The sequence below is a fragment of the Metabacillus sp. RB-C-LZQ-3-1 genome (genome assembly GCF_058315175.1).
Genome location: NZ_JBZFLI010000016.1, coordinates 57672 through 107573 on the forward strand (window position 1 = coordinate 57672; position 49902 = coordinate 107573).

The window sequence follows — 49902 nt, forward strand, 5'->3', positions numbered from 1 at the left end:
AAAGGAAAAAATGCTCCCTTCGCAATGAGCAGGATCTTCGAAACCTCTCCGAATCCAAACCAAAGAATAAACAGAGGGATGACAGCTAATGTCGGGATCGTTCTGAGCATTTGTAGAGTAGGATCTACCGTTTGTTCGATACTTTGATTAAAACCAACAGCAACTCCCAATAATAACCCCAATGTTCCCCCTAATAAAAATCCTCCAATTGCTCTTAACAAACTAATTTGAAAATGTGTAATGAGATCACCCGTCATGACTAAATCAAGAAATGTCATAAAAATGATGCTTGGTCTTGGAAGTAATGTATCAGAAATGAGACCAAACATCCCTATTAACTCCCAAAGAACTAATATCATAATTGGTACGACAAACCCCTTCAAGATACTACTTGTTTTTTGCAGCTCTCTTTTCTTTTTTACCTTTTTCCCATGCATTGATTGTATTTTTTCTAAAGATAACGCTGAATGATTTTCCATCTTGTATCCCCCTTATATACCTGCACTGTTTACTAACTCTAACTCATCTACCTTTTCAAATTCTGCTAATACAAGTTGACGGAACTCCTGAAATGCTCTAGAGGATTTCCTCCGAGGAAACGGTAGATCTATTGAGATGACATTTTGAACGGTTCCTGGTCTTGCACTCATTATGATGACTTTGTTTCCTAAATAAATCGCCTCATCTATGTCATGAGTGACAAAGATCATCGATGTTTTTTCTTCCTTCCAAATATCAAGCAAAGCTTCCTGCATATGAGAACGAGTAAAAGCATCTAATGCACCAAAGGGCTCATCTAATAGGAGTACCTTTGGTTTTCTCAGTAAAGCTCTGGCGATTGCAACACGCTGTGCCATTCCTCCGGACAGCTCTTTTGGATATGCTTTCTCAAACCCCTCCAACCTAACAAGCTTCATTAGCTTGTTAACACTCTTTTTTACTTCCATCCGCTTAAGTGATAAATTCCCTGCTATATTCTTCTCGACTGTAAGCCATGGAAACAACCTAGGTTCTTGAAAAATAAATCCTTGGTTAATACCGGCGCTAATAACCTTCTTTCCATCCAGCTTTATCTCACCAGAATATTCAGTATCTAAACCTGCAATGGCCTTTAATAAGGTACTCTTCCCGCACCCACTTGGTCCAATAATTGTGATGAATTCACCTTGTTTAACATGTAGACTAATATCTTTAAGAACGACCATTTCCTCTTTTTCTTTTTCAAAGAATTTGTTAAGTTGAGTAATTTCTAGTAATGACATTTTAATCTCCCCTCCTTTAAGTATTTATTTGATTAAAGCTATTCGAAGGTCTTTGCAAACCAAGATGATCTCGTAAAGTATGACCCGAATACTCTTCTCTAAAAAGTCCACGGTTTTGTAGTTCTGGAATCACTAAGTCAACAAAATCATCTAAGCCCCCAGGTAGGTAAGGTGGCATAATATTGAATCCATCTGCCGCACCGTGTTCAAACCATTCCTGCAACTGATCGGCAATCTCAATAGGTGTTCCCTTTATCTCTCTATGACCTCTAGCTCCTGCCACCCGTTGGTATAACTGACGTATTGTTAAGTTTTCACGGTCACCTAAATCTTTTACAAGCTGAAATCTTGTTTTCGCTCCATTTATGTCCTCAATATCTGGTAATTCAGGAAGAGGCTCATCTACTGGATAATTCGATAAATCATAACTTATAAGTGCCGACAATAATCCCACTCCTACTTTTTCAGGGATCAGTTCAACTAAATATTGTTTCTTTTCTTCTGCTTCCTTTGCAGTTCTACCAATTACCGGAAAGACACCTGGCATGATTTTTAACGATTCTGCCGATCTTCCATACTTCGTGAGTCTCCCTTTAACATCTTGATAAAAATTCTGAGCCTCATCCAACGTTTGCCATGCAGTAAAAATCACCTCTGCTGTCTTTGCAGCCAATTCCTTTCCTGATTCAGATGATCCAGCTTGAATGATAACCGGATGCCCTTGTACAGGTCTTGAAATATTCAATGGTCCCTTTATTGAAAACCATTTCCCCTTATGGTTTAAATCATGCACACGAGTTGGGTCAGCAAACCTTCCAGTCTCTCTATCTATCAGCAAGGCATCATCTTCCCAGCTATCCCATAGTTTTTTCACCACCTCTACAAACTCTTCTGCTCGTTCATACCTCACACTATGCTCTAAATGGTGATCTTTACTAAAATTTAAAGCTTCTGCTTCACTCGACGATGTCACAACATTCCAAGCTGCTCTCCCACGACTAAGATGATCAATAGTTGCAAACTTTCGCGCGAGGTGGAACGGTTCGTTATAAGTAGTCGATGCAGTTGCGGTTAGCCCTATATGGTTTGTCACAACAGCTAGGGCTGAAAGTAAAGTTAAAGGATCAGGGCGAACGTTGACCGTTTGCTCAATACCAGCACCATCTCGATCATGAACTGCATATCCATCAGCAAAAAAGATCATATCGAATTTTCCACGCTCTGCTGTTTGGGCCAATTTCCGATAAAGTTCAAAAGATAAGATTTCATTTGTTTTACTTTCAGGATGTCTCCAAGATGCTACATGATGCCCTGGTATCATAAAAAATGCTCCTAAATTCATTTGACGCTTATGATTGACCATTTTCTTTTCTCCCCATTTCATTATTTTTAATAAAAAAGAGCAACCTTCTTTAAAATAATGAAAGGTTGCTCCAGTTATCTGGTCACATACTATTTAGTTGAATATAATGAATCAATACACTTGATAGTTCCTTACTCTAGACTTTTTTACAATAAGATGGAAAAAGACTTAAACACTGAAATCAAGGTTTGGCCATTGGTTTTCCAATCAATTTTCATCTACTTTTAACTTTTGATTGATTTTATGAAAATATCTAAACTCTTTTGCAGCCTTTGTTTTGCTTCTTCTTGTATAAAAAATGTCTGATCATTCGTTCTTTCGATATGCTGATCAATGATATAAACTCCTTTTACAATATGAGTTGCTCCTAATGAAGAAAGCACTGGATTTAACGCATATTCTATCGTTAAAAGATGGCCAAAAGAACCTCCGATCACAAGTGGTAATACAGCTTTATTTTCTAATCCTTTTTGTGGTAATAAATCTAAATAAGTTTTTAAGATTCCTGAATATGAAGCTTTATAAACAGGGGTCAAAACCAAAACCCCTAATGAGTGTTCGACAATCTTATTAGCTTTTTTTATTTCATTACTATTAAAGTTAGCCGTGATCAAATCTTTAGCTGGTAAAGCATGAATCTTTATTATTTCATATGATATGTTTCGTCTGCTAAGTAATGATGTTGCATAATCTAATATCCCATTTAAACGGGATTTGTCATTTGGTGCCCCTACTATGATAGAAATATCCGCCATTTTATCACCCTTTTTCATTTAATCTTAACTTACTTTTTAATGTTGTAAGACGATTTTTCTCTGTAACATCGACTTGGATAATTTCATTTTTATGAACAGTTATTGTTAACGAACCGTAATCTAACTTTTCTAACTCAGAAAGAATATATGCTAGCTTCGCTTCATTTATCTTTGCCATTTTATCTCCTCCATTTCTATTCAATCTTTTGGAAACAAAAAGGCCTAACCTTTCTCTATGAGAATTGGTTAGGCCTTCGTTTGTACGATGGGCAATTTACTAAATTTTGGTTAATTCGATTATATATCCAACAATTCCTACCTGTCAACTCAAATTTAGAACATTTCTCATATCCGTAATATGGATCGACCTATCAATCGTCTTAAAGTATCAAGATCTTCGCAACCACAACCTCCTACTGTTTGTTTTTCGTTTTAACTATTTTAATGGAATGAACATTCTCATGCGGGTGACTATTAGATAAGCAAGCATGATACTCCTCTTCCAGTTCTGATAATGGCCGTTCAAATAGAAACTCATCTTCTTTTTTATAAATATTAAACGCAACTAGTTTCTGAATTAACACACTACGTTTTTTTTCAGAAATATCCTGTGTCGTACCCTCGATCTGAATCACTCCCTTTTAATTCAAAATTTGAACCTATGATTTAATTTGTCATAACTTTTAAAGACTATTGCCACCCACTTTTCTCTCTTGTTCGTGTACTGCTTTTTGTTTGTTTAGTGCACTTTTTCCACTTTAATTGATGATCATATTCATTTTCAATCTCAGACAATGTAAGCTCATAAAGGTGATTCTCTTCTTTCTTATAGACACCTAATTTTAGCAACTTGTTGATTAAGGTTTCTTTCCTATAATAGACAGCCTCACGCAACCGAGACATACCTCATTCCTCCTCTAAAAGACTTACTTATCCTCATTTTTAAGACTTTTATATATTGCAAAAATTCAGTTAAAAAACCTAATCCTTCTACATCGTTTCTTAAATCTGCGTATTTTTCTTCATCATAATTTGAAATCTATAAGTTTCTATGATTAATAAAATTTCCCATATGAAAAGACTCTCAGAATAAGTACATTGTACTTACATTCCAAGAGCCTCTAGTTTTCTAGTCAGCCTATCCCTTTATGATTTTACATTTGCTTGATTAGTATTTTTATAATAACCTAATTTTGAAATAGTAAAAAAGATAGCTATAACCCAAATCAGAGCAATACCAATATAAACATATGGGTAGATCGAAGCATTCTCAACCCAAGTGTGTACGATTGTTCTAGCATTTACTAAGATAATAAATCCACCAACAAGGACTCCCATTAACTGTGCTGGAACCTTTTGTACTAACCAAGCTGCTATCGGAGCTGCGATAATTCCACCAATCATTAACGCTCCAACCCATAGCCAATTTACTTCCTCCCATCCTAATGAAATAAGAAATCCTAGAGTAGCAGAAACCGCAATAGCAAATTCACTCGTATCAACAGTTCCAACAACTTTTCTTGGACTCATTCCCTTTCTGGACAATAGAACCGGTGTAGCAATTGGTCCCCATCCACCACCGCCTGTTGCATCAGCAAACCCTGCAATCAAACCTAAAGGAATTGATTGCTTACGACTTAACTCAAGTCCTTTTTTCTCCTCAGTTGGACGAAATGTAAAAAGAAATTTTGCAAGAACATATATACCTAGTAGTAATAGAAACAAAGAGATATAAGGTTTGGCTAAGTCACCCGGCAGATTGCTGAGAAATGTTGCCCCTAGGAAAGCTCCAATTGAACCTGGAACAATTAACCTATAAACTGTTTGTTTATCTACATTTCCAAATTTAATATGTGATGCCCCAGAAGCAGCTGTTGTCACAACCTCAGCTAAGTGGACGGACGCCGACGCAACTGCTGGTGCAATTCCAAATGCCAATAATAATGAAGTAGATGTTACTCCGTATGCCATTCCTAACGCCCCATCAATTAACTGAGCGAGTAACCCAATAAAAGCAAAGATTAGTAATTTTTTCATTATATCCACCTCTTTTTTATAAAAATGAGAATAAAAAAAAGGCATAACCCTACTTTTAAAAAGGATTATGCCTTCGGTCGTCCGATCGGCTTTCTTATTTCATTTTTTATTAATCTGATTATAATCCCTACAATTCCTACCCGTCAACTAGTATTTAATAAAATGATTAAACTTTTTATCGACGATCCTTGTTTATTCCCACAAAATCAGGCTTACTAACACTAACCTTTCATCGCTTCTTCTTGAACTCTCTGTAAAAATTCCTTCACTACAGTATCATTACTTTTTTGACTGCTTAATTTAAGCATTGCCCTTCCTACAAAATTCACACCTTTGTTTTGCCCTTCATAAATAAAAGTAGTGTTTTCTTCATCTACTTTTAATAGGGTAAACGTTAAGGTGATTTCAAATGCCTTTCCTAAAACAAATCGTATTTGCTTTTTCTTTTTGTCTTTCGTATCTTCATAAGCTATAGTTTCCACAATGTAGGTCTCTACTCGTTTTCCTTCGCGATATTTTTGCTGATGTTTTGCTCCCACTTCATTTTCTTTCTTTTCAATCAATGTATGTTCTTCAACTTTAGGCATAATTTTCTTTATATGTTTATCTAAAAACAAACTCCAGACATGTTCAATATTCCTATGAATAATCATTTGTTCCTTCCACTGAATCACTTTTCTTCCTCCTCACCTGATAATAAAAACTCATCTATCTCCTCTATTTGGAGACGAAGCTCCATCATTTTCATCATGATTTTATTTCTTTTTTGACGCAGTAATTTGCCAAGATTTGCAAAGGATTCATCCTCCATAACGTCGATCATTTCTTGAATTGTAAACCCTAATTTTCTTAATTTTATTAGCAGTATGGCCAAGAAATAGCTGCCATCATCATAATAGCGATAGTTATTTTTTGGATCAATGTAAGCTGGCTCAAGCAATTTCACTTCCGCATAATACCGAAGAGTTTCCTTGCTTAGTCCTGTGAGCTGTGCAAATTCGCTAATTTTATACATCGTTATCCTCCCATATCAATCATAAACTGTGGGGTGCACTACAGGGTCAATTCATTTCTGATCATATGAAAGAAAAAGCCACCCTAATAGGTGACTTCCTTAATAATATATATTAGCTGATAACAGCCTAAGTTGAAATGAACATCCCTATTACATAGCGAAGTAGTTTACACAGTTCATTTATTTGCGGAAAGAATTACTTTCTAATTTTTTCTACTATGTAATGAAAAACATATAAGATAAATGCCTTAAAGAAGAAGTACAGAAAGAATTGGATTTGATTAAAACGAACTAATTTTGCTACTTTTAAATATTCAAGTATCCGTATAAGAAAAAACGTAAAAAAAGCGTTAAGGATAGCATTCGCGAATATAAACTTTTTAAAATGGCCATATGTCCATTTTAAAATCCACATCGAAGATACTAAAAATGGACCGATATTAAAAGGAAATTCCCCTGTAAAATAAGACTCAGGTTTATTATAAAAAATCCACCATTTTTTCTTTTTACCAATCTGAACATGAAAGACTTCAAGAAGAACGATAAGAACTGAGGCAGGAAAATATTTTTTTATATCACGCCGTCCTAAAAGAGGTAGTGATAGCCATGAAACAATAACCATTGCTATATTAACAAACCACTGCGTTTTTAGTGACATAATGTTAGCTTCTCCTTTTTTCTTATCTTTCCCCTGGACTGACCTTATATTCTTTTGATCAGAAAAGAACAAAAGTTATTTTCACACTCTTAAAAATAGTTTCTCTAATCTTAGTAACGCTATCCATAAAAATTTTATTTTCCCAAGTGAAAAAAGCCCCAAAAGATGGGGCCTAAATCCTTGGGACAAGTTACCTGTCCCCTTGTTCCTATATAAAAATTCCTGCAATTGCCGCGCTTAATAGTGAAGCTAAAGTTCCGGCAATTACTGCGCGGATGCCAAGTTTCGCAATATCTGAACGTCGGCTTGGAGCAAGTCCTCCTAGCCCGCCTAAAAGAATGGCCATGGAGCTTAAATTAGCAAAACCACAAAGTGCAAAGCTGACAACCATAACAGTTTTAGGTGTTAGTTGTTCAATTGCCGGGGCAAATGAAGAGTATGCAACAAATTCGTTTAACACTAATTTTTGACCGATGAAGCTACCTGCTGTCACCGCTTCTGACCATGGCACACCTATAGCGAATGCGATTGGCGAAAACAAAATGCCTAAAATAGCTTCAAGTGATAGCGCTTCATAACCAAAAATCCCGCCGATTCCACCTAAAATTCCGTTAATCAATGCAATTAACGCAATAAACGCAATAAGCATAGCACCTACATTTAAAGCAAGCTTTAAGCCATCTCCTGCACCGCGAGCAGCCGCATCAATAACATTCACAACTTCTTCATCTTTTTCCATAACTAATGAATTTGATGTTTCAGAGTGTTCTGTTTCAGGCATCATGAGTTTCGCTAGTACCAATCCTGCCGGGGCAGCCATAAAACTAGCTGCTAATAAATATTCCAGTGGAACACCTAAAAGTGAATACCCAACAAGCACAGAACCTGCTACAGAAGCCAAACCGCCTGTCATAACCGCGAATAACTCTGATTTTGTCATTTTTTCTAAAAATGGGCGAATGACAAGTGGAGCCTCTGTCTGTCCAACAAATATATTTGCAGCAGCAGACATTGACTCTGCTTTGCTTGTTCCTAAAAGCTTGGATAAGCCTCCACCAATTATTTTAATAAACCATTGCATAATCCCTAAATAATAAAGAACTGAGATTAAAGACGAAAAGAAGATAATGATAGACAATACTTGAAACGCAAAGATAAATCCAAATGATTCAGCATCTGCCAGCGGACCAAATAAAAACGAAAGCCCTTCATTTGCATAATTGATAATATCCTGCACTCTCATGGTTAACCATTCTAATGCCGAGCGCCCTGCCTCCCATTTTAATACAATAAATGCAAAAATAATCTGTATTGCCAAACCTCCGAAAATGGTTCGATAATTGATTGCCTTTTTTTGGTTCGATAGTAAAAAAGCAATGCCTAAAACAACAACGATCCCAAAGATTCCCCATAATATATTCATGTTTATCACCTCAATAATTTATACAAAGCCTAATTAACTCTTTATATTGTTTGCGGAAGCATTTAGTAAAATATACAAAAAAATTATTTTTTTTTAATAGATAAAAGTTATTAGACGTCCAACAACTATCCGTGGACCTTTTTAAAAGCAAATCAATTTTGAAGCTCCCATTTTGTAACCCCTTTCATTTCGCTTCACATTCACATTATAAAGGTATGAGGTCCAACAACTCAATACTTTTTTAAGACATTATCATGAATTTTTATGAGAAATCGTTTCCAATTTGTCAAAACCATTGCTTCATTAATGTTTCACCAACTATTTATTCCAATATTTACAAGAATTTATTCGCGATGAAATCTAGAAATCTAATAAAAAAAGAATCTCTAAAAGATTCTCTTTCTAAAAACATTGAAACTAATTTGATCAGATCTAAAAAAGTTAATAGAATAAAGTACCGGTTGATCTGAGGCATCGTAATGAATTTGCTTTAATATTAAAAGTGGTGAACCTTCCTCAGATTTTAAGATATCAGATATTTCTTCATGATATCCCATTGTTTCAATAAAGGCTTTTGCATAAGTAATTTTCACATTAGCTACTTCCTCTAAAAAAACAAATAATGACTCCTCGTTCAATTGATAACCGCCAGGCAGTAAATGGGCCGGGATTTTATCTATACAATAAACTAGCGGCATATCATTTGCTGTACGAAGTCTCTTAACAAGTAAAACTAGCTCATTATCTTTTAGCTTTAGTTCCTTTACTTCTTCTTCTTGCGGTTCAACAAACCCTGAAAACAATAGATCAGTTCCGGGCTTCTTCCCCTCTCTCTCAATTAAATGAGTGAGACTAAACAATTCCTCAATTCCCCCAGAAAACACTGGCTTTTTATTCACAAACGTACCGATACCATGTTTACGTGTAATGATATTTTCCTCTTCTAAAATTCGCAGTGCTTCTCTTAACGTTGTTCTTGACACATGCAGCTGCTTAGCAAAATCAGTCTCTGAAGGCAGCCTTTCTCCCGGCTCTATCTCTCCATTCCTTATTTTTTCCTTAATTTGGTCAATTACTACAAGATAACGAGACTTTTGATAATGATAAAAGTTGGAACCCATTGACGGTGCCCTCCAATGATAGAATATCACTATTTTACACACAATTAAGAACGCTTTCAATACGTGGGTCAAGGGGACAGGTTTGCTGTCCCAAAATTCCAAAAGAGGACGAGGCTTCCACCTCGTCCCTACTTAACTGCTCCTTCAGAAATTCCTTTAATGATATATTTCTGTAAAAACATATACACTACAACAATTGGAATAATCGCGATGACTAATGCAGCCAGGGCCAAGTGCCATTGCTTCGAATATTCACCAAAGAAATAGAACATTTTTAAAGGAATCGTATATAATCCCTCTTTATTTATGACTAAGGATGGAAGTAAGTAATCATTCCAGAACCAGATGGCATTGAGCACAATTACAGTGACGGTTGTTGGTTTTAGCATTGGTAAAATAATATATCGGTACACCTGGAAACGATTACACCCATCGATTATAGCTGCTTCATCTAATGCCATTGGAATTCCTCTTAGCGCTCCAAAATATAAGAAAACAGCTAAGCTTGACCCTAATCCTAAATACATGATTGTTAATCCAGCTCGATTTAACATATCAAAAGAACCAAAAATTGATACTAGCGGAATCATAATCGATTGGAAAGGGATCAGCATACATATCGCAAAGATAAAATAAATAATGGAACTTGTTTTTCCTTGTCTACGTGATAAAGCATATGCAGCCATTGATGTACAAATACAGATAAGAAAAATGCTGACAACTGTAATAATCACTGAATTGATAAAGCTCTGAATAAAATCCAAAGCAGTAAAGGCCTCAGGATAATTGGCAAATGTCCCCTCTGACGGAAAAGAAAGTGTATTAACAAATATCTCTGCCTTTGTCTTAAATGAATTGACAATTACTAGATAGAACGGATAAAACCAGATGATTGAAAGAAACAACCCAAGCAAAATGAATCCATATGTTTTCGCTTTATTTTGTGCAATCATAAATCAGTCTCCCTCTTTCTAGTCAAATATAGCTGGATCACTGAAATCGCTGTAATAATAAGCAAGAAAATGATCGCTTTTGCTTGTGCATAGCCCATATCTTGGACTTTAAATGCTGTATCGTAAATATTCATTGTGGCCATCTGAGTGGAACTAAATGGCCCCCCAGCTGTTAACGCCATATTCTGATCATACACCTTAAAAGCATTTGACAATGATAAAAACAAACTAACCGTAAATGCTGGTGCCAATAAAGGGAATTTAATTCTCCAAAAACGTTGCCATACATTTGCACCATCAATAGTAGAAGCCTCAATTAATTCATCTGGAATATTATTCAAAAATGAAATGTAGATAATCATAATATACCCGCTCATTTGCCAGATAAATAGAATTACTAACCCCCAAAAGCCTGTTTCAGTATCTGATAACCAGCCCTTAAAAAAAACTAACCCAGTAAGCTCAGCTATCCCTTCAAAAGCTTTTAGAAAAATAAACTGCCAAATAAAACCTAAAATAATACCGCCAATTAAGTTTGGCATAAAAAAGACTGTCCGAAAAATCGTGTTAAATTTCCCCATTTTTTGTGTAACAAATAGAGCTAAAAGCAATCCGATCACATTAATCCCAATAACAGAGGCAATGGAAAAACCCCCTGTAAATGCAAGACTATATATAAATTGATCATCTTTAAAAAGATTGATGTAATTTTCAAAGCCTACAAATTCATTCACTTGAAAACCGTTGTATTCTGTAAAAGAATAGTAGACACCTTGGAAAAAGGGAATAATTAATACAATGGCTAAAGCCGCTATACAAGGAGCTAGAAATAGCCAATAGGTGAGATTTTTCATTTTCATTTTGCTCACACCCCTAAAATTTGGTGAAATAGATGAATGGAATGAGGAATCGTCCATCATTCCATTCAGATCAAAAGTTAACGCATTTCCGTAAACTTCGCACTCGCTGTTTTTTCAAGATCTTCCCATGAAATATCACCATTTAAATATTTTTGATACTCTGGAAATAGCGCTGTAGTAGAAAATCCGTTTGGATATTGGTTATGAGCCCATACTCTTGATTTTCCATCTAATAACATTTGATAGACTTCTTTTGATACAGGATCTGTTATATTATCAATCTCATATCCTTCATGCGCAGGAATGTATTTAAACTCTTCAACAATTTGTTGTTTACCGTAATCTGAAGTATACATCCAATCAATAAAATCTTTAGATGCTTCTACAACTTCTTCATCTTGTTCTTTATTTATCCCCCAGAACCATGACGGGCCAGCACTGATATATCCTTCGTTATCACTGTCAACAAATAGCGGGAGTATCCCTAATTTTTCTTTTGAAAATTCAGGATCGATCCCATCAAGTGAAGGAACAATCCAGTTTCCTTGATGAATAATCGCTACTTTATTGTTCGTAAATAGCTCTTCAACAGAAGTACTATAATCCAATGATAAAATTGGCTGCACATTATATTTATTTAGTAAATCTGTATACTCCTTCATTCGATCTCCATATTTAAACGTAAGCTCACCCGCTTCATAAGCTACCTTTAAATCATTTTCAAATTCTGGTGCTGTAAAATGATTGGAAAATTGGCTTGTCACCCAATCCTCTTTACCACTGTATCCAAAAACAGCTTCTAAACCCAGCTCTTTTTTCTGACTATCAATCGTTTCAACAGCCTTCACAAAATCATCGTAGCTTGCGATCGAAGCAGGATCTACTCCAGCAGATTCAAAAATGTCCTTATTGATCATCCAACCAAATCCTTCAATATTTAAAGGAATTCCATACGGCGTACCATCAACCGTTGAACCTTGCAATGTTCCCTCAATGGCGGTTTTTGCAGATTCCATATCAGACACATCTAGTAAATAATTTTGATATTTTTCAACATCTGATAAACCGCCTAATAAAAAGATGGCCGGATCTTCGTTTGATGAAAACTTTGCTTGTAAAGCCGAAGCTGCATCTTGACCACCACCAACAGTTGTTAAGCGGATATCGACATTTTCATGTTCACTTTCATACTTCTCGATCATCGCTTCTAGTTGATCCTTTGTCTCTACTTTTATATTAAAAACATCAACAACGATATCTCCATTGCCACCGCTGCTATTTGATGAGCATCCTGCCAACAATCCGCCTGCTAATAGAACTGTACTTAAACCTTTTTTCACATTCTTTTTCATAGCTATTACCCCCTTAGTTAATCAAAGAGTATGACCCTTGAATCGTCATAGTCATACTCCCTAAATTCTTACAAAGTAATCTCCAAATTTTGTGATCCTTGTAAGTTAATTTTCACTCCATCTCTACTTGTCACAACTTCTCCTGCTGAACTGGAAGTAATGCTTTCATAGCCCGCAAGAAGAATAGAATACGTTAACTCCTCCATTGTTGTTTCAATGTGGATGCTGTTATTTTGCTTAACGGCTTTTATTTCTCCTTTTATCCTTCCATTCATATCTGTAACAAAAGCCGTTGCCTCATGGTTATCCTGTAATTGGTAGAGCTCGAATGTAACATTGTTAGCAAATTCATAGTCTGGACGAATGTCATCATGACCAATTGCTAAAATGGTATTTTCTCTTATAAACAATGGAAGACTTAAATAGTCATAGTTTTCTGTTCTCCAAGCTCCTCCTTCAACCACTTCTTTTGTTAAGTAGTGTGTCCACTTCCCTTGTGGCAAGTAGTAAGAGCCCACTCCTTTTTCATTCATAATCGGCGCTACCAATAGACTGCTTCCAAGCATGTATTGACGATCAAGGACATGTGTATTTGGATCATCAGCAAATTCTAAAAGCATTGGTCTCATAACTGGCACACCCGTTTTATGATTCTCAACTGATGCGCTATATAGATAAGGCATCAAACGGTTTTTCAATTTAGAAAAATGCTTTGTAACTTCTACTGCTTCCTCATCAAATAACCATGGAACGCGGTAAGAAGAGCTTCCATGCAGGCGACTATGGCTTGATAATAAACCAAACGCCAGCCAGCGTTTAAATAAGTCCGGACTTGCCGTATTTTCAAATCCTCCGATATCATGACTCCAATATCCAAAGCCTGATAATGATAGGGAAAGTCCACCGCGTAAACTTTCTGCCATAGACTCATAGGTTGCGTTGCAATCTCCACCCCAATGGACCGGGAATTGCTGACTACCTACAGCAGCTGATCTTGCAAAAACAACAGCCTCCTGCTTTCCTTTTTCCTTCTCTAGTAAGTCAAAAACAACTTTGTTATAAAGATAGGCGTAATAGTTATGCATTCTCTGTGGATCAGAGCCATCATAATAAACAACTTCTGTTGGAATTCTCTCACCAAAATCTGTTTTAAAGCTATCTACCCCCATATCAAGTAACACTTTCAATTTGTCGCAATACCACTTGCATGCAGCTGGATTTGTAAAATCAACAACTCCCATCCCGGCCTGCCATAAATCCCATTGCCATACGCCACCGTTTGCCTTTTTCAACAAGTAGCCTTTTTCTGCTGCTTCATCAAAGAGATTAGACTTTTCGGCAATATAAGGATTGATCCATACACAAATTTTCAAGCCCTTTTCTTTTAATCTTCTTAACATCGCTTCAGGCTCAGGAAATGCGTCTTGATCCCATTCGAAATTACACCATTCAAATTCTTTCATCCAAAAACAATCAAAATGGAAAACACTTAAAGGAATGTCACGCTCAGCCATCCCGTCTACGAAATGAGTCACCGTTTCTTCGTTATAGTCCGTTGTAAAAGATGTTGTTAGCCATAAGCCATAGGACCAAGCCGGAGGAAGTGCTGGTTTTCCAGTTAATTCTGTATAGTTCGTCAATACTTCCTTAGGTGAATCCCCGCCAATTAAGAAATACTCAATATTCTCGCCTTCAACACTAAACTGTGTCTTTGAAACTGCTTCTGAGGCAACCTCAAAACTTACTTTTTCTGGATGATTGACTAAGACACCATATCCCCTATTACTTAAATAAAATGGGATATTTTTATAGGATTGCTCTGAACTTGTTCCACCATCTTCGTTCCAAATGTCAACAATCTGACCGTTTTTAACAAATGGGGTAAAACGTTCACCAAGGCCATAAATATATTCGCCAACGCCTAGGTTTAATTGGCTTCGCATATAACTTTCTTTCTTAGGACCTTTAATCCACGCTACTCCTTTTGAATCAATAGAGGTTAACACTTGATTCCCTTGAGTAAATGTAATGTTAAAGGGTTGGTGTTGTATGTTTACGCTTACATTTCCGCTACTAAAAATGGTTTGACCATCATGTTGCTCAGATTTTAACGGAATAAGCTCATCCTTAATGTCAAAGTTCGGTGTTTTATTTGTTGTGCCCTTATGATGCCATGCTTTCACTTTAATGACATTTTTCATTGGAGATGATAGCTGAATTGTTAAAGAAGGTAAATTTAATGTATCTCCTCTATGTTGAATGTCTTTACAAGGTGCATAAAGTGTCACCTTATTATCATTTATCACAACATCACGAACATTTCTTGGGTGTTGAATATCAAACCCTTCTCTTGTCAGCCAAAAACCATCGGTAAATTTCATCAAAACACTCCTTATCTAAGCTTTCATTCAATCATATTGAAATTACTTGCAGCTAGTTATTTTTTCGTTATCTTATAATTGAAATTATAGTGATAAAAAACTAACAATTCTTGCACAATTTCAACAATTAATTGTACAATTCTGATATATGGAGGGGATGATTTGTGAGTAAACATAATCTTCTTGAGGATCGAGTTCACGGTGATTCAATGTTTCCGTTTCGTATTTATATGGTTGACTATCTTGATGGTCAAGTGATTTTCAATATGCATTGGCATCCTGAATTGGAGTTTATTTATGTAGAAAAAGGACCGATCAATGTTCAAGTTGGAACAAAACAGTTTCGATTAGAAGAAGGTACTGGGTGCTTTATTCCCAGCGAACAATTACATGGAGCATATCCTTGCGGGGATAAGCCTTTTAAGCTTCATGCTGTTGTCTTTTCGATCGATTTGGTCCGAAGCTTTGGGTATGATTTAATTGAAAGTCATTACTTAGAAGCAATAAAGAGCTTTTCTTTGGTCCATTCACTGAAAATCACACCTAAAACAGATGAAGAGCAGAGAATGTTAAGGACAATCGTCATGATGATTGAATGCTATTCTTCCAAGGAAACTAGCTATGAGTTGAAGGTAAAGGGGTATCTTTTTCTGCTATTTGCAGACATTTTCAAAAAACAATCATGGGTTCATAATGAGGAAGTTACACAAAAGGAATTAACAAAAACAGAACTATTAAAAAAAGTTCTTCAATATATTGATCAAAATTATAAACAAAAGCTAACAGTTTTAGAACTAGCTTCCCATATTCAAATGAGTGAGGGCCATTTTAGTCGATTTTTCAAAGCACTTGTTCGAATGACACCAATGGAATACATCAACACCATTCGAATCAATAAAGCATGCACACTCCTGCAAAAATCAAACCGAAAAATGCTCGATATCGCCCTTGACGTAGGATTCCAAAACCAAAGCTACTTTATCAGACTGTTTAAAAAACAAAAAGGCTGCACACCTAAGGAGTATAAGATGAGGATTGGTACATAGGGACAGGTCCCTTGTCCCAAACAAGGACCTGCCCTCTCGACCAATTAAGATGAAAACTTTCTGATTAAACCGTTTAATTCTTCCGAAAGTTTTGCTAGTTGTTCTGCACTTCCAGCAATTTCTTCCATTGATGTACTTGTTTGCTGGATGGATGCAGCTGTTTGTTCGACTCCAGCAGCAGATTCTTCTGAAATCGACGCAATATCTTCAATTGAATTACTCATTTTTCCACATTCCTGGTCAATATCACTAAGTCTTATAGCTACTCCTTGAATTTTATCAACAACTTCAGAAATGGCATGATGTATTTCATCAAACGTTTTTCCTGTTGTTTGAATATCATCCGTTCCTTTTTCAACTTCGCTATATCCTTTTTCAAGTGATGTCACAACATTATTTGATTCCAATTGAATGTTGTGGACGATTCCAGTAATATCCGTAATGGAAAGAGATACTTGTTCAGCTAGTTTTCTGACTTCACTTGCTACAACAGCAAATCCTTTACCATGCTCACCCGCTCTTGCCGCTTCAATTGCTGCGTTTAATGCAAGGAGATTTGTTTGTTCAGCAATTGATTGAATAACCCCAACTAGTTTTGAGATTTCCTTTGATTGCTGATCTAAGGTTTTCACTTTTTCAACAGATTCTTTTACAATCTTGTTTATCTTATTCATCTGATCAATTGATGAATTCATTAAAAGACGGCCATCTTCTGTCAATGATTGAACAGATACCGCCGAAAATACAATTGTTTCACCAAACGTATTGGACTCTTTAATTTTTTCACTAAACGTACTCATTGTTTCGGCAAGCTGAGAAGAAGCATTTGCTTGTGATTCAGAGCCAAGTGATAATTCCTGCATGGTTGCTGCAACCTGGATACCACTTTCTTTTACCTCGTTGGATGATTGGGTTAATTCTTCACTTTGACTTGAGACGGTTTCAGAAACATTTGATATTCTGTGAATCATTTCGCGTAAATTTAGAAGCATGCTATTCATAGCAGAACTTAATTGACCAAGTTCATCTTTGCTATCATAATCATTTGTTTCAACTAGTAAATTTCCATTAGAAATTTCTTTTGCCATAAAAATTACATTATTTAAGGATTTTTGAATAAGGCGATTGACAACAATAGCAATAATAACGCCTAAAATAATCGCAATTCCGATCGAAATAAATAAAACAAGAATAGACCTGCTAATACTAGCTTTTGTATCTTGTAATGCTTCTTGGCGAGAATCGTTAATTATTTCTCGTAATTCCCCTAAATACCTTACAGCTTCGTTACTTAATGCTTGTGTAAAGATACGATTTGAATTAATATTGTCTGTATTTCCTTTAGCTACATCTTTTACGATTTTATCTAAAAACACATCATTCATTTGACTGTCGCTATTTCGAATATACGTAAATAATTGTTCTTCTTCCTTTGTATTAATAGATGAGCTGAGTTCTTCTTGAAGAGCATTGAACTCCTTCTGCTTTTCATCATAAGCAACTGCGAATTTTTCCTCAGGTGAATGTATATAATCTGCGATTAAAACATTTTTCTCTCTAAAAATAGACATCATTTCTGTTGTTTTAATTGCTCGATCTCCTCTTCTCTCAAGTGCCGATAATTGATCTTGAATATTTTGCATTTCATGAAAAATAACAAGAGAGGATACTAGAAAAAGAATAAAAGAAAATATAAGTGCCAGACTATATTTCCAGCCTAGCTTTAGATTTTTAAAAAATCGTTTCATTGAACTGCCCCCATTTAAAAATAGTGCTACTATATTACTATCGGCTCATATTGTAAGCACTTAAATAGGTAACTGAAATTTAATCTAAAATTTTTCATATGGTCCAAAGGTGGTCCGAGGGGACGGGTTCCTTGTCCCATAAAAAAAGGGACAAGGTGCCTGTCCCCTTGTCCCTATTTCTTTCTTCTTGTTTTAATAAAGAAAATAACAAAAGCAATCGCTAGTAAAGCTAGAACGACATATACGATGTCTGAATAAATTTCCATTTTTGCAACAATTTCTTCCCACGATGCCCCAACTGATGCACCTAGATACACTAAGACGATATTCCAAATAAGTGTTCCAAGTGTTGTTAATAGAAAAAATAACCCTAGCTTCATATTTGACATCCCGGCAGGAATTGAAATAAGACTGCGAATTAATGGGACAAAACGACAAAAGAAAACAGTCCATGGACCATACTTATCAAACCAAGCATCAGCTTTGTGGACATCTTTTTTTGTCAAACGTAGAATATGACCCCATCTTTCAACGATTTTATCGAGCCTTTCTACATCAAGCTGTAAACCAATAAAATAAAGCACACCTGCTCCAATGACAGATCCAATCGTCGAAGCAATAACAACTCCCAAAATTGACATGTTGGTTGTGGTTGTCATGAAACCTCCAAAAGTTAAGATCACTTCTGAGGGAACAGGGGGAAAGATATTTTCTAAAGCTATTAATAACATGATCCCTACATAGCCATAATTCTCCATAATTGAGATTAACCAATTTTCCATAAATTTCTCCTTATCAGCTGTTCTATTTTTACTAGTTACTTAAACCATCCTTTGCTTTTAAACCATAGAAACATCAGAATTCCAATCACTAACATAAGACCTAAAGATAAAAAATAACCATAATCCCACGTTAACTCTGGCATGTTTTCAAAATTCATACCGTAAATACCTGCGATAAATGTTAAAGGAGCAAAGATGGAGGTAATTATTGTAAGAACTTTCATCACATTATTAGTTTGATGTGAGTTTAGTGAGAGATAGCTGTCTCTTATATCTGCAGTCACTTCTCTATTTGACATGACCATTTCTGATAGCTTCAAAAGATGGTCGTATATATCAGAGAAATACTCTCTTCTTTCTCTGATCCCGATCAAGTGATGAGAATTTAACATCCTGTATAGTAAATCACGCATTGGATGAACAGTATGTCTCAAGTTTAATAACATATGTCTTGTATCAAATAACTCATTCATTAAGGCGGTCATTGATTTATTTTGCGTATTATCTTCAATCTTGTCTAACCGATCTTCTATGTTATAAATAAGCGGAAAGTAATTATCTACAATCTTGTCTAAAATTTGATAAAACACATAAAAGGTGTCCCACTTCCCCGTATTTTTTTGCTCTAATAACCGGTCCCAGACTTGAGCAACTTCGTTTGCCGGCATTCGATGAAATGTAACGATAAATTTTTCGCCTACAAAAAAGTCTAACTCTTCTTTATGTATTTCATTGTTATGTTCCCGGACAATGTGAGTAACATAAAAGCTATGGTCATCATAGTAGTCCAGCTTTGGGCGCTGGAGCCTTTGTACACAGTCTTCAATCGCCAGGGGATGGAAACGGAAGGTGTAAGCTAAATGCTGAATCTCATCGTCGGTTGGCTCATTAAAGTCCACCCAAAACCATTTATATTTCTCAAAATCTGCTTCATTAATAGAAAGATTTTTTTCAATTCTATTTTCATATGTAATGCCGACTACATTAATCATAAAAAGCACCTACTTTATACTTTTTCAATAAAATAGCACCTAAATATTATACGTTTTCCACTGGCCAATTCTTTCTCTTAAGAAAAATATTGTAACAAAAACCAACGCTAATGAAAATGGTTGCCTTCAACATGATTAATAATAGCATTTATTTGTTGTAAGAAAACAATTTTTCATGAAATAACTCATGATCGTCATAATTTACGTTTGAAGAATAAGGATATAGTCAGATAAAGAAAGCTTTTGTAAGCATGTTTATGTATAGAACAAAAAAAGACGAAGAAGATATCCTCGTCTTTTTTATGGTAAGTATTTTATTTTTTCTTGAATCGGTGTTCGATCATTTGGAGAATTGATTTCTTCTGGGTATCCAATACCGAATACTCCGATGACATCGTAGTCATCTGAAACACCCATTATTTCACGGTTTTTTTGAGCGTTTCCAATCGATGACCAGAATGTTCCTGCTCCATCTTCCCATGCAGCTAAATTGAAATTTTGTACAAAACAAGCTGTCGCAAGGAGGTTTTCATATGTTTCAATTTCTGTTGCACCGTGTTTAGATAATACTGCAAGGACAACTGGCGCACCAAAGAAATCCGCTTTATGATTTAACCTTGCTCTTGTCTCTTCTCCAATGACATACACTTCCCAAGGTTCTGTCATTTTATGATTTGGTGCCATTGCCCCCGCTTGCAGCCATTTAGTTATCAGATTCATATCAACAGCATCTGATTTAAAGCTTTTAATATTACGACGAGAATGAATGATTTCTAGTGTTTTCAAGTAAAAGCCCTCCTAATTTATTTCTGTTGTGGTTTAAGATCGTTTGTCATCTTCTTTAAAATTTTTACAAGTGTTTCTTGCTCCTCGGAAGTTAGCTGATTAAACGGACCAGATAGCATGTCAACTTGAGCATTTTTCATTTTTGTAATGGTCTCTCTGCCTGCATCTGTTAATGCCACAACCCTAGTTCTTGCATCATGTTGATCAGGTTCCCGAAAAACCTTGCCAGCTAACTCTAATCGATCAATCATTTGAGACATGGAACTTGAACGTACTTCTAACTGCTCTGCAAGCTGACCAATTGTACAACGATCATGTTTCCAAAGAAAGCGGAGAATGAGCCACTGAGTCTTCGTTATCTCTGATGCATTTTGGTTCCTCCATTGATTTCTTTTCATATATCGGCCAATCGCTTGAAAACAATCTACAAATTGTTCAAGCTGTTGATCACGTGATTCCATCAAAAATTCACCTCATACTTAGATTATATAGCGACCCTAAATAATAGTCAATGTGAGCATGCCTCGTTTACTTGCTTCAAACAAATATAAACATTGTTTACTTATACATAAACAAATAAACAAAAAATTCACGAACAAATTGACATTTTATAAACACTATCATATTATGTTCATAAATAACCAAACAAATTTTATTTGTGTTTAATCTCTTTACGAACGGAAGTGTATGTACATGGAAATCTCGAATATGTTTTGGGAAGCTACTCTGGAAGAGTTAAAACAGGGATATATTGAAAAAAGAGACTGTTATACTTGCTTATTATGTGAAAAAAACATAGAAAAAGGCATTGTTTACCCTTATGAAAACAGACTTTATGATGCAGATAGATATATGCGGATTCATATCGAGAGCACTCATACTAGTGTTTTTGATTATTTACTTGGAATGGACAAAAAGCTGACTGGCTTAACAGAACATCAAAAGCGCCTTTTACAGCTTTTTTATCAAGGGAAAAATGACAAAGAAATACAAAAAGAGTTAGACATTGGAAGCACCTCTACCATTCGTCATCATCGATTCGCATTAAAAGAAAAGGAACGTCAAGCGAAGACTTTTTTAGCAATGATGGAGTTACTGAAAGAAAAAGATGAATTTGCTCCAGCTTTTTTACCTGTCCATAAAACAGCGACAATGGTAGATGACCGGTACAATATTACACAGGATGAGCAAGAAAAAATCCTAAAGAAATATTTTCCTGAAGGTACAAGTAAACCTATGAGTAAATTTCCTCCAAAGGAAAAGCAACGGCTCATTGTTCTTCGAGAAATCGCCAAATATTTAAAAGACGATCATAACTACAGCGAAAAGGAACTCAATCAGACATTAAAAAACATTTTCGATGATTATGCTTTGATAAGACGATATTTAATTGAATACGGATTTTTAGACCGTAAACCAGATGGTAGTCAATACTGGGTAAAAAAATAACGGGGGTTAAGATCATGGACCGTAAAAAAGAATTAAAACAACAATTTAAAGAAACACTTATTGAAGCTGGGATCTATCAAATTAAAAACGAGAAAAATAACAAAGTTTTTATTGGAAGCACTAGAAATTTAAAAAGTCTCAATGGTAAAAAATTCATGTTGGAAACAAACGGTTTTACACCTAACAAGCAACTGCAAAACGATTGGAATCAATACGGGAAGGAAGCCTATTCGTTTACTATTTTAGATAAACTTAAAAAGAAGGATGATCTATATTTTAATGAAAAAGAGGCTTTAGCTCAACTTGAAGAAAAATGGCTCGAGGAGGTACAGCCATTTGGAGAGAATGGGTATCACATCAAATAGTTAATTCATCGATAGCCCACAAACACCCAACAAAAATAGTCGATTCCATTGTGGATATCGACTATTTACAATAATTTTCCTATATTCCGAATAACAGTTCGATAGAAATCAATTTCGTGTGGAACAAAATGGTCTTTTCCAACATACTTATTGAGTATAACTCTATTTCCACTATTATCAATTTTGAATCCTTTAATATGTATCGTTTCTTTCTCACCAAACCACAGCTCAGAAAAATCATGAAACTTTGCTGTTACGATTCCTGACACTTCTTCTTCATGAATAGTAAAGTGTTCAAGGGGAAGATTACATTTATATACAAAAACATTAGCAAGCTCTTTGTCTATAAAATTCTCTTTTGTTATACAATAATCAATAACTCCTAATGGAAGTAACTCATTAAATAGAACTTTGATTCCCACTTCTTCCTCTATTTCTCTTACACCGTCCTGGACAGTTTCATGTGATAGCAAATGACCCGCAGCAGTAATATCGAATAGATTTGGATAGTCCTTCTTTTTATCACTGCGAAGCTGTAAATATATATGCTCCTCATTCACAAACCAACAATGAAAAGCCTCGTGCCAATATCCTTTTCTATGGACCTCTTCCCGAGTAGCAACCCCTATTTGTTTTCTATGATCGTCAAATATTTTCAGCTGTTCTGTCTCCATTAACTCACCCTTAACCGATCCCTTTTTGTGAAAACAACTGCCTCTCACTATTAGTTCCTATTCTTCAGCTAGCTGCTTGATAACCTGTTTAGAATTCGCAGCGAATTCTACTGACGCATCATAATACATTTGTCCATTACTTATTAGTGAAAAGTCACCAATCTCAATTTTAAGAAGGGTTTGATTTCCCCTTTTTTCTAACAGATACCGGTAGGCCACATCACCTTCTTTTGGTTGGACCTCCCATTTCGATACAAATAAAGAAATGATGAGCTCCTTCATTTTCTCAGCTTTTATAATGGTTGTAACGGACTTCCCTCCATTAGGAAGTTCCCAAACTACTTGACTTCCTTTAGTCATATCTTCACTAGGATAATCCTCTGGAAGCTCATCCCATTGGGCAACAAATTTCGGTTTCGTCAGGATCTCCCAGACCCTTGAAGGAGTTGCTTCAATCAGAATTTCATCTTTTACGATTAGCTGCTTTGTCATAACTTGCCTCCAATTTAGATATTTGTAAGTTTCCAACGAAACTCATCAATTTCCCTTGCTTCATTTAACATCCTTGCCGGACATTTTTGCAAGTTTGGAGATTTCTCCTGCAAACGCACACATTTTCTTGCAAGTTTGGTTGAGAATTTTGTAAGTTCTTATTACTTTTTAGCAAATTCCCCTTTATTTTTGCAATCTAAAATTAGTCTAATCTTCATATGTATCATATTTACCTGGTTTGCAGTTCATTTTATATTTAGTTTACATGATGATTTATCGTTATTCAATAAACATTCATTCTTCTTTAATCAACGTGTTCTCCCTTTTGTACATTATAGCCAAAAATAAAGCATTGAATATGTTATCTCTAATCTAGTAAGAAGTCATAGTGCTATATGACTCAAAAATAGATGAAAACCCCGTCAATAATATGACGAGGTTTGAATATTAATATTTGATTGTTTAAAAATTATCATTATGATACTTGATGAAGAGTAATTTCAGGACGACTTCCAACTCGAATATTTACACCTGTCTGACCTAAGCCTTCACTAATGTAAAAAGGTTTACCGTTATGATAATGCAAGCCCTTTACCATATTCATTCGAACCAATTTCCCCATTTTGATTAAATGATATGGCTTTGGCCAATGAATTTGTCCACCATGAAAATGTCCTGATAACAAATAATCAAAGTGGAAATCTTCCATTTTTAAAACAACATTCGGATCATGTGTTAGAACTAAGTTATAGCCTTTTTGTAACCCATGATATGAATCAATAAGATTGCTTCGCTTTGTACTATAATCATCAATTCCGATTATATTTAGCCTAAAGCCTTCTACATCAACTGTAAGGTGTTCATTTTGTAAAGTTTTACATCCATGTTCCTCTAAGGTTTTCTTTAGACGATTAAAGTTTTCCCCTTTCAATACATAATCATGGTTGCCGAAGACAGCGTACATTCCAAATCGCGGGTTTATCTCTTTTAATACTTCTAAATAAGGAATTAACTTAGGAATACTTCTCTTGCGGTCTAAAAAGTCCCCTGTGAGTGCAATTAAATCGATTGGTTTATTTTTAATAGCTTTGCTTAACATTTGCGGTGAAATTGATATATTTTCTAAATGGAGGTCTGATAGGTGAAGAATTCTTATTGGGTTTTCTAAAGACTTCCCTTCATTTTCTTCGATTAAAATCGTATTCACAATGACGTTTTTCGTATTTTGATAAGCTTTATATAAAATTGCTATGAGCAAAGGAATAACTAATATAAATAAAATACTTACGATCAAAAAAATCTCCTCCCCTAATTACAAATTATAGGAAGGAATCACGAATAAACCTAGTGGTAAGTAATGGTTTTTTCTATTTTTCCTTATATTTCTTACGATTAATTGGACAATATAGGTAAAAACACTTAGAACTGAGGGTAGGGTATGAAGAAAATTTTATTTATGCCTTTGTTAAGAATGTCTTCCGGACATCATCAAGTAGCCGACAGTATCATGGAAGCATTAAAAGAAGGAAACAGAGAGTGGGAATTTGAAAAAATTGAAATATTATCATACAGCTTTGGATTTATTGAGTCGATTGTGACAGGTATGTATTTAAAGTCAATTAAGGTCGTCCCAACTATCTATAGTTGGATATACCGCAAAGTTTCATTTAATGAAACATATGAAGAAAAACGATATTTTCTTTATGAACTTTTTTTTCTTCGTTATATGGAAAAAATTCTTAAAGAAATTAATCCAGATATCATTATTTGTACTCATGCATTACCCTCTTATTTGTTAAATCGACTTAAACAGAAATCTTCTTATTCAGTTCCTGTCTTTAATGTTTATACTGACTTTTTCGTAAACCAGCTATGGGGATTATCTCACATTGACTATCATTTTACTCCTACTCAAGAAGTAAAACAATTTCTAAGTGATCAAGGTATTCAAGACAAAAGAATTTTTGTCACTGGGATCCCTGTTCACCCCTTTTATATGAAAGATGATACACATATAGAAACAAAAGACAGCAACCCTTATACCATTATTATTTCTGGAGGCAGTCTAGGAACTGGAAATATAAAAAAGCTGGTGAAAAAACTTAAACCATCTGGAAAAGTATATTACAACGTCCTATGTGGCGAAAATAAAAAATTATTTCAATTTTTACAATCAATTAATAGCCCATACATAACACCATTACCTTATATATCATGTAAAAAAGAAATGAACGAACTATATTCAAAAGCATCTGGGATTATTACGAAGCCTGGCGGAGTAACCATTAGTGAAACGTTACGTAAACAATTACCAATCTTCATTTATTCTGTTTTACCTGGCCAAGAGGAAATCAATTTACACACATTAAAAAATAAGGAGCTAGTTGTTCCTCTTGAAAATAGTGATCAAGATCTTGAGGGCAAAATTCTATCTTATCTAACTTCTCATCAATGGAATAATCATCGACAAAAACAGTGTCACAGTTATTTAAAATCCCTAGAAAATAAAAGTATAAAGGATATATTAGAAAAAATACTAATTTAAATTCCTGATAGTGGTCATAATGGATTTTTACATCTAAATTATTAAAGGTCGATAAAAAATAAAAACGAAGGTCTTATTAATGATCTTCGTTTTACTCTATTTTTATTTGTAGGTTTTCAGAAGCTTTTCTTTTGAAATGAATAAATAGCTGGGAACAGGTATTTTAGAAAGATTTGTTTGCTCTGCTGCCAATAAAAATATTGGAATTTGAGTAATCCTTTTGAAAAATTTATAAAAGATATTGCATGGTTGAACGACTTCAAACCCAAGTCTTTCTGCTCCTTTATGCAACATTGTTATACCTATAGCTCCTTTTATATCATGTTTATCTTTATGATTATGGATATACTCTGCAAGAACCGGCATTGATATAAAAATTTTTCTAAAAAGCATTCTCCCTCGTTTAACTGAGCAAGGAACACTTTGCAATTCATATAAGATTTTAACGTTGTGTAAATGAATTTTGATCAATTTATCATTTTTTTTAATCAATGTTCCATCACTTAAAATGATATCCTTGCCTTTATACTTTGTTATTCGTACTCGAAAAATGCTTGAGTGACGATCAATGTATTCTAACCTTGAAAATAAGTAATATAATGGATCGATAACATTCCAAAATGAAAGAAAATAACTACGCATTTTGCTTACCTCCTTTATTCCCAAATATATTTTGTCAATATTATTTAGAAATATAGCTGGGAAAATACAGGTAAATACTATGTTAATGAAAGGAAAAGTTATCTAATTAAATTAAGAATTTACCAACAATATTTTCTGCAGATTTTAAACAAAATATATTTGTATAGGGGGGATTAAAATGAACAACTTCAACTTTCTTGGTTCATTAATTAGAGGAAATAGAAATCGACGTTTTTTCAACATGTTTAGAAATAGAAAACCGAATAACGGCAGTATGATACTATTGTCATTAATTAGTTTAACGACACTTGGAGTAATAGGTAGCCGTAATACAGGATGGACAAGAAAAATACAAGAAGGATATAACAACCTTCGAAATAATCAGAAAAGACCTTTACAAAACCAAGTAAATTTTGCTAATTTTGCTTCTGAATTTGCTGAGGAAGTATCTCCTGAAATGTTTAATAAGAACAATAATAATCAATAGAGATTTTATTTCAATAGGGACTATTTAAGCAAGGTGTTAGTCCCTATTTTAATCGTAGGAGAAAAAAGAAAAATGGAGAAGGAAATCACAGCTGAGCTATTATGGTAAGATTTCGTTTAATATTTCATTCTGAATTCTTTTAAAATGCAACAAAAGAACATATATGTATAAAGTTTTTCTTAATCATTTAAAATACCTTTTCTGGAAGATCATCATCATATCTTGTATAGAACAGTCTCGTTACACTATTGAGGAGTACCGTCCCCAGTTCTGTACAATAAAAAAGTCAGCATTATTTTTGCTGACACCCGATTATATGAATTAATTGATACAAAATATAAAACCAAAAAATTTTTAGATACTATTCAAACCAAGTAGAAATGCACCATGATAAGTAAAAAACTTATGCCCACTTTAGTAACCATTTTTTCTAACACACCCTATACTCAATAGAATATTGTTGTCTTCATCGTTACAAATTAAAGTTAACATAATTATATTTAGCTAATGTTAATTGATTATAAATATTTTATAAATCAGCAAACTCTCACGTTCGAACAAGGAAAGCGTACAGACTACTCTATGAGTGTTTTTTGTATTTCAAGGGAGCGATTAATTATTTTTTAACAAAGTTGTTTGCAATAAATTCATGAGCAACACATAATTGCATCATCATAAGCATTCTCGGGAATAAAAACTTTATTATCCTCAACTTTAAAGCGAATATTATTTTCTTTAAGTTTGTCTGTATCAATAACATCTAAAGTATCTCCCCAACGTACATATTCACCTTCATAGTTTTTTGTGTATCCACTTGCATAAAGAATAGAAAGGGATAACATCATAAAATAAAACTTCTTCATAATTTCAACTCCTATTAGGATGTTAGATATTTAAATTATATATTAATCTAATATTTTTAACCATTAATTACCAAATCAGTATGTAACACCCATATTATTTCCCGTTTTTTAAAACATAATTTAGTTATTCTATTTATTATAAACGTACCAGAAAAAAGCCTAATTTCTTAGAATTAAATTGCCCTAATATAGTATAATTTTTAGATTTGTAAACTAACTTTAACCTAATTTATCCTAACCTTTACATACCACCTAACAAGCCTTAATATTAGTCAATTAAACTAATAATTGTGCCGGGTTTGATATAGTAATGATCTTTAAAAGAGACCTCGCCGGTTGGCAAGCCTATGAAGGCAAAGATAGAGCCGTAGCTTCCTTTAAACTTTATTTTATAATTAGCTACTGTGTCGAATATCTTCTTAAATGCCAATTTATACTGTCTTACTTTAATTTTGAGAGGAGAATGAATGTGAAAATTGCGATGATCGGTGATTTGCATTATCCATCAATTGACGAAACAATTCCAGGATTAAAAGAGGCACGTTCAACTTTCTATGAAAGATTCATTGATCAATTTTTAGAGACAGAAGCGGATTTTCATGTATCCATTGGGGATTTAACAAATTATGGTCTTGAATCTGAACTTAAGGAAGTTTACAGTTTAATTAATCAAAAAAATCGTACTTTCTACCACGCACTTGGAAATCATGATTTATATTCAATGACGATAAAAGAGGTATTAAGGATAACTGGACAAGCACACTATCATTCTTTTGAAACAGAGAAAGCCGTTTTTGCCTTTTTAAATACTGCCAAAGAAATGGACTATAACGATTGGGGCGGCTGGGTAGATCATGAGCAACTTTCGTGGCTAGAAGATGTCATTCGTTCATCAGGTACTAAGCCTCTGCTCGTTTTTGCTCATCACCCAGTCTACAATACTACTGCCCGATCAGATATGGACAAAGGATCGATTCATCCAGATATCGATATGTGGAACATTTTAGATAAAAAAGAAGGCGTTGGTGTATATTTTAATGGCCATACACATGTCGATTCAATTGTTAAGCAAAAAAACTGGACGTTCGTGCAAAAGTCAGCATGTCTAGATCAACATGCCTTTCGTCTTATTGAAATTGGAGAAAATGAAATCACGGTAACTGCGATTGATGTGAATGATTCAGCTATCGCACAAAGTGCACCAATTATATATGATAATATTAACCACTTTTCGCCAACAGCCGCTGCTAGAGGTACAGACGAACATCGTAATTGCCATATTCCTCTGACTGCTATCGGAGCACGTTAGTATTGAAAAATTGCCTCATCCAATGGATGAAGCAAAACTATTAAAGCAGAAGATACTCCAACCTTAAGATCGGAGTATCTTCTGCTATTTTATAGTATCAGAATTTATAAGTATTGTACCTAGTTCCGTGTCTAGTTCCAGGCGCCTTGCGCTTTTCTAATTTGTATTTTTTGAACAAGTCAAATTGGCATGAGTCTTATAATTATAGATTCATGCCAATATATAAGGTATAGGCTAGTTTAGGTGTGGAGAATCTTTTTTTCGTCTATACATAAAGAGTACGATACAGATCGAACTGATCGATAGGATGAGCAGTTGAAAAAAATAAGGTGGGTAGTAGACGAGTTCCACTTCATTTTTACCTTCATGAAGGTTCATTCCCGTAAACGCGTAATTTGCTTTTTTGATCTCTTGTTTTTCACCATTTATTTTTAATGTCCAACCCTTTTCGTATGGAAGCGGAATTACTGCATATTGTTTGTTTCCATCATTCTGATACGTAAATGAGAGTCTATTGCCAGACCAGTTTAGTTGACTAATAGAATTTTGGTTGCTTTCTTCTTTTACTTTCTCTAATACCTCGTATGTTTCTTCATATAGCTCAAAGTCTCCCAGCTCGTAAGTCCCTTTAGGCACTCGCAATGAAATGCGGTCTTCTGCTTTTACCCTTATTAAGATTTCGTCCACATTCGTCCGATAGATTGATTGAACTTCTTTTCTAGTTGTTATAAAATCATTTACTTGAAGAGTAAACTCTTCCTTATTTTTTATTCCTTTCAGATGAAATTTAAGATAATAGTCTTTAACGGATGGATTCATTTTGTTAAGAATAAGATCGACTCCACCTTCTTTTTTTACCTTTAAAATACCGTTTTTATAGGTGGCATTTACGGTTTCAATAGAGGTATGTTTGATTATATTATTACTTTCTGGAATGGCCTTATTCGAGTTCCCTTCTTCAAGCACAATTCCAGTTAACATCGCTTGCTCTTTTGCTACAGGTGATGCATTTTCCAATTCTTCCTCTAGAAAAACCGTATTTGTTGTACGGACAAACGGTAATAAATTCTCATTTTTATAGGCAACATATTTTCCCGTAGAAGCTATTTCTGTAAAACCATACGGGATTGATTCATCACCTTGTTCCGCTACATAGTATTTACCCATCAGCATACTGTATAAGTTTGCACGATCCCCGAGTGACGCGTATCTACTTACACTCTCTCTTCCCATATCAATCTCTAAATCTTTCAAATAAAATAATAAAACTTCTTTATTTAAAATACTTGAATAGACACTCATACCCTTAAAATCCTGTACGATTGGCGTATTATTTCGCATATCAATCATCCAATCGATTCGAGCAAGGGGGTCCTTTTCCTGCTTCTGAATTAGGCGAATGACTTCCCGCTGATCAGCTCCATTATATTCATCACTCATCATAAATTCTTTGGATACTCTAAATTCCGTACCAGTCTTTGTTAACCGCTTTTCTTGAAAATAATTGGCATTGGTTATACTTGTCAGGATGATAAGAATAGCCATAACTTTTCCTGCTTGTTGATTTTTGGCTAGTACAAGCACAAAAAGGAAAGAAATAACAAGAACAGCTGCAATAGCCATATAAGCATCTGTTAACTCTTTAAACGTTAATTTCGGATCATATTGATAAAAAAGGATATATAGACATATCGTGATACTCATTGCCACGATTAATTGTTTCACTTTCACCTTTGTAATCATCGGAAGAGCAGAAGCTGAAACTCCGCCCGCTGCTAAAGATAAAAAATACTCCCATCGATACTGTGGAGCCGAAAACCCATTAAAGATACTTCCAACCAATGGACTGAAATGCATAATGCTAAGCAAAATTGTAAGAGAAGCAAAAAAACGAAATATCCTGTTTCGATAAAATGATATGAGCATAAGGCATAAAAGGACAAATGCAGGCATATAAAGAATCCGGCCATTTAACAATAGATTATCGACAAATTCAAATAATGGCACCGCATCTTCATACGGTGGACGGTAATTGTTTACATACCCAAACACAGCCGGAAAAAAGGAAATCCCGCTTATGCAGAATCCAGTGAGAACACTTACTATATATTTTTTTATTTGTTTTCTTTTTAACAATTCACCTTCTGTTAAAGGAAAAATCCATCTAAATAAAATATAAAGTCCTACTAAAAGGAAGTTAACATACGCAAAATAAAAATTATCAAACAAACTTATAGAGACAGCGAAAAGAAACATTCCCATTCTTGCTTCACGAATTATTTTTTCGACCCCAATTAAAAGCAGCGGAAGCCAAATCATAGCATCCGTAAAAAACTCCCAGTATGTTACATGCCGAAAATAAATAATACTTGTACTGTATACAACAGCACCAATAAATGCTGGCCATGCATTTATCTTTAAATAGCGGAAATATAAAGTTGTTACCATTAAAATAATTGTCATACGGATAACACTAATGACTAAAATTGCATCTGCCCAATAAAAAATATCCGGCTGACGAATGATCCCTAAACTTTCAAGGATGAATGTTACACTTGCTGTAATAAGGAAAACAATGGAGGTAGAAAAATAATAGCCAAGTTGAGTGTATGTACCTCCACCTAAACCAAAGTCAGGAGAATAAAAGAACTGCCCATTTTTATACTGATTATATAACAGCTGTTTAAATGGCTGCATTTGTGACAATCCATCATTGATTCCAGTCATATAACGGCCTTCAAACCATTCTGTTATAAAAAATATATGACTAAAAAAGGCAATAAGAAAACTTAACACAAAAAGACGGAAAATGGTATATCTTCTTATCGATTGATTGAATTGATTGAGGAATGATAACTTATTTTTTTCTTTTTGCATGATGGTTTTAAAACTCTCCCTGTCAGAATAAACGTTATCGGCAATGTAAATAAAACTGCTGCCATCGGTGCGATGCTGCTACTTATATGGAGCAGTTCCACGAGAAGAAATAGAAAGGCAGCTGTCGCTGTCGTATTAAACAGCTGCGTTAGCGGGAAGCGGAGAAAAGCCCCCCAAGTCGGTTTTACCTTATAGGTGTAGAGTGTATTTAAGAAAAATGAGCCTATTAAGCTGCATACAAACCCAATTATATGAGAGGTAAAATAATGCCATTCGAATATATGAAGAAATAGCATGTAAACAAGATAATAATGAAGCGTGTTAATACCGCCAACGATCACAAATTTTATAAACTCACTATGAATGAATGGCATGTTTTTCTCTCGCTTCTATTAAAGGATCAATGTTTGTTGTTTGAACTAAATAATGTGGGCGTTTTTTTGTTTCAATGTAAATTCTTCCAATATATTCTCCAATGATGCCCATACACAAGAGCTGAATTCCCCCTAAAAATAAGACTGCTGATATAATCGTAAAATATCCTGGTACAGCTATTCCCGTTTGAAGAATTTGAACAAGTGATACAGTTATATATATCAGGGAGAGCAGCAATACAAAAGCACCCGTATAAAAACAAGCACGAAGCGGCTTATGATTAAAGGACACGATTCCGTCAATTCCATAGTTTACGAGCTTCGGAAATGACCATTTTGTTTCACCGCTTTCTCTCGCTACATTTTCATAGGAAATTGTTTTTTGTTCGAGACCAATCCAGGAATATAACCCTTTTGAAAAACGATTGCCTTCACTTAACGCTAGAAGCGCGTTCACAGCTTTACGACTTAAAAGGCGGAAATCCCCTTCACCGTCAGATAATTGTACATCGACTGTGTGATTGACAATCCGATAAAAACAGGATGAAAGGAATGAACGGACAGGGGAGTCACCTGCTCGATTTCGTTTTGCGATTACTTGATCATATCCTTCTTCATAACCTTTTAATAGTTGACAGATAATCGAAGGCGGGTGTTGTAAATCCGCATCCATCATAATGATTGCATCACCCGAAGCATTCTTTAGACCAGCAAGCATTGCCGACTCTTTCCCAAAATTTCTAGTAAACGAAATGTATTTGACTTCTTTATATTGAAAGGCTAACCGCTGAATGATATCCAACGTTTCATCTGAACTTCCGTCATCAACAAAGATCACCTCATAGCGATAATAAAGATTGTACATTTCCTTATTAATAGCCTCAAGCACCTTAGGAATATTGCCGGCTTCATTATATGATGGAATGATAAACGAAATCTTTCCTTGATTCATTTTGTCACCCTCCGTTTATTTTTCAAATTGATACATCATAATTTCAGGATGATTGGTTGTGATATGAATGTTGCTGCTAAGTGCTTTTATCCGTTCTAATGATTCCATTTCATCTATTGTCCATGCACCAATTTCAATATTGTTAGATATTAGTTTCTCAACGATACCCTTTGTTAGGAAACTATGATGAAAAGAAAGATGGTTTGCTCCAGTATAAGCTGCTTGTTCTAGAAGCAATGTTGGCATTCCTAAATAGATAAGACCTGTTTGTACATCTGTATCAAGTGATTTGATTTTCCGTAGTGATTCATGATCAAAAGAAATGATTAATACTTCATCTTGAAGGCTAAATTTTTGGATCAGTTCTACTACTTTTTGTTCAAGACCTGTATAGTAAGAACCCATTTGCTTTAATTCAATTAATACCCTTTTCTTACCTTTTATCATTTCTAAAACTTCTTCTAAAAGTGGAATGCGTTCTCCTAAGAATTCCTCTCCAAACCAAGATCCTGCATCTAGTTCACGAAGTTGTTCAACAGTCAAATCGATTACTCTTCCACTTCCGTTGGTGGTTCTGTTGACGGAATGATCATGAATTACCACAGGCACTCCATCTTTTGATAAATGGACATCTAACTCAATCGCATAAATAGCCGGATGATCAATTGCAAGGTGAAATGCAGCTATTGTATTTTCGGGTGCTTTTCCAGACCAACCACGATGGGCAACACATGTATTCATTGTCGTTCCTCATTTCTTTATATTTTTTGTGAATCTAAGTATTTAGCAAAATGGCATTTAAGGATCATATTTATTTAACACCTGTATAAATGAATGCTCGAATGATTTGACGCTGGGCAAAGAAAAACACAATTAAAATAGGAATAACCAGAATCATATTTCCAGCCATCAATACATTCCAGGCTATACCGCCCTCTACTTCTCTTAACTGTGAAATCCCAATAGGCAGCGTACGGGATGCATCACTCGTTGTCATGACTAGCGGCCAAAAATAATCATTCCAATGGGTAATAAAGCTGAATAATGCAAATGTAATGAGTACAGGTTTTGCCATCGGGATCATAATTCGGAAAATGATTTTCCACTCTGATGCTTCGTCTAATCTTGCCGCTTCAAGAAGCTCTTCAGGAACTTGCATAAATGACTGCCTAAGCATAAAGATTCCAAATGCACTTGAAGCAAATGGTAAAATGAGTGACCATAATGTATCCAGCAGTCCCCATGAACTCATCTGTAAATATACAGGGAGAAAAATTAATTGTGCTGGAATCATTAATGTAACCATCGTTAGTGCAAAGAAAAATTTACTTCCTCTAAATTGATAACGTGCAAATGCATAAGCTGCAGGGATGATGGTTAAAAATTGCAAAATCAATATAGCAATTGAGACAACTAAACTATTAAAAAAGTAATGCAAAAACGGTCCTGAATTCCAAGCCTTAGAGAAGTTCTCCCATACAAATTGTTCAGGGATCCACTTTGGCGGAAACGTAAGGGTTTCACCTAACGTTTTGAATGATGTAGAAATCATCCATACAAATGGTAGAGCAAATATAGCAACTACAAGAATAAGTCCGAGTCCATTTAATACCTTTCCTATTGATAAAGATTTCATATAGATCCTCCCCATTAACGGTAATGAACTTTTCGTGAAAGAATACGAAAGTAGACGATCGTAAGCAAACTCACAATAATAAGCAAGAGCACTCCAGCTGCGGATGCATACCCGATTTTAAAGAAACGGAATCCATTTTCATAAATGTAATAAACAAACGTGTTTGTTGAGTTAATAGGCCCGCCTTTTGTCATAATCGAAATTGTTTCAAAAACCTGAAAGGAACCGATTAAACTTATGACAGTTAAAAAAAACAATGTTGGAGATAGCATCGGGAGCGTTAGCTTAAAAAAAGTACGCACTTTGCTGGATTCATCAAGTTCCGCTGCTTCATAGATGTCACGGGGAATGCTTTGAAGCCCGGCAATAAATATTAAAGTATTAAAACCAATCCCCTTCCAAACAGCAACAATGACAAGCGATAGAAGAGAAGTACTTGGATCTGTCAACCAAGGGACATTTGAAATTCCAAATAAATTTAAAAACCAATTCAATAACCCATAATCCGTATCCATAAGCCACATCCAAAGCATGGACACGGATACGAGAGAAATAATGTGAGGGCTAAATATGGCTCCCTGTATCATTCCATATAAGGCTCCCTGTCTATTCAACCAAAGTGCCAGCAGCAACGAAATAGAAATCGTCAATGACACAGTTAACGTCGTATACGTAAACGTATTTTCCATAACTTCTATAAATTCGCGTTCAGAAAAAAGGGTTTTAAAATTGCTGCCTCCTACAAACGTTTTTTCAGGACTTACAAAATTCCAGTCATGCATACTTAAATAAATCATGTAGCCAATCGGATAAATAAAAAATAAACAAAAAACCGTTATAGCGGGTGCAATCATGATATATGGTCTGATTTTGTTCATTACCATATTAGATTCCTCCCTTTACCAAGACAGGCTCATCTCGCTTTATCGTAACCGTTCGATTCCGTTCACCTTCACGATCAAAGAAATACAGCTTTTCAAATGGGATGATGACATGAACATGTTTCACATCATATAAAGGATCCATTACACTTTTAACGTTCATCACACCTGTTTCGTTTTTCACAGTATAAATTGTTTCCGATCCCAATGTTTCCATTGTTAAAATCTCACTCTGGAGCATAATGGAATGCGGGTCTTTATTTTCAGCAAGGGAAAGCTGAATATGTTCTGGACGAAACCCTACATATTTCACATCTCCATTCACTTCAGGCATGTAATCTATCAGTTTATGATGGTCCAAAATATTCATGGCAGGTGTACCAATAAAATTCGCTGTGAAAATATTATTAGGATCATGATAAACGGTCATTGGACTATCTGCCTGTTGAATTTCTCCTTTATTTAAAATGACAATTTCATCTCCCATTGACATAGCTTCCACTTGATCGTGCGTTACATAAATGAATGTAGTACCCAGTCGTTTATGAAGTTGAATTAATTCCGTTCTCATTTGACCACGTAACTTAGCATCCAAATTGGACAAAGGTTCATCTAAAATAAATACTTTTGGCTTTTTGACCATTGCACGTGCTAATGCAACACGCTGTCTCTGTCCTCCAGAGAGATTCTGAGGCTTTTTATCTAAGTATTCCGTCAGTCCTACAATTTCTGAAATCTCTTGAATAAGTGCTTCCCGCTCACCTTTTGGCACTTTTTTATTCTTAAGACCAAATTCAATATTTCCGCGTACCGTCATGGTTGGATATAATGCGTAATTTTGAAACACCATAGCGATGTTCCGTTTACCTGGAGGTGTATCATTCACAAGCTTGTCTCCTATCCAAATTTCACCGCCGGACTCTTTTTCCAGTCCAGCTATCATGCGAAGTGTTGTTGATTTACCACAGCCAGATGGCCCTACCAAGACTGTGAATGATCCATCTCGAATCGTTAAATTTAAGTTGCTGATGACTTCCTCCTCTTTATAAACTTTTGAGACATTAACTAATTTAATTTCTGCCATGTGATTTCATCTCCATTTCAAAATGAACTGTTTTTTGAATAAAGAATGGATGAAGCAAATGCCGTTCGTTCGCCCTGTTTCCTTTCATTAAATCCTCACGATGTGAAACCTCTGTAAAAATCCTGTTAATTCTTCAACTGTTTTTACCGATTCATCCCAAACAGTCAAGTCTGCATGCTTATATTGAGAAATTAAGCATGTTCTGCCACCTGCATGTTTAACAGGATATAGATCGTTAAAAGGATTGTCTCCAACGGATAGAATTTGGTGAGGTTGATATCCCTCTGAAATAAGCCGTTCTAAAACAAATTGAATACCTTCCGGCTTGCCAGCATCAAAAAAGAATTCATCAAATACATGCTCAAGCTTCAAATGCTTCACAAATTCCGGACCTGAAGGACCTGGTGTATTTGTCATAAAAATTTTTCTATCCATTTCTAGATTAGTTAGCACTTCAAATAATGGATCATGACGATGAATACGATATGGCTCACTTGTCATTTCTTTTCGTACTAATTCAAAGGCATGCTTTCGTTTTTCTTCACTAACGTTATGTCTGTCTCCAAAAACAGCTGCAATGCACCATGGATCCCCAATATAGAAAAGAGGAGCAATCATTCCCTCTACTTCAACCTGTTCTGTTTCTTCCCAGGAAAAACTAGATATCGGCTTCAATTTTTCATGAGTGTACACTTTTTGATTTTCATAGTTATAGAAATAACCAAATCGTACAAGGTGATTTCCTTCCAGGATTGCATAAGCTTCGTTTATTTATTGTTGCAACTCCTGTTCTGTTAGCTGATCATTAAGCATATACCGCAAATAACGTCCTAAAAACGTATAATCCTGATACAATGTTCCATCTAAATCAAAAATCATCACTTTTATATCTTTCAACCAGTCCATCTGTTCACCCCTAAGTAGAAAGTGAGGAAGAAAAGCTATATCAGACTGCCCGCAAACGCTCGATGAAGTCTAGCATTTTCAATCAGTCTGATTGGCTAGTAGTCGTACTTTGTCTACAAGCGATATAAATCTACTTTTCTTCCTAAATATTTAATAACACTACTTGATTGTTTACCTTTATTTTTGAAGCAATTGATTTGCCTTTTCTGCTGCTGCATCTAAGGCATCCTGTGGGGCAAGATTTTCTTCTAAGATTGTTCGGGAAATTTCATCTGTAATGATTGTTGCAATCTCTGGATAAGCTTCAACCATTGGGCGGGCTTGACCGTATTGCAATTGATCTACTGCTACTTTAAATTGTGGCTTCTCTTTATAAAGAGCCTGCATTTCTTCTGTCTCAATTGCAGAAAGACGACTTGGTAAATAACCTGTATATGAGCTTGCATAAACTGTTTGTTCAGTGGCTGTCATCCATTTAATAAATTCCCATGCTGCATTTTGCTTTTCTTCGTCAAGACCTGCAGTCATGACTAGGTTTGCACCGCCAGTAGGCACGGCATGTACTTTATTTGAGGGCATAAATGCAGTATTTAATTCAAACCCCTGTTCTTCAGCAACACTTAAATTGTAGGATAGATCTGCAGTAGATGAGAAAATCATCGCAGAACGGCTATTTGCAAAATCTTGTTTCTTTACTTCTGCAGCTTCTTCACCGCCAGGAATTTTAATTAAACCTTCCTTCTCTAACTTTTTCCAAAATTCAAGTGCTTCGACACCTGCTTTTCCATTAAATGCAGCTTGTGACTCATCATCAGAAAGCATTTTTCCTTCTCCTTGAGCAACGAATGCTTCATACATCCAAATATCTACAGGCATTGTCATCCCAACAGTTTCTCCTTCTTTTGTAAGAGCACGTAAATATTCTTCAAATTCAGCCCAATCTTTTGGACCAGCCGGATCTAACCCAGCTTCTTTTAACATCGTTGTATTCATATAAAGGATTGGGGTACTACGTAAATATGGGAGTCCATAAAGTTTACCGTCAATATACGAGTTCCCCATTAGGCCAGGGTTAAAATCATCTAAATTGATATCATCTCGCTCAATAAAAGGTGTTAAATCCTGCGTCATACCTGATTTTGCAAATACACCAATTGATGCAATTTCATTCATTGTTACTTCTGGTGCATTTTTTGCAGCAAATGCAGCCTGTGTTTTCGCATGAAGTTCATCATATGTTCCTTGAAATTCTGCTGTAACATGAATTTTATCCTGTGATTCGTTAAACATTTTCACAAGATTTTCATTGTTTTCACCAATTTTGTCTCCCCATGCGTACCAAAATTTAATTTCGATTTTTTCATCGGACGCGGAAGCCTCATTTGAATTCTCATTGTTAGCTTCTGTTCCAGAAGATTCTGTTGAGTTACATGCTGTTACAACAAATAGTGCGATAAGCAAAAGTAAAAAACTGTATAATTTCTTCATGTCTAATTCCTCACCCTTCTTCTTTTAATTTCCAATTTTGTTGTTATCCAATTTGATGATACCTAAGCCTATTTCGATCCTTCACCTCCCCAAAAAAATAAAAGAGACCCCAAATATAAAGGCAAAAGCCTAATAGATTTGAGGTCTCTCTAATTGAACCAGTTTGTGTTATATTTACTTGATGTCTTTAATATTACAGATCAATTATTAAGATAGTTTCAATTGTTTGTAAATAAACATTAAGAATCTACAAATTAATGTAAAAATTTATATTTTTCGATAAAGTGAGACTTCCATCAGTGGGGGTTTTCTACATCCCCCACTGATGGTTAGCGAAACTTATCGGATCTTTACGGGCTGTTATCTCCCACTTATCCTCTTTGTTTCTCTCGAATCTTGAAGTGGGAGTCTAACCGTTAAGAATGGGATAAATTCAGTTTACATCATCTGTTAAATCTGCTTTCCAAACATCTATATTTGATGTCGTAACAGCAGCAGCTCCACTTTCTATCGCTTCTTTTGCATGTGCTTTTTCGGATAATAATCCCCCGGTAATCAATGGTTTATTAATTTGTTTTGAGATTGATTGAATTAAATATGGTAGACGAGAAGGCATAATTTCAATAATATCTGCCCTATTTTTTTCAATTGACTCTATGATATTGTTATATACTTCCGTGTCTATCATAAACACACGTTGTATCACCATTAACTTCAATTTTTTTGCTTGAACAACTAAACCAGGCTTCGTTGTGACAATTCCAAGCGGCTTTACATAATGAGAAATAAATTCAAGACCTTCAACATTCATGCTCAAGCCGCCAATCTTTTCAATATGTACAAAAACAGGCAGACCTTCTTTTTTAAAAAGATCCACATACTGTTTAACTGATAAAATGTTTCCTGTCATTAGAAACACTGCACTAATTTTATCCTTATGTTTGATAACTGTTTCAATGTACTTTGAATCTTTCACGGCTGCTATTTTTTTATAAGTAGATAGACGATCATAAAACACAGCTTTTTCTGATTTCATTACTATACATTTCACTCCTGTTCTAATTTTGACAGTTAAATTTCAACATTAGTCATCACTATTTTTAATTCCCTCTATTATAAGGCTGTTTTCACATACTTTGTTGTTATAATGCAGTTGCGAAAACAGCCTTTAATCATTAACATTTAAATTCTTCCACATTAACTTTGATAACCCCTTTTCCTTGTTTATGTAATAACACTTAAAATTTTATTATAAAATTCAGTGGAAGAGCTAAAAATAAGAAAAACAGCGAGTCCCCATTTTCTCGCTGTTTGATGTGATCATTCACTTTTTACTTTCAACCTCAGAAACCCTATTTTGGTTTATATTTTACAAAAAGTAACTATTCGCTTGAATAAAGAATTGTGATTGCTCATAATTGTACGTTACTTTTGAAAAGTCAAATGGTTGTCCATTCGTTAAGTGGAATACAGATTCCATGTAAAGCTTTGGGTCACCCTTTTTCAGACCTAAATAAGTTGCCTCTTCTTCATTTAGTTTATCGACATGAAGAAACACATCGGAAAATCCAATCTTTAGTCCCAGTCCTTCGGTAATATAGTGAAAAATGGATTCTGAGACAATTTCTTTATTTAAATAAGTAACGATGGATTTATTATAATACGATTCCTCTAAGCACAATGTTTGTCCATGGATGAAACGTATTCTTTTTACATAATAGATATCATCATCCTGTTTGATATTTAAATTAAGAGCTGCCTCTTGTGCTGGTTTCCTCACGTCTAATTCTATGATCTCTGAAGTAATTTGAAAATCTTCAAGGTCCTTTTTAAATCCTTGGTTTGAAAGAAGACTAATGTATCCTTTTCGCTTATGTCTTCGAACAAAGATCCCACTGCCTCTAACCTGAAATATGACCCCTTTTTTCTCTAATAGATCGAGAGACTTCGTAATCGTACTTTTACTCACTTGATATTGCCCCATAAAGGTTTCCAGTGAAGGCAATTTATATCCTTGTTGAAGCTCGTGTTCTTCTATATACTTCTCAATTTCATTAGCAATGTGTTGATATTTTAACATGGTACATTCCTCTTTTTTCATTTATCTCACACAGTAACTGAATTATACCATACGCCTATTCTTGCACACCAACCGAAATGATCCCTATTAAAAACACCAATCTTTAAGAAAAGGCCTTTTCATTATAGAACAAACTTTTCTAAGATTTGAAAAAGCCCATTCCTTAAGGCTGAGTTGTTCTATTTTCATCACCTCTTTTCCTTTTCACTTTTTAGAGTTATGATAGTATTGTTTTGTTGAAATAATAACATGCTATCACTCTAGGGTGAAAAGAAGGACGATAAAGAAATGAAAAATCTATCATCATCTGCAACAATCTTTGCATCCCTGCAATGGTTGTTTTTTATCTTTGCAAATACAGTTGTTGTACCAATATCGATTGGTACTGCGTTTGAGTTGCCTTATCATGATATCTCTGTCATCCTGCGCAGCTCTCTTATTTTCACAGGGATTGCTTGTTTATTACAAGGATTAATTGGGCATCGTTATCCTCTGATGGAAGGACACTCAGGCATCATGTGGGGGTTGACGCTTAATTTATGTGTAATTGCTTCCTCTACAGGCACTGATCTCCAAACGATTGGCGGAGGGATAGCAAGCGGTATGCTGCTTGCCGGAGTTGTTGTCTTAATTTTAGGTTCGTTACGACTTATTTCTTATATTCAAAAAGTGTTTACACCGATGGTCATGAGTGTTTACTTATTTTTATTAACCTTTCAATTAATCCTTATTTTCTTCAAAGGTATGTTAAAGGTTACTCCTGACGGAAAATTAGATCTTCCTATTAGTCTATTCTCATTAGGTGTTGTTTTGTTAGTATGTTTGATTAAAATCAAAGGAAAAGCTGTGATCAGTAATTTTGCGATTCTAATAGGAATTGTCGTTGGATGGATTTTTTACTTCATTTTATTCCCTGCTGAGCAAAGTGTTATTACTCACTCAAGCTCAGGGCTGAGTTTATTTCCATTAGGTACACCAAACCTGAATATCGGCATTATCGCTATAACATTTCTAGCAAGCTTAATTAATTTAAGTAATACAATTGCATCGGTCACTACGACTGCAGCTATGTTCAATGATACATTTTCACAAAGCCGTTTAGATCGTTCGTATTTACTTAATGGTGCTTTTTCTATTGCTGCTGCTCTATTCGGGTTAGTTCCCTATGCACCCTTTGCTTCATCGATCGGATTTTTAGAAAGTACCCGGATCTTTCAGCTGCGACCATATCTTATCGGCGGCGGATTAATGGTCCTGTTAGGAACAGTCCCTTTTTTAGGCAGCTTACTAGCCACTTTGCCCGTTACAGTAGGAAATGCTGTATTGTTTGTTGCCTACTTTCAATTGTTTGGAACTTCATTAAAAAGCATCCACAATCAAACGTTTAACTCCATTACCATTCACCGCCTGGCTGTACCTGTTTTGGTGGGAGTTTGTATTATGAATATGGATCCTGAAATATTTAACACTTTACCTAGTTTAATCCAACCGTTAGTTTCGAATGGATTTATTATGGGCGTATTAATTTCCATCTTTTTAGAAATGTTCGTGAAATGGGATAAGGGAAAGGTTTCGGTGAATGAAGTTGAGGTGTAGTGTAGGAAAGAAGGCATGTTACTAATATGCCTTCTTTTTTTATGAGAAAGATTCTTTCCTTTCCAGTAAAATCTCTTTTAATTGGTCAACACTTTTAACTATATAAGTTGGATTCGATTGGCTCAGTTCCGCTATAGAACCATATCCATACGTTACTCCTATTGAGTCTATTCCAGTGTTATTTGCTCCAATTATATCGTGCTTTCGATCCCCAACCATAATAAAATCACTATGTTTAAAACCAGGATATTGGTCTAGTATGTATTGGATAATTTCAGTTTTTGATACTCTTGTTCCATCAAGATGACTCCCGACAATAAGGTCAAAATACGAATCAATATTAAAATATTTTAGAATTTGCTCTGCAAAAATAGTAGGCTTAGAAGTTGCAACAATTAAAGAAAACCCTTGTTCTTTTAAGGATTTTAATAAGAAAGGAATATTTGAGTATAGTTTATTTTCAAACATTCCCTTTTCCTTAAATCTTTCCCTGTAGTAATCAATGGCTATTTGGGTTTTCCCCTCATCCAAATCATAATAATCAACAAATGAAACTTGTAGTGGCGGCCCAATAAAACATTCAAGTTTATCTAGGTCAGGCTCAACAATATTCATATTCTGCAATGCATATTGAACCGATTTTGTTATCCCTTCTTTCGGGTCTGAAAGAGTCCCATCTAAATCGAATAAAATGAATTTATAATTGTTCATTATTAACACCTTTCGGGAATTAAACTTTGATATTTATTCCAGTTTTCGTAAGCTTAAATTATACTTCGTCCTGTATGATGAGTACTTTTCTCCACATAATGTATAATTCCTTTTAAAAAGCACATTTCTTTATGAAATGCGCAAAATTTAGAGGCTTTTACTTATTTTTTATGATGCGAAGCTTCAGTCCTATGAATGTACAGACTCACATGAGGTAACTATTTTCCTAATGATTCCTTTAAAATTGTTGTTAAATATTCGACGTTCGTTATTTTTTTATTGCATTCGCTGCTTTCTGCACAGATATAATTTCCGATAGACTTGTAATAATCCGGGTTTTTGGATTTTTTCGCTTTTGTTACCGTTGAAAAATAGGCAACCTCACCGAAACTATGACAGACGGAACAATAATTAGCTTTACTAGTTGGTGTCAACTTACATTCAATGCCGACCATTTTTCCTTCAAGCTCATAAACAATAAATTTTTTGTTTGACCTTGGATCGTTCCAGCTCAAATAGGTCAGTTTGCTGTGGTCAATACTTGATAAATCAGGCAGCTTTAATTTTTTATTTTTCGGAAACATTTTCTTCAATTGCTGTTCAGTAATTTTTGGGAAAGGAATCAAAAAGGACGATAAATGTTGGATATATTGCTCATATTCCTCGTCAGTTTTTAAACTGGATAGATCCAGCATTTCCTGCTGATCCAATGTTGCACTTGGAATGTGGTCCAAGATTTTAGCGTTGGCTAAGTCAATTTCAGCTGCCAACACACTCTGGGGTACATTCCTTTTGGAAATGTCCTTTATCAAAGCAATTTGCTTTTTTATAAAATTTAATTGTTCATTTTTAATGAATTTAGCTGTCATCACGTAACTCTCCTATTCATTTGCCTGATGTCTCTTTATACTTATTTTAAAGAGTACAGTAAGCTTCTAAAATGGAGAAAATGACTTAGAAACGTTTTTTACACAAGAAAAGCGCAAGGCGCTAAGCATTCGGCGCCTTGCGCTAGACAACAAATCTTAGTACAAAATTTGTATACTTTCTTTACTTTTTAAAAAGCACTGATGAAGTCTTTCACCAGTACGGATCTTCTACCTTTTATGTGAATAAACAATTTTCTTTATGGTTTCGGTTGAGAGATAATATTCATTAGCTAGTTGCTGGATACTGCATCCATTAGCAAAAGACTTTCTAATGTCGGCATTACGACGATCAAGAAGCTGTCGCCCGCCGCTTGAACTTCCCCATTTCCGATACTCTGTTTCCTGCTTAGGAATATAAAGGGTCTCCCCTTGGATATACTTTTGAATTTCCACAATTAGCTTTTCAGGTAAAACTTTGGTTGCATTAATATATTTCAATTTTGCCCGCCCCTTATTTTGATTTTTTTAAATAAGGTGCAAAGCCAAAATATTAGAAGAGCTTATTCAGCGATAAAATTAAATGTTTCGCCCCATGCAAAGTATCGCCTTTCCAATACTAGGCTTTGCATGAGTGGAAGAAGTCCCAGACAATCTAAATTGATTCTCCATCTGTAAGCACCCCCTTTAATGTAAAATTATAACAAACAATACACTTCGATTGAATTGTTTTAGCAGTTTTAAAGATGAATTTCACATTTCCTTTCTCCTAGATTAGGAAATAAGAAGAATTTTAACACTTGAAAAATAAAATAAAATCTAGTAAACTCTTCAAAGAACTTCCTAAAACTAAATAAAAACCACCTGTATAACCTCAAGAATATGGCTTGAGGGTCTCTACCAGGAACCTTAAAATCCTGATTACAGAAAATGAAATATTCGTTTTCTGTAATCAGGATTTTTTATTATTTTCTGAAAAAATTTGAAAGGATGGAAAAGCCTATGAACATAAAAATTTTTATACTCGCATTATCTACCGTCGCAGTTGGACTGGTTGAATTAATTGTAGGAGGAATACTGCCTACTATTGCTAATGATTTTAACATCTCATTAAGCACTGCCGGGCAACTCATTTCTGTTTTTGCCCTTATTTATGCTGTTGCTGGCCCTGTTTTACTTGTTATAACCAGCAAAATAGAGCGAAAAAAGTTATATCTAGCTTCCTTGTTTGTTTTCTTTATCGGTAATATCATGACATATTTTAGTCCGAATTTTACCTTTATGATGATTGCAAGGGTTTTGACTTCAATGAGCACAGCACTTATCGTTATACTATCTTTAACCATCGCTGCCAAGATTGTTGCTCCAACACACCGAGCAAAGGCTTTGGGGCTCATATATATGGGCATTAGTTCATCACTTGTAATGGGCGTGCCTCTTGGCATACTCATTTCCGATACATTTGGCTGGCGCGTCATTTTCCTTGGAATTGCGATTTTATCAATCGGTTCGATCATCCTTATTTCAATCTTTTTAGAACGAGTTCCAGGGGAAAAAACGATTCCACTTTCACAACAATTAAAAGCAGTCGGCAGCGCAAAAATAGGTAGTGCACATCTAGCCACAATGTTTATGCTGGCAGGTCATTATACACTATATGCCTATTTCACTCCATTTTTAGAAACAGAGCTTCGTCTGAGTTCCCACTGGATCAGTATTTGTTATTTACTATTTGGGATTGCAGCGGTAAGTGGTGGAGGATTCGGGGGAATTCTTTCGGATGCGATTGGAGCTCGTAAAAGCATTATCGTTGTGATCAGTGCATTTGCTGTTATTCTATTCTTATTACCTTTTACGACTTTTTCACTTATCCTGTTCATACCAATTATGATGGTTTGGGCAGCATTAAGTTGGAGTTTGGCACCACCACAACAAAGCTACTTGATTCAAACAGACCCTGCAACATCCGACATCCAGCAAAGCTTTAATAATTCTGCATTACAAATCGGTATTGCACTCGGGTCAGCATTAGGTGGTATCGTGTTAAGTGAAACCGGAACTGTATCCAATACAGCTTGGTATGGTGGCGTCATTGTCTTACTCTCTTTACTATGTGCAGTCTTTTCTTTAACAAGAAAAACGATAAGAAGAGAAAATTCGATTGATGTTTCATTTTCACAAAAGTCAAATACGCATCATCATGCTTGACATCATGAACAACTTTTCGAAGAGTGAAAATAACCTTGTAAAGACCTTATGTGAATTGCAAAAAGATGCGCAGACTGCTATTTAAGCCATGTGCCAAATTAATTAAATAGGTCAGCCGTTACACTAACCTGGTTGACCTATTTATTATTATTGCCTAAAGGATTTTTTCATGTTTTCTCAAATGTTAGCCCATTTTTCCCTTACTGCTTTGTATTCTTCTTTTGTTATAGGTATAACAGAACCATGTCTCTTTTTGGTAGAGCCTTAGAGAATAATCAGAAGTTGTGAATCTAGTAAATTCACCACTTGAGAGATTCATGGTTAATAAGGGGGGAGATCACTTACCTGATGCATACTGATCAACCAATAAACACCATTCTTCTCTATCATTAAATTTAAAAACTAAAGGTCTTTCACATCTTGTCCAGTTAACCCCATTGAAGCTTTTATTGTTCCAATCTTTGACCAAGTACCAAGTAAATGTCTCTGGTCCACATACATCCCCTGCATTTAATGGAGCCACTTCTCAATTATTCTTGGTTCTGACCAGTTTACTAAATCATTAGAATCCCAAACAATAATGGATTTACTTCCAGCTGCCTGTACAGCATCCCATTCTTTACCGCTTGCAATACGTAAATCGGTAGCAATCATAAAGAATTTATCCCCTTCTGCTGAGCGCAGGATAAAAGGATCACGTACTCCCTTTTCACCAATATTAGAAGATAAAACTGGTTGACAATCATTGAGACCTTTCCAATTTTCCCCTATTGGAATATCCATCCACTGATTGAACTATTTCTCCTTTTTAGATTAAAAAGTATAAATATAGTTTAAGATATCCTCGTTAGTTTCCGATATATAAAATAATAAACTTCACCTTAAAGGAGCAGCATATGAAAATCAAACACAAATTATTTATCGCATTTACCCTTATTCTTATTATCCCTTCCCTTACTGTAGGGCTGTTAGCATATTATAGTGCAAAAAAAGAAATTAGGGAGGAACTTTTAGCTACAGCTAGAGAGAATATTGTTCTTTTAAATTCTAATATCGACAATACCATTGCACCAAAGGTTCACGACGCTAACTTTTTCTCTGAACAAATTAACTCAGAAATGTATGGAGATGGTAGTGAAAATTCAGTTATCGGACAGAAACTTAATCAATATATTGGGCTCCATCCCGAAGTACAAGCTATTTATATTGGAACAGTCGATGGAAGAATGATCACTTCTCCAAAACTAGAATTACCAAGTGATTATGATCCAAGAGAGCGCCCATGGTATCAAAAGGCAATGGAAAACAAACAAGAAGTTGCTATTACTAGCCCATATAAAGACGCCAGCTCTGGGGAAATGGTTGTTACCATTACAAAGTATCTTAGTGACGGTTCAGGTGTAGTTGGAATCGATTTAAGTATCAGCAGGTTAGAAGGAACTGTTCAAGAGTTAGTTATAGGCCATGAAGGTTATGCTGTTCTATTAGATGCTGAGGAAAATTTCATTGTTCACCCTAACAATCAAACAGGAGAAACAGCAACTGAAGAGTTTTATAATAATTTGTACACGAAAGAATCCGGAAGTTTTAGTTACGTCTTGAATAATGAGGATAAAGAATTACATTTCGAGACGAACAAAATTACAGGTTGGAAAGTAGCAGGTACATTCTTTACTAAAGAAATCAATCAATCTTCACAACCAATTCTTATAACCACAATAATGGTTATGGGTATTGCAGTAGTTTTAGGTGGTATTGCAGTAGTTATTATCGTTCTCTCCATAACAAGAAGATTAAATGAGTTGCAGAAAAAAGCTAAAAAGATTGACGAAGGCGATCTTACTGAATCTATTGAAATTACATCAAAGGATGAAATTGGTCAATTAGCTTATTCCTTTCGTAATATGCAAAATAGTTTACGGAATCTTTTAATTAAATTGGGAGATAACTCTACTCAATTAGCATCATCATCAGAAGAATTATCAGCTAGTGCTGAGCAGACTAGTCAAGCAGTAGATCAAGTCTCATCAGCCGTGGTAGAAGTAGCTAGTAGCGCTGAGAGTCAAACAAATAATATTGATCGTAATGTCGAGGCGTTAGGTGAGATTTCAAAAGGTTCATCATTGATTGCTTCAAATACGATCGCAGTAACAGAATTAACCAAAGCTACTACTTCTAAAGCTGAGGAAGGAGAAATCTCGGTTTCTAATACTGTTACTCAAATGAACTCTATTTCACAATCTGTAAATAAATCAAACGAGATGATTAACTCTCTTTCCAAACGTTCAAAAGAGATTAGTATCATTGTGGAAGTTATAAAAGGTATTTCAGAACAAACAAATTTACTTGCTTTAAATGCGTCAATTGAAGCTGCTAGAGCTGGAGAAGCTGGAAAAGGTTTCGCTGTTGTAGCTGAAGAAGTCAAAAAATTAGCTGAACAGTCACAAGAATCTGCAAAACAAATTACTACACTAATCAATGATATTCAGCTCGATACTGAAAATACAGTAAATATTATGATGAAAGTAACCGATGATGTTAAAGAAGGACTTACAGTATCAGAAGAAGCCATTCAGAAATTTAAAGATATTCTTTCAAGTATGAGAGATATTTCTCCACAGGTTGAATCAATTTCTTCTACAGCTCAGCAAATGTCTGCGAGTCTACAAGAAGTTGAGGCTTCAACAAACGTAATTGCTGACTCAGCTAAAAGTAATGCAGCCACAGCTGAAGAAGTTGCTGCAACAACAGAGGAACAATTAGCATCAATGGAGGAGATATCAAGTTCTGCAAGAGCTCTTTCAGTAATGGCTGAGGAATTACAGACTCTTATTAACAGTTACAAATACTAAATCGTTAATATCTAATAAAAAGATAAAAAAG

The 49902-nt window shown here is 35.0% G+C and carries 52 protein-coding genes and 1 riboswitch (1 of these 53 cut by a window edge); of the genes, 9 read left to right on the forward strand and 43 right to left on the reverse strand.

All coding sequences use genetic code 11. The annotated features are described in order from the left end of the window. The 17 genes from AC4GZ8_RS20470 to yicI form a co-directional block, all read right to left on the reverse strand. A protein-coding gene (locus tag AC4GZ8_RS20470; protein ID WP_491083760.1) for an ABC transporter permease crosses the window boundary here: on the reverse strand, positions 1-479 show its 5' portion. It extends 361 nt beyond the left edge of the window; the window shows 479 of its 840 coding nt (coding positions 1-479); its start codon is at positions 477-479; its stop codon lies off the left edge, out of view. 12 nt (positions 480-491) lie between these two features. Next, positions 492-1262, reverse strand: coding sequence for an ABC transporter ATP-binding protein (locus AC4GZ8_RS20475; protein ID WP_491083761.1), 771 nt, complete (start codon positions 1260-1262; stop codon positions 492-494). A gap of 16 nt (positions 1263-1278) precedes the next feature. Continuing rightward, positions 1279-2625 carry an LLM class flavin-dependent oxidoreductase gene (locus tag AC4GZ8_RS20480; RefSeq protein ID WP_491083762.1) on the reverse strand — a complete coding sequence of 449 codons (1347 nt, stop codon included), beginning with the start codon at positions 2623-2625 and terminating at the stop codon, positions 1279-1281. Positions 2626-2849: 224 nt separating this feature from the next. Further along, entirely contained in the window at positions 2850-3380 is a 531-nt protein-coding gene (ssuE, locus tag AC4GZ8_RS20485) for an NADPH-dependent FMN reductase (RefSeq protein WP_491083763.1), read from the reverse strand. A gap of 4 nt (positions 3381-3384) precedes the next feature. After that, positions 3385-3558 (reverse strand): DUF2292 domain-containing protein, encoded by a 174-nt coding sequence (locus tag AC4GZ8_RS20490; RefSeq protein WP_491083764.1) that lies wholly within the window; start codon positions 3556-3558, stop codon positions 3385-3387. 235 nt (positions 3559-3793) lie between these two features. Then, positions 3794-4015, reverse strand: coding sequence for a Fur-regulated basic protein FbpA (locus AC4GZ8_RS20495; protein WP_491083765.1), 222 nt, complete (start codon positions 4013-4015; stop codon positions 3794-3796). Between the two features lie 55 nt (positions 4016-4070). Beyond that, on the reverse strand, positions 4071-4283 hold the full coding sequence (locus AC4GZ8_RS20500) for a Fur-regulated basic protein FbpA (RefSeq protein WP_491083766.1): 213 nt from the start codon (positions 4281-4283) through the stop codon (positions 4071-4073). A gap of 243 nt (positions 4284-4526) precedes the next feature. Continuing rightward, the gene (locus tag AC4GZ8_RS20505; RefSeq protein ID WP_491083767.1) at positions 4527-5417 is read right to left on the reverse strand and encodes a sulfite exporter TauE/SafE family protein; all 891 of its coding nucleotides are present in this window, start codon (positions 5415-5417) and stop codon (positions 4527-4529) included. 221 nt (positions 5418-5638) lie between these two features. Beyond that, positions 5639-6091 (reverse strand): SRPBCC family protein, encoded by a 453-nt coding sequence (locus AC4GZ8_RS20510; RefSeq protein ID WP_491083768.1) that lies wholly within the window; start codon positions 6089-6091, stop codon positions 5639-5641. Beyond that, entirely contained in the window at positions 6088-6432 is a 345-nt protein-coding gene (locus AC4GZ8_RS20515; protein ID WP_491083769.1) for a MerR family transcriptional regulator, read from the reverse strand. The genes AC4GZ8_RS20510 and AC4GZ8_RS20515 overlap by 4 nt, the downstream gene beginning before the upstream one ends. A 196-nt stretch (positions 6433-6628) precedes the next feature. Beyond that, positions 6629-7090 carry a hypothetical protein gene (locus AC4GZ8_RS20520; protein WP_491083770.1) on the reverse strand — a complete coding sequence of 154 codons (462 nt, stop codon included), beginning with the start codon at positions 7088-7090 and terminating at the stop codon, positions 6629-6631. A 208-nt stretch (positions 7091-7298) separates the two neighbouring features. After that, positions 7299-8513, reverse strand: a complete 1215-nt coding sequence (locus AC4GZ8_RS20525) for a NupC/NupG family nucleoside CNT transporter (protein WP_491083771.1) — start codon at positions 8511-8513, stop codon at positions 7299-7301. A 386-nt stretch (positions 8514-8899) separates the two neighbouring features. After that, complete coding sequence (locus tag AC4GZ8_RS20530) at positions 8900-9634, reverse strand: GntR family transcriptional regulator (RefSeq protein WP_491083772.1); 735 nt, start codon at positions 9632-9634, stop codon at positions 8900-8902. 128 nt (positions 9635-9762) lie between these two features. Then, positions 9763-10587 carry a carbohydrate ABC transporter permease gene (locus tag AC4GZ8_RS20535; protein ID WP_491083773.1) on the reverse strand — a complete coding sequence of 275 codons (825 nt, stop codon included), beginning with the start codon at positions 10585-10587 and terminating at the stop codon, positions 9763-9765. Continuing rightward, a complete protein-coding gene (locus AC4GZ8_RS20540) occupies positions 10584-11447 on the reverse strand; it encodes a carbohydrate ABC transporter permease (RefSeq protein ID WP_491083774.1) in 864 nt (287 codons plus the stop codon). Before AC4GZ8_RS20540 ends, AC4GZ8_RS20535 begins: the two co-directional genes overlap by 4 nt. A 77-nt stretch (positions 11448-11524) precedes the next feature. After that, the gene (locus AC4GZ8_RS20545) at positions 11525-12799 is read right to left on the reverse strand and encodes an ABC transporter substrate-binding protein (protein WP_491083775.1); all 1275 of its coding nucleotides are present in this window, start codon (positions 12797-12799) and stop codon (positions 11525-11527) included. Between the two features lie 68 nt (positions 12800-12867). Next, positions 12868-15180, reverse strand: coding sequence for an alpha-xylosidase (gene yicI / locus AC4GZ8_RS20550; protein WP_491083776.1), 2313 nt, complete (start codon positions 15178-15180; stop codon positions 12868-12870). Between the two features lie 164 nt (positions 15181-15344). Here yicI and AC4GZ8_RS20555 point away from each other — a divergent pair, with 164 nt between their 5' ends. After that, positions 15345-16226 carry an AraC family transcriptional regulator gene (locus tag AC4GZ8_RS20555; protein WP_491083777.1) on the forward strand — a complete coding sequence of 294 codons (882 nt, stop codon included), beginning with the start codon at positions 15345-15347 and terminating at the stop codon, positions 16224-16226. Positions 16227-16270: 44 nt separating this feature from the next. Here the strand turns inward: AC4GZ8_RS20555 and AC4GZ8_RS20560 are convergent, their stop codons facing one another. The 5 genes from AC4GZ8_RS20560 to AC4GZ8_RS20580 form a co-directional block, all read right to left on the reverse strand. Continuing rightward, positions 16271-17974: a methyl-accepting chemotaxis protein gene (locus AC4GZ8_RS20560; RefSeq protein WP_491083778.1), complete on the reverse strand. Its 1704-nt coding sequence runs from the start codon at positions 17972-17974 to the stop codon at positions 16271-16273. A gap of 173 nt (positions 17975-18147) precedes the next feature. Continuing rightward, positions 18148-18756, reverse strand: coding sequence for a DedA family protein (locus tag AC4GZ8_RS20565; protein ID WP_491083779.1), 609 nt, complete (start codon positions 18754-18756; stop codon positions 18148-18150). Positions 18757-18791: 35 nt separating this feature from the next. Next, positions 18792-19748, reverse strand: a complete 957-nt coding sequence (gene corA, locus AC4GZ8_RS20570; RefSeq protein ID WP_491083780.1) for a magnesium/cobalt transporter CorA — start codon at positions 19746-19748, stop codon at positions 18792-18794. Between the two features lie 300 nt (positions 19749-20048). Further along, positions 20049-20534: a nitroreductase family protein gene (locus tag AC4GZ8_RS20575; RefSeq protein WP_491083781.1), complete on the reverse strand. Its 486-nt coding sequence runs from the start codon at positions 20532-20534 to the stop codon at positions 20049-20051. Positions 20535-20551: 17 nt separating this feature from the next. Then, on the reverse strand, positions 20552-20995 hold the full coding sequence (locus AC4GZ8_RS20580) for a MarR family winged helix-turn-helix transcriptional regulator (RefSeq protein WP_491083782.1): 444 nt from the start codon (positions 20993-20995) through the stop codon (positions 20552-20554). Positions 20996-21227: 232 nt separating this feature from the next. Between AC4GZ8_RS20580 and AC4GZ8_RS20585 the strand changes: the two genes are divergently transcribed. Further along, on the forward strand, positions 21228-21983 hold the full coding sequence (locus AC4GZ8_RS20585; RefSeq protein WP_491083783.1) for a DUF2087 domain-containing protein: 756 nt from the start codon (positions 21228-21230) through the stop codon (positions 21981-21983). A 14-nt stretch (positions 21984-21997) separates the two neighbouring features. Further along, positions 21998-22348: a GIY-YIG nuclease family protein gene (locus tag AC4GZ8_RS20590; protein ID WP_491083784.1), complete on the forward strand. Its 351-nt coding sequence runs from the start codon at positions 21998-22000 to the stop codon at positions 22346-22348. A 65-nt stretch (positions 22349-22413) separates the two neighbouring features. Here the strand turns inward: AC4GZ8_RS20590 and AC4GZ8_RS20595 are convergent, their stop codons facing one another. The 3 genes from AC4GZ8_RS20595 to AC4GZ8_RS20605 form a co-directional block, all read right to left on the reverse strand. Further along, positions 22414-23022, reverse strand: a complete 609-nt coding sequence (locus AC4GZ8_RS20595; protein WP_491083785.1) for an NUDIX hydrolase — start codon at positions 23020-23022, stop codon at positions 22414-22416. Positions 23023-23079: 57 nt separating this feature from the next. Beyond that, positions 23080-23514 carry an SRPBCC domain-containing protein gene (locus AC4GZ8_RS20600; RefSeq protein ID WP_491083786.1) on the reverse strand — a complete coding sequence of 145 codons (435 nt, stop codon included), beginning with the start codon at positions 23512-23514 and terminating at the stop codon, positions 23080-23082. Between the two features lie 475 nt (positions 23515-23989). Continuing rightward, positions 23990-24805 carry a metallophosphoesterase gene (locus AC4GZ8_RS20605; RefSeq protein ID WP_491083814.1) on the reverse strand — a complete coding sequence of 272 codons (816 nt, stop codon included), beginning with the start codon at positions 24803-24805 and terminating at the stop codon, positions 23990-23992. Positions 24806-24952: 147 nt separating this feature from the next. On the opposite strand from AC4GZ8_RS20605, the gene AC4GZ8_RS20610 reads away from it, so the two are divergent. Further along, entirely contained in the window at positions 24953-26059 is a 1107-nt protein-coding gene (locus AC4GZ8_RS20610; protein WP_491083787.1) for an MGDG synthase family glycosyltransferase, read from the forward strand. Positions 26060-26161: 102 nt separating this feature from the next. On the opposite strand, the gene AC4GZ8_RS20615 is transcribed toward AC4GZ8_RS20610, so the two are convergent. Next, positions 26162-26701: a YkoP family protein gene (locus AC4GZ8_RS20615; RefSeq protein WP_491083788.1), complete on the reverse strand. Its 540-nt coding sequence runs from the start codon at positions 26699-26701 to the stop codon at positions 26162-26164. 178 nt (positions 26702-26879) lie between these two features. On the opposite strand from AC4GZ8_RS20615, the gene AC4GZ8_RS20620 reads away from it, so the two are divergent. Further along, on the forward strand, positions 26880-27188 hold the full coding sequence (locus tag AC4GZ8_RS20620; RefSeq protein WP_491083789.1) for a hypothetical protein: 309 nt from the start codon (positions 26880-26882) through the stop codon (positions 27186-27188). Between the two features lie 647 nt (positions 27189-27835). On the opposite strand, the gene AC4GZ8_RS20625 is transcribed toward AC4GZ8_RS20620, so the two are convergent. Then, a complete protein-coding gene (locus AC4GZ8_RS20625) occupies positions 27836-28051 on the reverse strand; it encodes a hypothetical protein (RefSeq protein ID WP_491083790.1) in 216 nt (71 codons plus the stop codon). 469 nt (positions 28052-28520) lie between these two features. Between AC4GZ8_RS20625 and AC4GZ8_RS20630 the strand changes: the two genes are divergently transcribed. Further along, on the forward strand, positions 28521-29360 hold the full coding sequence (locus AC4GZ8_RS20630) for a metallophosphoesterase family protein (protein WP_491083791.1): 840 nt from the start codon (positions 28521-28523) through the stop codon (positions 29358-29360). 234 nt (positions 29361-29594) lie between these two features. On the opposite strand, the gene AC4GZ8_RS20635 is transcribed toward AC4GZ8_RS20630, so the two are convergent. The 12 genes from AC4GZ8_RS20635 to AC4GZ8_RS20690 all read right to left on the reverse strand — a co-directional run bounded on the left by AC4GZ8_RS20635 (position 29595) and on the right by AC4GZ8_RS20690 (position 41638). Beyond that, positions 29595-32237 carry a YfhO family protein gene (locus tag AC4GZ8_RS20635; RefSeq protein ID WP_491083792.1) on the reverse strand — a complete coding sequence of 881 codons (2643 nt, stop codon included), beginning with the start codon at positions 32235-32237 and terminating at the stop codon, positions 29595-29597. Then, positions 32183-32611: a GtrA family protein gene (locus AC4GZ8_RS20640; RefSeq protein WP_491083793.1), complete on the reverse strand. Its 429-nt coding sequence runs from the start codon at positions 32609-32611 to the stop codon at positions 32183-32185. Before AC4GZ8_RS20640 ends, AC4GZ8_RS20635 begins: the two co-directional genes overlap by 55 nt. Continuing rightward, on the reverse strand, positions 32595-33563 hold the full coding sequence (locus tag AC4GZ8_RS20645) for a glycosyltransferase family 2 protein (RefSeq protein ID WP_491083794.1): 969 nt from the start codon (positions 33561-33563) through the stop codon (positions 32595-32597). The genes AC4GZ8_RS20640 and AC4GZ8_RS20645 overlap by 17 nt, the downstream gene beginning before the upstream one ends. Positions 33564-33578: 15 nt before the next feature. After that, positions 33579-34304, reverse strand: coding sequence for a glycerophosphodiester phosphodiesterase (locus AC4GZ8_RS20650; RefSeq protein WP_491083795.1), 726 nt, complete (start codon positions 34302-34304; stop codon positions 33579-33581). Positions 34305-34374: 70 nt separating this feature from the next. Next, entirely contained in the window at positions 34375-35199 is an 825-nt protein-coding gene (locus tag AC4GZ8_RS20655) for a carbohydrate ABC transporter permease (RefSeq protein WP_491083796.1), read from the reverse strand. 14 nt (positions 35200-35213) lie between these two features. Continuing rightward, positions 35214-36083 (reverse strand): carbohydrate ABC transporter permease, encoded by an 870-nt coding sequence (locus AC4GZ8_RS20660; protein WP_491083797.1) that lies wholly within the window; start codon positions 36081-36083, stop codon positions 35214-35216. 1 nt (position 36084) lies between these two features. Next, a complete protein-coding gene (locus AC4GZ8_RS20665; RefSeq protein WP_491083798.1) occupies positions 36085-37164 on the reverse strand; it encodes an ABC transporter ATP-binding protein in 1080 nt (359 codons plus the stop codon). Between the two features lie 87 nt (positions 37165-37251). Further along, positions 37252-37857, reverse strand: coding sequence for an HAD family hydrolase (locus AC4GZ8_RS20670; protein WP_491083799.1), 606 nt, complete (start codon positions 37855-37857; stop codon positions 37252-37254). A gap of 78 nt (positions 37858-37935) precedes the next feature. Further along, on the reverse strand, positions 37936-38070 hold the full coding sequence (locus tag AC4GZ8_RS20675; protein ID WP_491083800.1) for a hypothetical protein: 135 nt from the start codon (positions 38068-38070) through the stop codon (positions 37936-37938). A gap of 177 nt (positions 38071-38247) precedes the next feature. Beyond that, on the reverse strand, positions 38248-39558 hold the full coding sequence (locus tag AC4GZ8_RS20680) for an ABC transporter substrate-binding protein (protein ID WP_491083801.1): 1311 nt from the start codon (positions 39556-39558) through the stop codon (positions 38248-38250). A gap of 433 nt (positions 39559-39991) precedes the next feature. Then, positions 39992-40594 carry a glycerol-3-phosphate responsive antiterminator gene (locus tag AC4GZ8_RS20685; protein WP_491083802.1) on the reverse strand — a complete coding sequence of 201 codons (603 nt, stop codon included), beginning with the start codon at positions 40592-40594 and terminating at the stop codon, positions 39992-39994. A 333-nt stretch (positions 40595-40927) separates the two neighbouring features. Then, complete coding sequence (locus AC4GZ8_RS20690; protein ID WP_491083803.1) at positions 40928-41638, reverse strand: GntR family transcriptional regulator; 711 nt, start codon at positions 41636-41638, stop codon at positions 40928-40930. Positions 41639-41926: 288 nt separating this feature from the next. On the opposite strand from AC4GZ8_RS20690, the gene AC4GZ8_RS20695 reads away from it, so the two are divergent. Next, complete coding sequence (locus AC4GZ8_RS20695) at positions 41927-43234, forward strand: uracil/xanthine transporter (protein ID WP_491083804.1); 1308 nt, start codon at positions 41927-41929, stop codon at positions 43232-43234. Positions 43235-43273: 39 nt separating this feature from the next. Here AC4GZ8_RS20695 and AC4GZ8_RS20700 read toward each other — a convergent pair whose 3' ends face one another. The 3 genes from AC4GZ8_RS20700 to AC4GZ8_RS20710 form a co-directional block, all read right to left on the reverse strand. Beyond that, positions 43274-43945 carry an HAD family hydrolase gene (locus tag AC4GZ8_RS20700; RefSeq protein WP_491083805.1) on the reverse strand — a complete coding sequence of 224 codons (672 nt, stop codon included), beginning with the start codon at positions 43943-43945 and terminating at the stop codon, positions 43274-43276. Between the two features lie 218 nt (positions 43946-44163). After that, entirely contained in the window at positions 44164-44814 is a 651-nt protein-coding gene (locus tag AC4GZ8_RS20705; RefSeq protein WP_491083806.1) for a FusB/FusC family EF-G-binding protein, read from the reverse strand. 228 nt (positions 44815-45042) lie between these two features. After that, positions 45043-45312: a CD3324 family protein gene (locus tag AC4GZ8_RS20710; protein WP_491083807.1), complete on the reverse strand. Its 270-nt coding sequence runs from the start codon at positions 45310-45312 to the stop codon at positions 45043-45045. A 343-nt stretch (positions 45313-45655) separates the two neighbouring features. Next, a riboswitch (purine riboswitch) is annotated at positions 45656-45755 on the forward strand. Positions 45756-45813: 58 nt separating this feature from the next. Between AC4GZ8_RS20710 and AC4GZ8_RS20715 the strand changes: the two genes are divergently transcribed. Beyond that, a complete protein-coding gene (locus AC4GZ8_RS20715) occupies positions 45814-47019 on the forward strand; it encodes an MFS transporter (protein ID WP_491083808.1) in 1206 nt (401 codons plus the stop codon). 510 nt (positions 47020-47529) lie between these two features. Here AC4GZ8_RS20715 and AC4GZ8_RS20720 read toward each other — a convergent pair. Then, complete coding sequence (locus AC4GZ8_RS20720) at positions 47530-47802, reverse strand: hypothetical protein (RefSeq protein WP_491083809.1); 273 nt, start codon at positions 47800-47802, stop codon at positions 47530-47532. A gap of 113 nt (positions 47803-47915) precedes the next feature. Here AC4GZ8_RS20720 and AC4GZ8_RS20725 point away from each other — a divergent pair, with 113 nt between their 5' ends. Then, positions 47916-49871 carry a methyl-accepting chemotaxis protein gene (locus AC4GZ8_RS20725; RefSeq protein WP_491083810.1) on the forward strand — a complete coding sequence of 652 codons (1956 nt, stop codon included), beginning with the start codon at positions 47916-47918 and terminating at the stop codon, positions 49869-49871. Positions 49872-49902: the final 31 nt, after the last annotated feature.

Bases quoted from the DNA above. Each gene is read 5' to 3' on its own strand.
- AC4GZ8_RS20700 (WP_491083805.1), bottom strand. From the start codon at position 43,945: ATGAACAATTATAAATTCATTTTATTCGATTTAGATGGGACTCTTTCA.
- AC4GZ8_RS20540 (WP_491083774.1), bottom strand. From the start codon at position 11,447: ATGAAAATGAAAAATCTCACCTATTGGCTATTTCTAGCTCCTTGTATA.
- AC4GZ8_RS20600 (WP_491083786.1), bottom strand. From the start codon at position 23,514: ATGACAAAGCAGCTAATCGTAAAAGATGAAATTCTGATTGAAGCAACT.
- AC4GZ8_RS20515 (WP_491083769.1), bottom strand. From the start codon at position 6,432: ATGTATAAAATTAGCGAATTTGCACAGCTCACAGGACTAAGCAAGGAA.
- AC4GZ8_RS20580 (WP_491083782.1), bottom strand. From the start codon at position 20,995: ATGGAATCACGTGATCAACAGCTTGAACAATTTGTAGATTGTTTTCAA.
- AC4GZ8_RS20595 (WP_491083785.1), bottom strand. From the start codon at position 23,022: ATGGAGACAGAACAGCTGAAAATATTTGACGATCATAGAAAACAAATA.
- AC4GZ8_RS20480 (WP_491083762.1), bottom strand. From the start codon at position 2,625: ATGGTCAATCATAAGCGTCAAATGAATTTAGGAGCATTTTTTATGATA.
- AC4GZ8_RS20725 (WP_491083810.1), top strand. From the start codon at position 47,916: ATGAAAATCAAACACAAATTATTTATCGCATTTACCCTTATTCTTATT.
- AC4GZ8_RS20490 (WP_491083764.1), bottom strand. From the start codon at position 3,558: ATGGCAAAGATAAATGAAGCGAAGCTAGCATATATTCTTTCTGAGTTA.
- AC4GZ8_RS20525 (WP_491083771.1), bottom strand. From the start codon at position 8,513: ATGAATATATTATGGGGAATCTTTGGGATCGTTGTTGTTTTAGGCATT.
- AC4GZ8_RS20500 (WP_491083766.1), bottom strand. From the start codon at position 4,283: ATGTCTCGGTTGCGTGAGGCTGTCTATTATAGGAAAGAAACCTTAATC.
- AC4GZ8_RS20590 (WP_491083784.1), top strand. From the start codon at position 21,998: ATGGACCGTAAAAAAGAATTAAAACAACAATTTAAAGAAACACTTATT.
- ssuE (WP_491083763.1), bottom strand. From the start codon at position 3,380: ATGGCGGATATTTCTATCATAGTAGGGGCACCAAATGACAAATCCCGT.
- AC4GZ8_RS20690 (WP_491083803.1), bottom strand. From the start codon at position 41,638: ATGTTAAAATATCAACACATTGCTAATGAAATTGAGAAGTATATAGAA.
- AC4GZ8_RS20505 (WP_491083767.1), bottom strand. From the start codon at position 5,417: ATGAAAAAATTACTAATCTTTGCTTTTATTGGGTTACTCGCTCAGTTA.
- AC4GZ8_RS20615 (WP_491083788.1), bottom strand. From the start codon at position 26,701: ATGCGTAGTTATTTTCTTTCATTTTGGAATGTTATCGATCCATTATAT.
- AC4GZ8_RS20565 (WP_491083779.1), bottom strand. From the start codon at position 18,756: ATGGAAAATTGGTTAATCTCAATTATGGAGAATTATGGCTATGTAGGG.
- AC4GZ8_RS20560 (WP_491083778.1), bottom strand. From the start codon at position 17,974: ATGAAACGATTTTTTAAAAATCTAAAGCTAGGCTGGAAATATAGTCTG.
- AC4GZ8_RS20695 (WP_491083804.1), top strand. From the start codon at position 41,927: ATGAAAAATCTATCATCATCTGCAACAATCTTTGCATCCCTGCAATGG.
- AC4GZ8_RS20715 (WP_491083808.1), top strand. From the start codon at position 45,814: ATGAACATAAAAATTTTTATACTCGCATTATCTACCGTCGCAGTTGGA.
- AC4GZ8_RS20705 (WP_491083806.1), bottom strand. From the start codon at position 44,814: ATGACAGCTAAATTCATTAAAAATGAACAATTAAATTTTATAAAAAAG.
- yicI (WP_491083776.1), bottom strand. From the start codon at position 15,180: ATGAAATTTACCGATGGTTTTTGGCTGACAAGAGAAGGGTTTGATATT.
- AC4GZ8_RS20635 (WP_491083792.1), bottom strand. From the start codon at position 32,237: ATGCAAAAAGAAAAAAATAAGTTATCATTCCTCAATCAATTCAATCAA.
- AC4GZ8_RS20675 (WP_491083800.1), bottom strand. From the start codon at position 38,070: ATGGACTGGTTGAAAGATATAAAAGTGATGATTTTTGATTTAGATGGA.
- corA (WP_491083780.1), bottom strand. From the start codon at position 19,748: ATGATTAATGTAGTCGGCATTACATATGAAAATAGAATTGAAAAAAAT.
- AC4GZ8_RS20530 (WP_491083772.1), bottom strand. From the start codon at position 9,634: ATGGGTTCCAACTTTTATCATTATCAAAAGTCTCGTTATCTTGTAGTA.
- AC4GZ8_RS20535 (WP_491083773.1), bottom strand. From the start codon at position 10,587: ATGATTGCACAAAATAAAGCGAAAACATATGGATTCATTTTGCTTGGG.
- AC4GZ8_RS20475 (WP_491083761.1), bottom strand. From the start codon at position 1,262: ATGTCATTACTAGAAATTACTCAACTTAACAAATTCTTTGAAAAAGAA.
- AC4GZ8_RS20685 (WP_491083802.1), bottom strand. From the start codon at position 40,594: ATGAAATCAGAAAAAGCTGTGTTTTATGATCGTCTATCTACTTATAAA.
- AC4GZ8_RS20680 (WP_491083801.1), bottom strand. From the start codon at position 39,558: ATGAAGAAATTATACAGTTTTTTACTTTTGCTTATCGCACTATTTGTT.
- AC4GZ8_RS20720 (WP_491083809.1), bottom strand. From the start codon at position 47,802: ATGGATATTCCAATAGGGGAAAATTGGAAAGGTCTCAATGATTGTCAA.
- AC4GZ8_RS20585 (WP_491083783.1), top strand. From the start codon at position 21,228: ATGGAAATCTCGAATATGTTTTGGGAAGCTACTCTGGAAGAGTTAAAA.
- AC4GZ8_RS20655 (WP_491083796.1), bottom strand. From the start codon at position 35,199: ATGAAATCTTTATCAATAGGAAAGGTATTAAATGGACTCGGACTTATT.
- AC4GZ8_RS20660 (WP_491083797.1), bottom strand. From the start codon at position 36,083: ATGGTAATGAACAAAATCAGACCATATATCATGATTGCACCCGCTATA.
- AC4GZ8_RS20645 (WP_491083794.1), bottom strand. From the start codon at position 33,563: ATGAATCAAGGAAAGATTTCGTTTATCATTCCATCATATAATGAAGCC.
- AC4GZ8_RS20620 (WP_491083789.1), top strand. From the start codon at position 26,880: ATGAACAACTTCAACTTTCTTGGTTCATTAATTAGAGGAAATAGAAAT.
- AC4GZ8_RS20665 (WP_491083798.1), bottom strand. From the start codon at position 37,164: ATGGCAGAAATTAAATTAGTTAATGTCTCAAAAGTTTATAAAGAGGAG.
- AC4GZ8_RS20625 (WP_491083790.1), bottom strand. From the start codon at position 28,051: ATGAAGAAGTTTTATTTTATGATGTTATCCCTTTCTATTCTTTATGCA.
- AC4GZ8_RS20610 (WP_491083787.1), top strand. From the start codon at position 24,953: ATGAAGAAAATTTTATTTATGCCTTTGTTAAGAATGTCTTCCGGACAT.
- AC4GZ8_RS20650 (WP_491083795.1), bottom strand. From the start codon at position 34,304: ATGAATACATGTGTTGCCCATCGTGGTTGGTCTGGAAAAGCACCCGAA.
- AC4GZ8_RS20640 (WP_491083793.1), bottom strand. From the start codon at position 32,611: ATGCCATTCATTCATAGTGAGTTTATAAAATTTGTGATCGTTGGCGGT.
- AC4GZ8_RS20545 (WP_491083775.1), bottom strand. From the start codon at position 12,799: ATGAAAAAGAATGTGAAAAAAGGTTTAAGTACAGTTCTATTAGCAGGC.
- AC4GZ8_RS20520 (WP_491083770.1), bottom strand. From the start codon at position 7,090: ATGTCACTAAAAACGCAGTGGTTTGTTAATATAGCAATGGTTATTGTT.